This window comes from Kitasatospora sp. NPDC048545, from assembly GCF_040651155.1.
In the GTDB taxonomy this organism is placed as follows: domain Bacteria; phylum Actinomycetota; class Actinomycetes; order Streptomycetales; family Streptomycetaceae; genus Kitasatospora.
The window spans coordinates 1-56411 of the sequence record NZ_JBEZIQ010000009.1; the positions used below are offsets into that span (position 1 = coordinate 1).

The 56411-nt window shown below is 72.5% G+C and carries 52 protein-coding genes and 1 pseudogene (1 of these 53 running past the window's edge); 24 read left to right on the forward strand and 29 right to left on the reverse strand.

The window, feature by feature from the left end; genetic code table 11:
- Together AB0D10_RS11045 and AB0D10_RS11050 are read right to left on the reverse strand one after the other, a co-directional pair.
- The coding region (locus tag AB0D10_RS11045) for a hypothetical protein (protein ID WP_360254219.1) at positions 1 to 180 on the reverse strand (180 nt) is incomplete at its 3' end.
- A gap of 86 nt (positions 181 to 266) precedes the next feature.
- Complete coding sequence (locus AB0D10_RS11050; RefSeq protein ID WP_360254221.1) at positions 267 to 1259, reverse strand: winged helix-turn-helix domain-containing protein; 993 nt, start codon at positions 1257 to 1259, stop codon at positions 267 to 269.
- 73 nt (positions 1260 to 1332) lie between these two features.
- Here AB0D10_RS11050 and AB0D10_RS11055 point away from each other — a divergent pair, with 73 nt between their 5' ends.
- From AB0D10_RS11055 to AB0D10_RS11070, 4 genes are all read left to right on the forward strand, one after another.
- Positions 1333 to 2271: an aldo/keto reductase gene (locus AB0D10_RS11055; RefSeq protein ID WP_360254223.1), complete on the forward strand. Its 939-nt coding sequence runs from the start codon at positions 1333 to 1335 to the stop codon at positions 2269 to 2271.
- Between the two features lie 158 nt (positions 2272 to 2429).
- Positions 2430 to 3053, forward strand: a complete 624-nt coding sequence (locus AB0D10_RS11060) for a histidine phosphatase family protein (protein WP_360254225.1) — start codon at positions 2430 to 2432, stop codon at positions 3051 to 3053.
- A gap of 67 nt (positions 3054 to 3120) precedes the next feature.
- Positions 3121 to 3696, forward strand: coding sequence for a TetR/AcrR family transcriptional regulator (locus tag AB0D10_RS11065; protein WP_360254227.1), 576 nt, complete (start codon positions 3121 to 3123; stop codon positions 3694 to 3696).
- Positions 3697 to 3874: 178 nt separating this feature from the next.
- On the forward strand, positions 3875 to 4948 hold the full coding sequence (locus AB0D10_RS11070; protein ID WP_360254229.1) for an SDR family oxidoreductase: 1074 nt from the start codon (positions 3875 to 3877) through the stop codon (positions 4946 to 4948).
- Positions 4949 to 5640: 692 nt separating this feature from the next.
- Here AB0D10_RS11070 and AB0D10_RS11075 read toward each other — a convergent pair.
- From AB0D10_RS11075 to AB0D10_RS11085, 3 genes are read right to left on the reverse strand one after another with little or no spacing between them, the layout of a single operon-like run.
- Complete coding sequence (locus AB0D10_RS11075; protein ID WP_360254231.1) at positions 5641 to 6312, reverse strand: class I SAM-dependent methyltransferase; 672 nt, start codon at positions 6310 to 6312, stop codon at positions 5641 to 5643.
- The gene (locus AB0D10_RS11080; RefSeq protein WP_360254233.1) at positions 6309 to 6824 is read right to left on the reverse strand and encodes a hypothetical protein; all 516 of its coding nucleotides are present in this window, start codon (positions 6822 to 6824) and stop codon (positions 6309 to 6311) included. The genes AB0D10_RS11075 and AB0D10_RS11080 overlap by 4 nt, the downstream gene beginning before the upstream one ends.
- A gap of 60 nt (positions 6825 to 6884) precedes the next feature.
- Entirely contained in the window at positions 6885 to 7115 is a 231-nt protein-coding gene (locus AB0D10_RS11085; protein WP_360254235.1) for a hypothetical protein, read from the reverse strand.
- Positions 7116 to 7243: 128 nt separating this feature from the next.
- Here AB0D10_RS11085 and AB0D10_RS11090 point away from each other — a divergent pair, with 128 nt between their 5' ends.
- The gene (locus tag AB0D10_RS11090) at positions 7244 to 7906 is read left to right on the forward strand and encodes a hypothetical protein (protein ID WP_360254237.1); all 663 of its coding nucleotides are present in this window, start codon (positions 7244 to 7246) and stop codon (positions 7904 to 7906) included.
- Here the strand turns inward: AB0D10_RS11090 and AB0D10_RS11095 are convergent.
- The 7 genes from AB0D10_RS11095 to AB0D10_RS11125 form a co-directional block, all read right to left on the reverse strand.
- On the reverse strand, positions 7897 to 10065 hold the full coding sequence (locus tag AB0D10_RS11095; protein WP_360254239.1) for an acyltransferase family protein: 2169 nt from the start codon (positions 10063 to 10065) through the stop codon (positions 7897 to 7899). The two genes, AB0D10_RS11090 and AB0D10_RS11095, sit on opposite strands and share 10 nt — an antisense overlap.
- 323 nt (positions 10066 to 10388) lie before the next feature.
- Positions 10389 to 12125 (reverse strand): cellulose synthase catalytic subunit, encoded by a 1737-nt coding sequence (locus AB0D10_RS11100; protein WP_360254241.1) that lies wholly within the window; start codon positions 12123 to 12125, stop codon positions 10389 to 10391.
- A gap of 232 nt (positions 12126 to 12357) precedes the next feature.
- Positions 12358 to 12924 (reverse strand): GNAT family N-acetyltransferase, encoded by a 567-nt coding sequence (locus AB0D10_RS11105; protein WP_360254243.1) that lies wholly within the window; start codon positions 12922 to 12924, stop codon positions 12358 to 12360.
- Positions 12925 to 13119: 195 nt separating this feature from the next.
- Complete coding sequence (locus AB0D10_RS11110) at positions 13120 to 13389, reverse strand: hypothetical protein (protein WP_360254245.1); 270 nt, start codon at positions 13387 to 13389, stop codon at positions 13120 to 13122.
- A 60-nt stretch (positions 13390 to 13449) separates the two neighbouring features.
- Positions 13450 to 13902: a hypothetical protein gene (locus tag AB0D10_RS11115; protein ID WP_360254247.1), complete on the reverse strand. Its 453-nt coding sequence runs from the start codon at positions 13900 to 13902 to the stop codon at positions 13450 to 13452.
- An 862-nt stretch (positions 13903 to 14764) separates the two neighbouring features.
- The gene (locus tag AB0D10_RS11120) at positions 14765 to 16831 is read right to left on the reverse strand and encodes an NPCBM/NEW2 domain-containing protein (RefSeq protein WP_360254544.1); all 2067 of its coding nucleotides are present in this window, start codon (positions 16829 to 16831) and stop codon (positions 14765 to 14767) included.
- Positions 16832 to 17007: 176 nt separating this feature from the next.
- Positions 17008 to 17292: a hypothetical protein gene (locus AB0D10_RS11125; protein ID WP_360254249.1), complete on the reverse strand. Its 285-nt coding sequence runs from the start codon at positions 17290 to 17292 to the stop codon at positions 17008 to 17010.
- 757 nt (positions 17293 to 18049) lie between these two features.
- On the opposite strand from AB0D10_RS11125, the gene AB0D10_RS11130 reads away from it, so the two are divergent.
- Together AB0D10_RS11130 and AB0D10_RS11135 are read left to right on the forward strand one after the other, a co-directional pair.
- Positions 18050 to 19090, forward strand: a complete 1041-nt coding sequence (locus tag AB0D10_RS11130; RefSeq protein WP_360254251.1) for a substrate-binding domain-containing protein — start codon at positions 18050 to 18052, stop codon at positions 19088 to 19090.
- Positions 19091 to 19348: 258 nt separating this feature from the next.
- A pseudogene (locus tag AB0D10_RS11135) lies at positions 19349 to 19621 on the forward strand (ATP-binding cassette domain-containing protein); the annotation flags it as partial.
- A gap of 207 nt (positions 19622 to 19828) precedes the next feature.
- Here AB0D10_RS11135 and AB0D10_RS11140 read toward each other — a convergent pair.
- Positions 19829 to 20299, reverse strand: coding sequence for a hypothetical protein (locus tag AB0D10_RS11140; protein ID WP_360254253.1), 471 nt, complete (start codon positions 20297 to 20299; stop codon positions 19829 to 19831).
- A 236-nt stretch (positions 20300 to 20535) separates the two neighbouring features.
- On the reverse strand, positions 20536 to 22293 hold the full coding sequence (locus AB0D10_RS11145; protein WP_360254255.1) for a hypothetical protein: 1758 nt from the start codon (positions 22291 to 22293) through the stop codon (positions 20536 to 20538).
- Positions 22294 to 23471: 1178 nt separating this feature from the next.
- On the opposite strand from AB0D10_RS11145, the gene AB0D10_RS11150 reads away from it, so the two are divergent.
- The 3 genes from AB0D10_RS11150 to AB0D10_RS11160 all read left to right on the forward strand — a co-directional run bounded on the left by AB0D10_RS11150 (position 23472) and on the right by AB0D10_RS11160 (position 25779).
- Positions 23472 to 23930 carry a CAP domain-containing protein gene (locus tag AB0D10_RS11150; RefSeq protein WP_360254257.1) on the forward strand — a complete coding sequence of 153 codons (459 nt, stop codon included), beginning with the start codon at positions 23472 to 23474 and terminating at the stop codon, positions 23928 to 23930.
- Between the two features lie 633 nt (positions 23931 to 24563).
- Positions 24564 to 24830 (forward strand): hypothetical protein, encoded by a 267-nt coding sequence (locus AB0D10_RS11155; RefSeq protein ID WP_360254259.1) that lies wholly within the window; start codon positions 24564 to 24566, stop codon positions 24828 to 24830.
- A gap of 31 nt (positions 24831 to 24861) precedes the next feature.
- Complete coding sequence (locus tag AB0D10_RS11160; protein ID WP_360254261.1) at positions 24862 to 25779, forward strand: LysR family substrate-binding domain-containing protein; 918 nt, start codon at positions 24862 to 24864, stop codon at positions 25777 to 25779.
- Positions 25780 to 25914: 135 nt separating this feature from the next.
- On the opposite strand, the gene AB0D10_RS11165 is transcribed toward AB0D10_RS11160, so the two are convergent.
- The 10 genes from AB0D10_RS11165 to AB0D10_RS11210 form a co-directional block, all read right to left on the reverse strand.
- Positions 25915 to 26610, reverse strand: coding sequence for a FadR/GntR family transcriptional regulator (locus AB0D10_RS11165; protein WP_360254263.1), 696 nt, complete (start codon positions 26608 to 26610; stop codon positions 25915 to 25917).
- A 155-nt stretch (positions 26611 to 26765) separates the two neighbouring features.
- Positions 26766 to 27665 carry an amidohydrolase family protein gene (locus AB0D10_RS11170; RefSeq protein ID WP_360254265.1) on the reverse strand — a complete coding sequence of 300 codons (900 nt, stop codon included), beginning with the start codon at positions 27663 to 27665 and terminating at the stop codon, positions 26766 to 26768.
- Positions 27662 to 27973 carry an L-rhamnose mutarotase gene (locus tag AB0D10_RS11175; protein WP_360254267.1) on the reverse strand — a complete coding sequence of 104 codons (312 nt, stop codon included), beginning with the start codon at positions 27971 to 27973 and terminating at the stop codon, positions 27662 to 27664. The genes AB0D10_RS11170 and AB0D10_RS11175 overlap by 4 nt, the downstream gene beginning before the upstream one ends.
- Positions 27970 to 28620: a lactate utilization protein C gene (locus tag AB0D10_RS11180; protein WP_360254269.1), complete on the reverse strand. Its 651-nt coding sequence runs from the start codon at positions 28618 to 28620 to the stop codon at positions 27970 to 27972. Before AB0D10_RS11180 ends, AB0D10_RS11175 begins: the two co-directional genes overlap by 4 nt.
- Complete coding sequence (locus AB0D10_RS11185) at positions 28617 to 30059, reverse strand: LutB/LldF family L-lactate oxidation iron-sulfur protein (RefSeq protein ID WP_360254271.1); 1443 nt, start codon at positions 30057 to 30059, stop codon at positions 28617 to 28619. The genes AB0D10_RS11180 and AB0D10_RS11185 overlap by 4 nt, the downstream gene beginning before the upstream one ends.
- Positions 30056 to 30796 (reverse strand): (Fe-S)-binding protein, encoded by a 741-nt coding sequence (locus AB0D10_RS11190; protein ID WP_360254273.1) that lies wholly within the window; start codon positions 30794 to 30796, stop codon positions 30056 to 30058. Before AB0D10_RS11190 ends, AB0D10_RS11185 begins: the two co-directional genes overlap by 4 nt.
- Positions 30796 to 31788, reverse strand: coding sequence for an aldo/keto reductase (locus AB0D10_RS11195; RefSeq protein ID WP_360254546.1), 993 nt, complete (start codon positions 31786 to 31788; stop codon positions 30796 to 30798). Before AB0D10_RS11195 ends, AB0D10_RS11190 begins: the two co-directional genes overlap by 1 nt.
- 2 nt (positions 31789 to 31790) lie before the next feature.
- Positions 31791 to 32552, reverse strand: a complete 762-nt coding sequence (locus tag AB0D10_RS11200) for an SDR family oxidoreductase (RefSeq protein ID WP_360254275.1) — start codon at positions 32550 to 32552, stop codon at positions 31791 to 31793.
- Positions 32549 to 33892, reverse strand: a complete 1344-nt coding sequence (locus AB0D10_RS11205; RefSeq protein ID WP_360254277.1) for an L-fuconate dehydratase — start codon at positions 33890 to 33892, stop codon at positions 32549 to 32551. Before AB0D10_RS11205 ends, AB0D10_RS11200 begins: the two co-directional genes overlap by 4 nt.
- Positions 33893 to 33903: 11 nt before the next feature.
- Entirely contained in the window at positions 33904 to 34755 is an 852-nt protein-coding gene (locus tag AB0D10_RS11210; RefSeq protein WP_360254279.1) for a fumarylacetoacetate hydrolase family protein, read from the reverse strand.
- A 505-nt stretch (positions 34756 to 35260) separates the two neighbouring features.
- Here AB0D10_RS11210 and AB0D10_RS11215 point away from each other — a divergent pair.
- The 8 genes from AB0D10_RS11215 (at position 35261) to AB0D10_RS11250 (ending at position 45644) form a co-directional block, all read left to right on the forward strand.
- Positions 35261 to 36310 (forward strand): sugar ABC transporter substrate-binding protein, encoded by a 1050-nt coding sequence (locus AB0D10_RS11215; protein ID WP_360254281.1) that lies wholly within the window; start codon positions 35261 to 35263, stop codon positions 36308 to 36310.
- A gap of 83 nt (positions 36311 to 36393) precedes the next feature.
- On the forward strand, positions 36394 to 37950 hold the full coding sequence (locus tag AB0D10_RS11220; protein WP_360254283.1) for a sugar ABC transporter ATP-binding protein: 1557 nt from the start codon (positions 36394 to 36396) through the stop codon (positions 37948 to 37950).
- Positions 37934 to 38965 (forward strand): ABC transporter permease, encoded by a 1032-nt coding sequence (locus AB0D10_RS11225; RefSeq protein ID WP_360254285.1) that lies wholly within the window; start codon positions 37934 to 37936, stop codon positions 38963 to 38965. The genes AB0D10_RS11220 and AB0D10_RS11225 overlap by 17 nt, the downstream gene beginning before the upstream one ends.
- A 135-nt stretch (positions 38966 to 39100) precedes the next feature.
- On the forward strand, positions 39101 to 39796 hold the full coding sequence (locus AB0D10_RS11230) for a FadR/GntR family transcriptional regulator (protein WP_360254287.1): 696 nt from the start codon (positions 39101 to 39103) through the stop codon (positions 39794 to 39796).
- 69 nt (positions 39797 to 39865) lie between these two features.
- Positions 39866 to 40903 carry a sugar ABC transporter substrate-binding protein gene (locus tag AB0D10_RS11235; protein WP_360254289.1) on the forward strand — a complete coding sequence of 346 codons (1038 nt, stop codon included), beginning with the start codon at positions 39866 to 39868 and terminating at the stop codon, positions 40901 to 40903.
- A gap of 111 nt (positions 40904 to 41014) precedes the next feature.
- Entirely contained in the window at positions 41015 to 43831 is a 2817-nt protein-coding gene (locus tag AB0D10_RS11240) for an RICIN domain-containing protein (RefSeq protein WP_360254291.1), read from the forward strand.
- A 610-nt stretch (positions 43832 to 44441) separates the two neighbouring features.
- On the forward strand, positions 44442 to 45320 hold the full coding sequence (locus AB0D10_RS11245; protein ID WP_360254293.1) for a pyridoxal-phosphate dependent enzyme: 879 nt from the start codon (positions 44442 to 44444) through the stop codon (positions 45318 to 45320).
- A gap of 174 nt (positions 45321 to 45494) precedes the next feature.
- Positions 45495 to 45644: a hypothetical protein gene (locus AB0D10_RS11250; RefSeq protein WP_360254295.1), complete on the forward strand. Its 150-nt coding sequence runs from the start codon at positions 45495 to 45497 to the stop codon at positions 45642 to 45644.
- A gap of 68 nt (positions 45645 to 45712) precedes the next feature.
- Here AB0D10_RS11250 and AB0D10_RS11255 read toward each other — a convergent pair whose 3' ends face one another.
- The 4 genes from AB0D10_RS11255 to AB0D10_RS11270 form a co-directional block, all read right to left on the reverse strand.
- The gene (locus AB0D10_RS11255) at positions 45713 to 47395 is read right to left on the reverse strand and encodes a S53 family peptidase (RefSeq protein WP_360254297.1); all 1683 of its coding nucleotides are present in this window, start codon (positions 47393 to 47395) and stop codon (positions 45713 to 45715) included.
- A 176-nt stretch (positions 47396 to 47571) separates the two neighbouring features.
- Positions 47572 to 49407, reverse strand: a complete 1836-nt coding sequence (locus AB0D10_RS11260) for a M1 family aminopeptidase (protein WP_360254299.1) — start codon at positions 49405 to 49407, stop codon at positions 47572 to 47574.
- A 217-nt stretch (positions 49408 to 49624) separates the two neighbouring features.
- Positions 49625 to 49978: a hypothetical protein gene (locus tag AB0D10_RS11265; protein ID WP_360254548.1), complete on the reverse strand. Its 354-nt coding sequence runs from the start codon at positions 49976 to 49978 to the stop codon at positions 49625 to 49627.
- 181 nt (positions 49979 to 50159) lie between these two features.
- Positions 50160 to 50789, reverse strand: a complete 630-nt coding sequence (locus AB0D10_RS11270) for a maleylpyruvate isomerase N-terminal domain-containing protein (protein ID WP_360254301.1) — start codon at positions 50787 to 50789, stop codon at positions 50160 to 50162.
- A gap of 202 nt (positions 50790 to 50991) precedes the next feature.
- Here AB0D10_RS11270 and AB0D10_RS11275 point away from each other — a divergent pair, with 202 nt between their 5' ends.
- The 4 genes from AB0D10_RS11275 to AB0D10_RS11290 all read left to right on the forward strand — a co-directional run bounded on the left by AB0D10_RS11275 (position 50992) and on the right by AB0D10_RS11290 (position 54028).
- Complete coding sequence (locus tag AB0D10_RS11275; protein WP_360254303.1) at positions 50992 to 51630, forward strand: LysE family transporter; 639 nt, start codon at positions 50992 to 50994, stop codon at positions 51628 to 51630.
- A gap of 140 nt (positions 51631 to 51770) precedes the next feature.
- Positions 51771 to 52508, forward strand: a complete 738-nt coding sequence (locus tag AB0D10_RS11280) for a TetR/AcrR family transcriptional regulator (protein ID WP_360254305.1) — start codon at positions 51771 to 51773, stop codon at positions 52506 to 52508.
- 101 nt (positions 52509 to 52609) lie between these two features.
- Complete coding sequence (locus tag AB0D10_RS11285; RefSeq protein ID WP_360254307.1) at positions 52610 to 52939, forward strand: hypothetical protein; 330 nt, start codon at positions 52610 to 52612, stop codon at positions 52937 to 52939.
- 15 nt (positions 52940 to 52954) lie between these two features.
- Positions 52955 to 54028: a M14 family metallopeptidase gene (locus AB0D10_RS11290; RefSeq protein WP_360254309.1), complete on the forward strand. Its 1074-nt coding sequence runs from the start codon at positions 52955 to 52957 to the stop codon at positions 54026 to 54028.
- A gap of 391 nt (positions 54029 to 54419) precedes the next feature.
- Here the strand turns inward: AB0D10_RS11290 and AB0D10_RS11295 are convergent, their stop codons facing one another.
- Complete coding sequence (locus AB0D10_RS11295) at positions 54420 to 55046, reverse strand: TetR/AcrR family transcriptional regulator (RefSeq protein WP_360254311.1); 627 nt, start codon at positions 55044 to 55046, stop codon at positions 54420 to 54422.
- 250 nt (positions 55047 to 55296) lie between these two features.
- On the opposite strand from AB0D10_RS11295, the gene AB0D10_RS11300 reads away from it, so the two are divergent.
- Both AB0D10_RS11300 and AB0D10_RS11305 read left to right on the forward strand, forming a co-directional pair.
- Positions 55297 to 56055, forward strand: a complete 759-nt coding sequence (locus AB0D10_RS11300) for an SDR family oxidoreductase (RefSeq protein ID WP_360254549.1) — start codon at positions 55297 to 55299, stop codon at positions 56053 to 56055.
- Positions 56052 to 56411 carry the 5' end (the start) of an SDR family oxidoreductase gene (locus tag AB0D10_RS11305; protein ID WP_360254313.1) on the forward strand. 426 nt of this gene lie beyond the right edge of the window, so the window shows 360 of its 786 coding nt (coding positions 1–360); it begins with the start codon at positions 56052 to 56054; its stop codon lies beyond the right edge, outside the window. The genes AB0D10_RS11300 and AB0D10_RS11305 overlap by 4 nt, the downstream gene beginning before the upstream one ends.

Here is a 56411-nt window from a genome sequence, read left to right on the forward strand (position 1 = left end):
ATCGCGACCGTGCTCGCCTACCTGACCGGTGTGGTGTCGGTCGGGTACCTCTCGCCGCCGATCGCCGGGCGCCCCGGTGAGCGTGATCGCGCCGAGGGCGGCGCCGAGCAGCCCGGCGAGGAGGCCGGTCCGGCGACGGCGAGGGGGCAGGACGTACCGCGGGTGCCGCATCGGTGTCATGCCCCGCACGCTACGGCGGTCGGGGCGGATCCGCCGCCCCGACACCGGACACCCGGGTGACCCCGCGGTCTCCGGGGAGCGCGCCGTCACCCCGCCCCCAAGGGCGCCAGCAGGACCTCCGCCGACGCCGTCCGCGCGTACAGTACCGACCGTCCGGCGCGGTGGGCGGTGACCAGACGGGCGTCCCGCAGGGCCGTCAGGTACCGGGACACCGCCGCGGGCGACAGCCCGGTCCGCCGCGCGAGTTCGGTCGTCGAGGCCGGGGCCGCCAGCTCGGTCAGCAGCCGGGTGCGGGAGCGGCCGAGGACGGCGGCCAGGGCCTCGGTGCCGGCCGCCGGCGCGGTCGCCCAAAGGCTGCCGATCCCGCGCGCCGGGTAGGCGAGCTGGAGCGGGTCCGGCGGGGCGAGGCGGGTGTAGAGCGCCGGTCCGGTGAAGGCGGACGGGATCAGCAGCAGACCCGCCCCGGCCGTGCGGCCCGGCAGCGGGCGGGTGCGGTGGCGCAGCCGCAGGGTGTCCTCCGTCCAGCGGAGTTCGGCGTGCAGGTCGTTCAGCACCCGTGCCGAGCCGTGCTCGGCGGCCTGTCGGGCGCGGTGCAGCACGTCCGCGTCCAGGACGGCCCGGATCCGCGCCCAGTACGGGGCGAGCGCGAGCTCCCAGTACGCCTCGACGGCCTCGGTGAGCCGGCCCAGGCCGCCCGCCGGGTCGCCGTACAGGGCGCGCAGCCGGGGGCCCAGCCGGCCCCCGCCGTCCCGCAGCCGGTCGAGGTCGCGGCGGACCCGCTCGACCGGGGTGGCCCGGATCGCCGCCAGTTCCTCCGCCAGGGCGGGGGCGGGCCCGGCCGGGGCCGGGTTGATGAAGTCCGGCACGTACCCGGCGGGCGGGACGAGCTCGGCCAGCAGCGCGTACGCCGGGCCGAGCGCCGCCAGCCGGGGGCGCACCTGCTCCACCCAGGGCCGGTGGACGGGGTGGGCGAGGCCCGAGCGCAGCAGCCGCAGGCTCGGGCCGACCTCCCACATCGGGGAGACCGCGAAGCGCATCCGCGCCAGGTCGCCCGCCGTGAACGACAGCTCGGCCGCCAAGGCCCACCCCCGTGGATTCACATATGTCCGAATCGTTGGCGGTCAGGCTAGTGCAGCAACGATCATGATCGGCATGACTTCGGAGACCACCGCCCCCACCACGCCCGTCACCGCCGCCGCCTCCGGTACCTGGACCCTCGGCGACCGCGCCGTCCACCGCATCGGCTTCGGCACGATGCGCCTGCCGCAGACCGGCCCGGCGCTGGTCCCGCACGCCGTGCCGCGTGACCGCGAGCAGGCCCTGCGGGTGCTGCGCCGCGCGGTCGAACTCGGCGTCAACCACATCGACACCGCCGCCTTCTACTTCTCCCCGCTGCGCTCCGCCAACGAGCTGGTCAACCGGGCGCTCGCGCCCTACTCCGACGACCTGGTGATCGCCACCAAGGTCGGCCCGGGCCGCGGCATCGACGGCCACTGGGTGGAGCACGCCCGCACCCCCGAGCGGTTGCGCGCCCAGGTCGAGCAGAACCTGCGCCAGCTCGGCCGCGACCACCTCGACCTGGTCAACCTGCGGATCCTCGGCACCGACTCCGTCGCCGAACGCTTCGGCGCGCTGGCCGAGTTGCGCCAGGCCGGGCTGATCCGCCGGCTCGGGCTCTCCAACGTCCACCCGCACCAGCTGGCCGAGGCGCGGTCCATCGCGCCCGTGGTCTGCGTCCAGAACCCGTACGGCATCGGCGCCTCGGCCGCGCAGGACGAGGTGCTGCGCCTCTGCGGCGAGCTGGGCATCGCCTTCGTCCCCTTCTACGCGATCGCGGGCGCGGGGCGGGAGGACGGCGCCGGCCTGGCCGAGCCCGACCAGGTGCGGGCGGTCGCCGAGGCCCGCGGGGTGAGCACCGCGCAGGTGCGGCTGGCCTGGACGCTGCACCGCGGCCCGCACGTCCTGGCCATCCCGGGCACCGGCGACGTGGCACACCTGGAGGACAACATCGCCGCGGGCGCCCTGCGGCTGTCGGCCGAGGAGCTGGCCCTGCTCGACCAGGCCCACACGACCGCGGCCCGGACCAGCTGAGCCGCGGGCGGCCGCGGCCCGCCCCGGTCGCCCCTCACCGGCCCTCACCAGGCGTCCCTCACCGGGCGCCCCGCACCGGGCGGGCCGGAACCGGGCGGGCCCGGCCCGCGTCACTCCGGGATGACCTGACAGCGATCATCATCGAGGAGACCCGGAGCATGACCGAACTCGCCACCCGTTACCTCTACCTGGCCCGCCACGGCGAGGCCGCGCCCGACGGCAGCGGGCTCAGCGACACCGGACGCCGGCAGGCCGTCCTGCTCGGCCGGCGGCTGGCGGGCCGGCCGATCACCGCGGTGCACCACGGCCCGCTGCCCCGGGCCGCGCAGACCGCGCACCTGGCCGCGGAGCAACTGCGCGGTGTGGAGCCGACGGTGTGCGACGAGGCCGGGGACTGGGTCCCGTACCTGCCCGAGCGGTCCGAACTCCCCTCGGACAGCGCGGACTTCCTGCTGAAGTTCCTCTCGCACGCCACACCGGAGGAGTGCGAGAGCGGTGCGGTGCTGGCGCCGCGGGCGGTCGAGCGGTTCACCGGCCCGGTGGCGGGCCGCGAGGAGCGGCACGAGCTGGTGGTCACCCACGCCTTCCTGGTGGCCTGGCTGGTCCGGCACACCCTGGACGCCCCGGCCTGGCGCTGGCTCGGCCTCCACGTCGCCAATGCCGGCCTGACCGTTCTGCGGTACGCGCCCGGCCGACCGCCGGCCGTCCTGCTGCTGAACGACCAGGGCCACCTTCCGGAGGAGCTGCGCTGGACGGGCTTCCCACCGGAGTTCCGCTGCTGATCGGGCCCTCCGGCCGGTTGCTGATCCACCGTCGACAGAAATATGCAGACCGGTCTACTATCGCCCTATGGGAGTCAAGGGCGAGGAGACCCGGGCCCGGCTGATCGCCGGCACCAGGGAACTGATCGAGGCCAAGGGCTACTTCGGGACCGGCCTCAACCAGATCGTGGCCGCCACCGGCGCGCCGCGCGGCTCGCTCTACTTCCACTTCCCCGGCGGCAAGGACCAGTTGGTGGCGGCCGCGCTCACCGAGGCCGGCCAGGAGGTCGAGGCGCTGCTCGCCGAACTCGCCTCCGGGGGCGCGGACACCGCCACCCTCGCCGAGCGGCTCGTCGAGGCCTTCGCCGAGCGCCTGACGCAGTCCGACTACACCAGCGGCTGCCCGATCGCGACCGTCGCCCTGGAGACGGCGGGCACCAACGAGCCGCTGCGGACCGTCTGCGCCGAGGTGTACGCGAGCTGGCAGCAGGTGCTGGCCGGCCGGCTCACGGCCGACGGCTTCGGCCCGGACGCGGCCGAGACCGCCGCCGGCCAGGCCCTCGCCCTGCTGGAGGGCGCGGTCCTGCTCGCCTCCGTCCGGCGCAGCCGCGAACCGCTGGACCACGCCCGGCACGCCGTCCGGCACCTGCTCGGCCGCGCGTAGGCGGCGCCGCCCTCGGCGGGCACGCCGCCCTCGATCCGTACCCCGCTCTCGATCGGCACGCCGCCGCCGACCGGCGCTCCGTCGTCGACCGGTGCACCGCTGCCGGTCGGTGGCACACCTTCCCCTGGCCAAAAAATATGCAGACCGGTCTACTGATTACCGACACCTGGAGCGCACGATGACACCCGTCCCGCCGCCCCGCACGCTCGTCCTCGGCGCCACCGGCTTCCTCGGCCGCTGGCTCGTCCTCGAACTCCTCACCCGCGGCGAGCCCGTGGCCGCCGGCGTCCGCGACACCGGCGGCGTCCGCGACACCGGCGGCGCCGCCGCCCTCCGCCACTGGCTCCGCGAGCACGACGCCGACACCACCGCCCTGACCACCGTCACCGCCGACCTCACCCGCCCCGGCCTCGGCCTCACCCCCGAGGACGACGCACGGCTCACCGAGGTCCGCGACGTCCACAACCTCGCCGCCCGCTACGCCTTCGGCCTCACCCGCGCGCAGGCCGAACCCCCCAACGTCCACGGCGCACTGCACGCACTGCGGTGGTCCGCGACCCGGCCCCGGCTGCGACGTCTGGTCCACCTCTCCGGCTACCGCGTCGGCCGCGACCCGGCCCCCCGGTACCCCCTCGACGAGCGCGCCGCCGCCGCGCTCCACGCCCGGCTCGGCGCGTACGAGGCCTCCAAGCAACTTGGCGACGCCGCCGTCCGCGTCACCGCGCCCCGCCTCGGTGTGCCGCTCACCACCGTCAACCCGAGCAGCGTCATCGGCCACTCGCGCACCGGCGAGGCCGGCCAGTACCTCGGCCCGGCCCAGTTGGTCCGCCAACTCCACCGCGGCCGGCTCCCCCTGCTGCCGGGCACCCGGCGCACCTTCCTGCCCGTCGTCACCGTCGACCACCTGGCCCGCTTCCTGGCCGTCGTGCCCGACCACGACCACGACCCCGTCCTGGCCCACACCGTCCTCGACCCCGCGACCCCCCTCCTCCCCGACCTGATCGCCCTCCTCGCCGCCCACCTCGGCGTCCGCCCGCCCCGCGGCCTGATCCCCGTCCCCCTCGTCCGCCGCCTCCCCCGCGCCCTGACCGGCGCCGACCCGGAGACCCTCACGTTCCTCTCCGAGGACCGGTACGACACCACCTCCGCCGACCGCCTGGCCGCCGCAGCGGGCATCGGCCACCCGCCCCTCACCCCCGCCCTGACCAGGTGGGCCACCCGCCTCGTCGAGGAGGGCTTCGGCGCTGCCTGAGCACCACCCGGGACGTCGACGCCGTGGAAGTAGAGCCAGGACGTGTCGTCCCCGGGCAGCTCCTCGCCCGACAGCAGGAGGGCCGGGCCGAATGCCAAGCGGCGCTGCGCGGCCAGGTGCCGGTGCAGAAGGCGGAACCGTTCGGCCGGGTGATCGGTGACGCCCAGCCGGTGACCGAGCGGTCCGTACATCTCGTCGAGCTTGCCCCTGCTCAGATAGAGCTTCCGCCTGAGCAGGGTCTGCTCCGGGCGCGCGAAGCAGCGGAGGTGCACGGCGAACGCCTCCGGCTCGGCGAGCCGGTCGGGCGGCGCAGTGACCGGACTCGGCCGCAACGGCCCGTCCTCGGTGGCCGTCCGGTGGAGCCAGTCGACCGCGGTGTCGGCCTGCTCGGGCGGGACGCCGAGCGCGGCCACGCAGTGCCGCAGGTCCGGCAGCGCGACCTGCGGGACCTCCTCGGCCTGCTCCGGGGCCGGGGGCTGCTCCGGGGCCGGGGGCATGGTGACCGTGACGTTCGCGATCTGCGCCTGGAGGGCGATGCGGGCCGTCACGCCCGACATCGAGTTCCGGACGTCCCCGTTCGAATCCGGCACGAGGAACTCCTCTGCGAATGCGAGGTGTTGACCTGCGCCACCGAACCCGGCGGATCCGCGGCGGCAAGCGCCGCGGGCCACCGGATCAGCGGGGCCGCGGGATCAGCGAGGACGTTCGAGAACCAGCGACGTCCAGTGCACCCCGTCGCGCCCGTGCAGGTCGGGGCGGGTGGAGCGGTGGAGGAGCTGCAGGCCGCGGGCGGCGGCGAGGTCGACGGTGTGCTCGGGCGGGAGGTCGAACATGCGGCGCCCGGGCGGGACTGGGCCGTGGCGCAGGGTGAGGGCGAGGCGGCCGCCGGGGGCGAGGAGGGCGGCGAGGGCGTCCATGGCGGGTGGACGCTCGGAGGGGGCGAGGTGCATCCAGACGGCGGTGAGCAGCACGAGGTCGTAGCGTTCCCGAGCGGCGGTGAGCCGGGGCAGCCCGGGCAGGGCGTCGGCGACCCACCGGATGCCGGCCGCCGCGTGCAACCGTTCGCCGATGGCACGGAGTTCGGGGGTCGGCTCGGCGGCCACGACCCGGTGGCCGAGGGCGGCGAGGGCGGCGGCGTCGCGGCCGGTGCCGGCGCCGACGTCGAGGACGGCGGCGGGTGGCGTCGGGTAGAGGTGGCGTAGTTCGCGGTGGACCTCGGCGAAGCTCACGCTCTCGTACTGGACGGCGAGTTGTTCGGCGGCCTCGCCGTATCCCTCCGTGCCTGCCGGGGCATCGTTCACGGCGTTCACGTCGATCGCGCCGTCCACGCCGTTAGCGCCGTCCACACCGTTAGCGTCGTTCACGCCGTCTCCTTGGCGCTCGGGTCGCTTCCCCGGACGACGACCGCGTCTCCGGCGGCGGCCGCGCCCGCGAAGAAGTCCCGCAGGTCGCGCAGGTCGTTGACGACCCGGGCGGCCACGGACTCGGACCACGGCGTCGGGTGGCCGAGGCGGGCGACGGTACGGGCGAGGACACTGTGCTGCTGGCGGACGAGTTCGCCGAGGGCCGAGTCGCGCAGGAAAGTGGAGGCGGCCGCGACCTGGTCGGGGCGCATCACCAGCGTCTCGGTGCCGGGCTCGCGCCGCCCGCCGCCGTAGACGGGGAGCCGGGCGGCGGGGTCGGGGTGCAGGCCGTTCTCGGTGAGCGCGAGTTCCATCAGCGCGGCGGTGCGCCGGACTCCGAGGGCGAGCCCGGCGGCGGCCAGCCGGTCGTACCGGACGTCGCGGTCCCGGGGCACGAGTTCGCCGAGTTCCTCCGGCGAACAGGTGTCCACGACCGGGCCGGGCAGGCGGCACCAGAAGTGATCCACACTCACCCGCTCAGCCTAACGAAGTCCTGGCCGCGGTGAGCGCACCGCCATCGCGCGGGGACGGGCTCAGGCCTCGCCGGGGTGCCAGGCGGGCCATTCCCAGGGGCGGTCGGCCCAGTGGACGCGCTGCGGGTCACGCGGGTCGAGGTCGGGGAAGAGCTGGTGGATGCGCGGCTCGAACTCCTCGGGCGCGAGCGGCTCCCAGCCGTGGCCCTCGAAGTGGACGAGGCGGTAGCGGCTGTCCGTCCGGAACTCGGCCACGTCGACCAGGGGTGCGGTCATGCTGTTGGTCTCCATGACCCCAAGCATGTGGCGCGGTGGCAATCAACGCCCGTTCAGACCCCTCTTCCGGGTCATGTCCCGGCGTCGGCGCGCTCGTTGAGCACGGAAAGGCAGATTCGGGGGGCCGCTGGAAGGACGAGCAGATGACTGGGCAGCCCACCGGAGGGCAGTGGCAGTGGCCGCAGAACGCGTGGCAGCCCCCTCCCGTCCCGACGACTCCCCCGCCTCCGGTGCCCGTCCCGGCCGCGCCGAGACGCCGCTCGCGCAGGGTGTGGGCGGCCGCGGTGGTCGGCACGGGTGCGGTGCTGGCCTCGGTGCTGGTGATGTGCGGGCCCGGGTCGGACGACGAGGTGCGGGTGGTGTCGTTGCCGGAGGTCTCGCCCTCGGCTTCGGACCCGGGCCCGCACCTACGGCCGGTGCCCCCGTTGCCGGCCACGCCGGCGCCCTCGCCGCTGCCCGCCCCGGTCCCGGCGGGCGGCACGATGGGCACGACAGGCACGACAGGCACGGCGGGCACGGCGGGCGCGACAGGCACGGCGTCGGCGCCGCCGGCCGCCGGGTCGGCCGACCCGGCGGGCGCCGAGGCCCGGCGCGCGTCGGCGAGCCCGCGTCCGAAACCCGGCCACAGCCCGCACGCCACCGGCCCGGCCCGCGGCACGTCGGGCGCGCCCGTCCAGGCCGGGCCGGGTTCGGGTGGGTCGTTGCCGAGCGCCGGCCCGGGCAGCATCTGTGACCAGGCCGAACGCATCGGCCGCTGGCCGGCCGGCTCGGAGCAGGCCCGCCTGTGCCGCAGCGTCTACGGGTGAGCCGCCGGAGCGCCCGCACCCCCTGACGCACCGGGAACCGCCGGCCCGCCCGGAGCAGCCGGCCCGCCTGGAGCGGCCGGAACCGCCGACCCGCCGGTAACCGCCGGTTCCCCGGCCACCCCCAGCAGCCCCTTGTCCAGCCGGGGCGCCAGCACCCGCGCCAGCGTGTCGGTGATGTGCCCGGTGTCCCGGTACAGCACCACGCCTTCCAGCACCGCCGGGCAGGAGGGCCCGGCGCCGGGGCAGAGCAGCGGACCGAGGTCCAGGGTCCGGACGCCGTACCGGGCGGCGAGGCCACCGTCGAGCAGCGGGTCGGGCTCGAAGGCGGTCTCGCGCGGGAAGAAGCAGGCGTCGGAGCGCCCGTCGGAGGCGGCCAGGCAGGTCGGGATGTCCTTGCCCGGCATCGGGGTGTCGCCGAGGTAGGCGAGCGGGGCGCCGAGCGCGGTGAGGCGGTCGAGGGTGCGGCTCCACCCCTCGGTGCGTTCCTCCTGGCTGCCGTAGCGGTTGAGGCCGGCCATCAGGACGAGGCGCGGCGTGGGTCCGGAGGTGAGCCGGGTCAGGGTGTTCTCGCGCCAGCGGTCGCACTCGTCGAAGGTGCGGCCGAGGACGTTGTTGCGCACGGTGAGCGTGGCCAGCGGGCAGCCGGGCTTGACCAGCACCTCCAGGGCCCAGTGCCGCTGCTCGGCCAGGGCGAGTGCGGCGGAGATCCACTGCCCGGCGTGCGAGTCACCGAGCAGCACGATCCGGTCGGGGCTGTCCTCGGCACCGAAGAGGCAGCGCGGACTGCTGTCGGCGTTGAGCGGGATCTCACAGCCCTTCCCGGGCGGGAAGTCCTGCCGGGCGCGGGCGAGCGAGGGGGTCAGCGCGAGCACCCGGGTGCCGGGGGCGAGCAGTCCGGGCCCGTCGGCGGCTCCGGCAGGGGCCGCGACGGGGGCGTCGGCGGCCCCGCCGAGGGCGCGGACGGTGCCGCCGCCGAGGGTGAGCGCGGCGATCAGCGGGATCACCAGGGCGCTGGCGCCGACCGCGAGCCCGCGCCGGGGCGCCGGGCTGCTGCCGTACCGCAGCGGCTGTTCCACCAGGCGCAGGGTGAGCCAGGCGGGCAGCGCGGCGGCCGCGGTGAGTGCGAGCAGGGTGGTCCAGGGCAGCGCGCCGTACCGGGCCTGGGCGATGGTCAGCACCGGCCAGTGCCAGAGGTACCACGCGTACGACAGGCGTCCGGCGGCGCGCAGCGGGCGGGTGGCGAGGAGCCGTCCGGCGTCGCGGGCGCGGAGCGGGCAGTCGTGTCCGGCGAGCAGCACGGCGGCGGTGCCGAGGACGGGCAGCAGCGCGGCGGTGCCGGGGAACGGCGTGTCGCGGTCGTACAGCAGGACCGGCGCCGCGACGGCGGCCAGGCCGAGCCAGCCGGTCAGCCGCAGCGACCACCGCACGGGGGCCCGCCCGGTGCGGGTGGCGAGCGCGCCGCCGAGCAGGGCCGCGCAGGCGCCGGCGGCGAACTCCCAGAGCCGGCTGCCGGTGGAGAAGTAGGCGAGCGGCGCGGAGGTCTGCGTCCAGCGCAGGCACAGCACCAGCGAGACGCCGCCGATGCCCAGGGTGGTGAGGGTGATCGCGAGGGTGCGGCGGCGCCCGTGCAGGTAGCGGGCGAGGCCGAGCAGCAGGACGCCCCACAGCAGGTAGAACTGGTTCTCCACGCCGAGTGACCAGAAGTGCTGCAGCGGGCTGGGGGCCTGTTCAGCGGCCAGGTAGTCGGTCTGCCGGCCGACGAAGCGCCAGTTGGCGAACTGGCCGGCGGCGGCGATCAGGTCGCGGGCGAGGTCGGTGCCGCGCAGCGGGTCGAGCAGGGCGCCGCCGGCGACGGCGGTGGCGACCAGGACGGTGGCGGCGGCGGGCAGGATGCGCCGGGCGCGGCGGGCGGCGAAGTCCCACAGGCCGAGCGGGCGATTGGTCAGCAGGCCGGTGATGAGGAAGCCGGAGATGACGAAGAAGACGTCGACGCCGACGTAGCCGCCGGTCAGGCCGGGTACGGCGGAGTGGAAGGCGAGGACGGACAGCACGGCGATGCCGCGCAGCCCTTCGATGTCGGGGCGGAAGGCGGCGCGCCGGCGGGGTGGCCCGGTCTCGGCGACGGTGGCGCCCGCGGGGGCGGCGAGTTCCCGGTCCACCCGGACGACCTCGGGAAGCAGGTCGACGGGTGCGGGTCCGGGAGCGGGTGCGGGTCCGGGAGCGGGTGCGGGTCCGGGAGCGGGTGCGGGTCCGGGAGCGGCCCCGGGAGCCGGCGCGGATCCGGGTGCGGAAGGTGCGGAAGGTATGGACGAAGGCGGGACGGCCGTTGACACGGCGGCGCTCCTTGCAGGGCTGGCAGCGGTGGTCTGGCCCGCCGGGCCGATGGGGCGGCCGGGCGGTGTCCGCGCCGGTGGGGCGACGCGCAAGGAAAGTCAGTGATCCATCGGTGTGGCGGAGTCGACGGCGACTCGGAGAAGAGGGGTCAGAAGAACATCGGATCGGCCCAGCCCGACGCCAGCAGCCCGCAGAGCAGCAGCACGGCGGTGACGGCGACGGCCTCGGCGTGGCCGAACCCGAGGTCGGAGCGGCTCCGTGCGGGTGCGGCGACCTCGCCGACGGTGGCGCCCTTGCCACCGTTCGAGCCGTTCAGGAGCGGCCACAGGGAGCGGATCAGCGGGATCGCGGTGTACGCGGTGAGCCCGAGCAGCAGGGCGAGCGCCCAGTACGGCCGCCAGCCGTGCAGCAGGGCGGCGCGGACCAGTCCGGCGGCGCCGGCCAGGACGACGATCCCCAGCCAGCCGACCCCGATCCGGGCGACCGCGCGGGCGAGTGAACTGCCGCCCGACACGGCGCCGGTGGGCACCCAGTCGGCGGAGCGGCGGCGCAGCGCGTGCGCGATGGCGACCACGTGGCAGAGCCCGCCGAGGAGTTGGACGCGGGTGACCTCGAAGCGCCAGCGGGTGCGGGACATCGCGGGCAGCAGGACGAGGGCGACCCAGATCGGCGGGAGGAAGGGGAGCACCTGCCAGGGTTCGATCTCCTCGGGCCGGAAGTACAGCATGATCAGGGCGGGCAGCGGCACGGCGAAGACGTTCACCGCGCTGGTGAGGTAGCCGAGGATGCCGTTCCAGAAGCAGAGCCGGGCGGAGCGCGGCAGCGGTCCCTTGCGGAAGTCCGGGTCGCGGACGAGGGCCAGGGAGCCGAGGCACCAGCGGTACTGCTGGCTGATGAAGGCGGGCAGGCCGGTGGGCGACATGCCCTTGGCGACCAGTGCGGGCACGTAGCGGGTGGCCCAGCCGGCGCGGGCGAGGGCGAGGCCGGTGTAGAGGTCCTCGCTGTGGTCGATCTCGGCGAAGCCGCCGATCCGCTGGAGTGCGGCGCGGCGGTAGAGGGCGTTGGTGCCGCAGCAGACGGTGCCGTCCTGTGCGTCCCGGGAGGGCTGGATCCAGCGGTAGAAGATCTCCTGGGTGGCTCCCGCGGCGCGTTCGAGCCAGGACATGTTCGCGTCCGTGTCGAAGCACTGCGGGCTCTGCACGATGCCGACCTCGGGGTTGTCGAGGTAGGGCACCAGGTGGTGCAGGAAGTCGGGGCGGGGGCAGAAGTCGGCGTCCAGGACGGCGACGATCTCGCCGGTGCCCTCGGCCAGGCCGTGGTTGAGGTTGCCGGCCTTCTTGAAGCGGCCCCGGTCGGGGCGGGCGCGGTACTCGAAGCCGTAGGACTCGGCGAGTTCGCGCACCTCGGGGCGGTCGGCGTCGTCGAGGACCAGTACGGTGAGCTCGCCGGGCCACCGGACGGCGGCGGTGTGGCGGTAGGCGTTGTCGAGGACGGCCAGCGGTTCGCCGGCGGTGGGCAGCAGCAGGTCGACGCCGGGGTGGCGGGCGGGCTGCCAGGCGCGCAGCAGCAGGTCGTGCGAGTCGCGGGTGAAGCGGCGGGCGCGCTGACCGTCGGTGAGCGAGAGCAGCCAGGTGGCCGCGTTGAGCACGGTGAGCACCAGGAACGGCCAGAGCAGCGGCTTGCTGAGGGCGAACAGGCCGAGCGTGGCGGTGGCTCCCGCGTAGGAGAGGGTGGCGCAGAGCAGGACCCAGCGGCGCTGCGGGCCGAAGTACCAGTAGAGCTCCTCGTCGTCGGGCGGGGCGGGCAGGCGCAGGTCGGGGTCCGCGGGTGTCCGGCGCGGACCGGCGTCGGGTGCGGGCATGGCGGTGCCATGGAGTACGGGCATGCGGAAGTGGCCCCCCTGGGCATCGGACGGAACGTGGCCGTTCGTCCTCAGCCTCTCACATTGGCCTAGACCAATCATGAACGAGGTATGACATCTCCGCATCGCCCCAGTTCAGCGACTTGACGCCGAATCACCTGCCGCTTCAACTCCAGCGAAACCGAACCGAGCCCCGAGTGCGGACCGTTGACCGGACCGGACTCGGGGCTCGCCCCGGGACGCTTTGCCGAACCCCTCAGGAGGCCTTCAGCTCCTTGACCAGGTGCTCGAACCGCAGGTCCGGCCGCAGCGGGATGCCGAACCGCTCGTCGCCGTACGGAAACGGGCTGAACTCCCCGGTCCGCCGGAACCCGCGGCGCTCGTACCAGGCGATCAGCTCGTCGCGCTGCTCGATCACCGTCATCTCCATCGCGCCGACGCCCCACTCCTCACCGGCCAGCCGCTCGGCCTCGGCGAGGACGGCCCGGCCGACCCCGGCGCCCTGCAGGCCGGGGCGCACCGAGAACATCCCGAAATAGGCCCGGTCGCCGCGCCGCTCCAACTGGCAGCAGGCGACCAGCGCGCCGCCTTGCTCGGCCAGCAGCACCAGCCCCTCGGCGTGACCGACGGCCCCCGCGACGGCCTCGGGGTTGGTCCGCCGCCCGGCCAGCAGGTCGGCCTCGGTGGTCCACCCGGCGCGGCTGGAGTCACCCCGGTAGGCGGACTCGACCAGCTCGACCAGGGCCGGGACGTCGGCGGGCGTGGCGGGCCGGAAGACGGGCTCCCCGACGGGCCGGTCGGTGTCGTGGGCGGTCTCGGTCATGGCTGGTCCTCTCCTCCGTGCTGGGTGCCGCCCGTGACGGCCGGCACGCGGGCATCGTGCCACAGCGCACGGAAGGCCCCCGGGCCCGGGATCGGCAAGACCGGCAACGCGCGTTGCCGGTGGTGGCGTTCCGGCACCTGTGACGCGGGTTCGCAGTGGGGCCGAAGATGCCTGGCGGCGCCGGTGGGGACATGGCTACTCTGCGGTACGGCCGCGCCAACCCCCGGCCTTTTCGGGCCACTTGGGCCCATCCCAGACCGGACCAACCGGGCGCTGGTCGTGCCGCAGCATCGCCAGCACGAGCACCGCGATCTTCCCGGACGGCAGTGACCGCCATGGAGAGCGGATCGCCTTCAGGCGCGAGCGCAGCAGGCCGGCGAGGTAGTCCAGGGTTCTCGTGGACAGGTTCAACTTGCACTGGTAGACAAGGGAGACGCCCTCGGCGGGCGCGTTGTTATTCGTCACACAATCTCAACGACCGTCGGGGGCAGCCAAGTTACGCTCAGCAGTGTACGGCGCGGCTGGTCACGGGCGTGCGGTGAAGCGGCCGTCGGGCAGCTTGCGCAGCCAACCCCGCCCGGCGAGCTTGGACAGCTTCCCGCGCAGCGGCTCCAGCTTGCCCCGCACCGCCACCTCCAGCCCCAGCACCTCGCCGACGTGCTTGGTCGCGACCGGCCCGCCCGCGTCGCGCACGATGGCGAGGAGGCGCTGGTAGTCCGGCGGCAGCGCGTCCAGGTCCACTCCGGGCCCGCGGTGCGGGACAAGCAGCACCGCCCGGCCCGCGACCTGCACTGCCGCCGGCTCGACCGCCGTCTCCGCAGCGAGCTGCTCGGCCATCCGCTGCCAGACCCGCTCGGCGACGGCGAGTTCGTCCCGCTCGACCCGCACCTGACCAAGCTGCTTGACCAGCTGATCTTCCAGCTCGTCCAGCGCCGCGCGTCGCGCCGCGATCCGTTCCGCGATCTCGGACTCCACCATGAGCCGGATCGTAGGCGGCACCGCACCCGTGACGCGCAGGAACCAGCAAAACCGCCCCGTCAGACGATCAAGGCGGCAGACTCCCGCCCACCACCAGCACGAGCACCACGGCGGAGCGCCACGCCAGCCCCTTTGACCAGCACGTTCGAAGATGGCGAAGGCTCACTGATCGTGTTTCACTGTCGAGCTGCCGTACGGGTGTTGAGGTCGACCCGGGCGTGGCTTCGGGTGGGAGTGCTGGAGGGCGGAGTGGCCTCCGCGATCTGGGCGCAAACCCTGCGGGGCGGTCAGTGCTACGCACTCCAGGCCGACCGGGCTCGCCCGCAGCCAACCGGCCGGCGGCTGGGTGCGCCTCGCCAGTGACGACGACGCGGGTGGCGGTGAGGTCGTCGTCCGCGCGTCCGGTGGCGTCGGCCCGTGCGAAGCCGGGCAATGAGGCACGGGTCATCCGGGCCTCGCCGGCGAGTTCGTCGGCCGGCGCGGTCGGATGGCCGAGGTTCTCGGTCATCAGCCGGGCCGGGAAGTCGGGGGGCGAAGTCGCCGGCGGTCATGGCGCCAATTGCACGTGCTGCGGCCGGGCTGGTCGCCGGCAGACCGGTGAGGAACTGGACCGACTCCGTCAGGTCGAAGCCCGTGGCAGGCGAGGCCGAGTGGTTCGGCCGTCGTGGTGACCTGGACGGCAAGGGGGAAACGTTCACGATGAGTCTGAGTGCGGTGGCGGAGACGTGGTTGCCGAGTATGCGTGGTCATCGATGGGGAACGGCGCCGATCCGGTCCGGAACCGCGCGCGGGCATCGTCTGCCTGCGGTGCCGGACGGGTGGTCCGGCACCGCGTCGCACTGTGCTGGTGAGTGAGCGGGTGTCAGCAGGTCAGGACAGGTCCGGCCCAGTCGGCGTGGTCGCTGTTGCTGCCGTCGCCGCCGTCGGTGACGACGAGGTGGAGCTCGTTGGCTCCGGTGAGGTCGGCGGTGAGGTGCTTGGCGCCGGCGGTGGCGTTGAGCACGCCGCTGTCGGTGACCTTGGTGCCGTCCTTGTAGATCTGGAAGGCGACGGTGCCGCGGCCGTCGGCCTCGGCGTCGACGCCGACGTCGGTGGTGAGGGAGGTGCAGGTGCCGCCGAGGTAGTAGACGATCTCGCTGAACGCGTTGACGCCGAGGCCCTTGGCGTAGGTGGCGCCCTTGATGGTGATCGTCCGGCCGTCGCCGGCCTGGTTGTCGCCGTTGCTCATGTCCTTCTCGACCGGGCCCCAGCCGTTGCTGGCGGAGGACCAGGTGAGGTCGGAGAGCTGGTGGGCTCCAGCGGCGGGTCCGTTGCCGCAGGCGATCTTGGCGTCGGCCCAGTCGGCATGGTCCCAGCTGATGCCGTCGCCGGCGTCGGTGACCACCAGGCGCAGGGTGGTGGCGCCGGTGAGGTCGGCGGTCAGCTGCTTGGGCTGATCGGCACCGGTGAGCTTTCCGCTGTCGGCGATCTTGGTGCCGTCCTTGAAGATCTGGAAGACGGCGGAGCCGTTGCCGTACGCCTCGTCGTCGATGCCGACGGTGGTCACCAGGTTCTTGCAGGTGCCGCCGAGGTTGAAGCCGATGTCGCTGGAGGCGTTCGCACCGATGCCCTTGGCGTAGGTGGTCCCGCGGATGGCGAGGGTGCGGCCGTCACCGGCCGCCCAGTCGCCGTTGCTGTGGTCGCGCTCGACCGGTCCCCAGCCGTTGGACTGTGTGAGGAACGGCAGGTCGCTGAGGTAGCTCATACCGGTGGGCGGCGGTACGGGCGCGCTCGGGGTGATCCGGAACATCGCGGTGCCGTGCCCGGGGACGGTGGCGCTGATCGCGCCGGTGCTGGTGGTGGTCTTCTTGGACCAGAGGTCCTTGACCGTGTACGAGGGCGCGCCGGCGATGCCGACGGTCCGGACGTCGGTGGTGACGGTGGCGTCGTACGAGCCCTCGTTGGTGAGGGTGACCGCGCGGCTGCCGTCGGCGAGCGGCTTGCTCATCACGACCAGACTGTTGCCACTGGAGACGACCGAGCCCTGCTTTCCCAGCGGGTCCTGGTCGACCGCGATGACGTCGGAGTTGGTGAGGATGTCGAAGGTCTCCTGCTGGGCGGTGCGCAGGTCGGCGCCGATCAGCAGCGGCGCGGCCATCTCCGCCCACAGGCTGAAGTGGGTGCGGTACTCGGTGCCGGTCATGCCGCCGTTGCCGACCTCCAGCATGTCCGGATCGTTGTAGGCGCCGGCCTTGGCGTAGGCGGACAGGCCCTGGTTGGCGTGCGCGATGGAGATCATGCTCTGCCAGGTGTCACTGATGTCGCCGGTGGTGCGCCAGGAGTTGCCGACCCGCGGCGCCCAGTTCCAGGGGCCGGTGGTGCCCCACTCGCAGATGCTGTAGAGGATCGGGCGGCCGGTCTTCTTCAGCGCGTCGCCCATCGCTTTGTAGCGCTGCTGGGCGTCCACGCCCTGGTTGTTGCAGTTGTCGTACTTGAGGTAGTCGACGCCCCAGGAGGCCCACAGGTTGGCGTCCTGCTGCTCGTGGCCGAGACCTCCGGGGAAGCCCTGGACGTCGCAGGTCCTGGTGCCGGCACTGGAGTAGATGCCGAACTTCAGGCCCTTGGAGTGGACGTAGTCGGCGAGCGCCTTGATGCCGTGCGGGAAGCGCACCGGGTCGGGGACCAGGTTGCCGGAGGCGTCGCGGTCGGGCAGCGCCCAGCAGTCGTCGAGGTTGACGTACTGGTAGCCGGCCGCCTTGAGGCCCTTGCTGACGAACAGGTCGGCCATGCCCTTGACCAGGGTCTCGTTGAACTGGGAGCCGCACCAGGTGGTGTTCCAGTTGTTGAAGCCCATCTGGGGGGTCAGGTTGATGCCGTTGTCGAGCGCCGATGCGGGTGGCGCGGCGGCGAGTTCGAATCCGACGGCGAGGGCACCGCCGCCGATGAACAGGCTGAGCGCCGCTATCGCCGAGGCGAACCGGCGGCGCGGCTTGCTGCGTGCTGAGCGCAAGGCTCTTCCTCCTGTGGTCCAGGGAAGTGGAGCGGGACGGGTGGTGCGGGTACGGGCTGTGCCGGCCGTGGCAAGTGGCCCAGGCCGGCGCAGCCCGGCTCATGGGGTGTGCCGCGTCAGGACGGCGGCGTCCAACTCTGCTCGGTGGCTTCCGCGTTGGTGTGGTTGGTGAGGACGGTCGAGCCCGTGGTGGTCTGCGGGGCGTCCAGGGCGGGGCCGGTGGCGACGTTGGTGATGGCCAGCGCGCCGGTCGTGGTGTTCTTCGCCACCCGCCGCTCCTGCCAGAAGCTGCCGGGCGAGTAGTCGAGCAGGTAGGCGCTGTCGCCGCCCGGCACTCCCGAGGCGAGCGCGGTGCGCACCTGGCTGCTGTTGTTGCAGGGCGAGCCCGCTGTCGAGGGCAACCGCCGGAGTGGACGTGGCGACGACGGTGAGGCCGGATACCGCGAGCGACAACGCCGCAAAGGCGTGCAGCACGGCACGGGGAAGAGTGGACGCACGGGGATGCTCCAGGTGCGTGGGTGGGGGCGTGGGCATCACGTTTGATTCTGTTGAATTCATCTCCAGGAGTCGACGGCTGGAGGAACCTTCAAACAGAAACCAACGCATGGTAGCCAGACGAGGAGGAGCTACTCAAGACCGCGCACGCGCCGTCTTCGCGAGGCCGCCCAGCGATGCCCATGCCTTGACGGGCCGTCATGGATGGCGGCGGGACGTGCGACACCCCTGCGGGATTCGGCATCCCCCGCCGCTGCCCGGGGCGCCCGGCGCCAGTGCGCTTGATTGCCTGACGGGCTGCCGGCGTACGCAGCTGGTCGTGGGAATGGAAGCCGCCGACTCGCCGGTGGCGTGTGCGAGCCGTCCGCCCTCGGAGTGAACATCGCAAGGGGGTGTCGACGTGCAGACCCCTTGACTTAGCGATGCAATGGCACTGTGATATGTCACATCGCGTTTGAGTGTGTTGGTTTCTGAGGGCTTGACGGGCCCTTGGGGTCTGCACGACGGAGTCAGGTGCCCCTTCCCAGCCTCGCCATCGAGATAGCAAGGAGCCCCCGCCAGGTCCGACAGTCCGGCGGTCGCCGGACCGATTTCATCCCTCACCTCGAATCCCCACCCGCGTCGGGTCGTGTTGCGGCCTCGGCGCAAAGGAGCGTCCCCCTCATGTTCCGTGCCATCAACCGCCCTGCCACCGCAGGTCTGCTGATCATCCTGGGTCTGACCACCACGGCCTGTTCCACTGGCCAGGAGACCACCTCCGGCGCTCCCTCGGTCGCCCCGGTGAGCGGGAAGATCTCGATCACCTACCTGCAGAAGCAGGGCGACCAGGAGTACTTCGTCGGCGAGGCGACAGGCGCCAAGGCCAAGGCGGACGAGCTCGGCGTCGACCTCAAGGTGGTGAACCTCGGCAACGACGCCAACAAGACAGTCGGCGAGGTACAGGCCGCCATCGCGCAGAAGACCAACGGCGTGATCATCGTCGTCCCGGACCCGGCCGTCGGCCCGCAGGTCGTGCAGACCGCCAAGGACGGCAAGGTCGCCCTGCTCACCTCCGACGACCAGGTCTGCGCCACCGGCCCGGACCCGGCCAAGTGCGCCAAGACCGACCTCGTCCCGCGGATCGGCTTCAGCGGCGCCCAGATGGGCGGCGAGGTCGGCAAGCGCGCTGCCGAGGAGTTCAAGAAGGCCGGTTGGAACCCCGCCGACACCCGGACCATCTCCGCCTGGAAGCAGGACGTCACCGTCTGCGGCGACCGGGTCAAGGCGGCGAAGACGGCCTTCGACGCGGCGGTCCCGGGCGTGCAGAACATCGACGTCGCCACCGACAACACCCCCACCGGCGCACAGGACAAGGTCGCGGCCACCGTCACCGCCAACGCGGGCGTCAAGCACTGGGTGGTCTGGGGCTGCAACGACGAGAACGTCCAAGGCGGCGTCACCGCCCTACAGAACGCCGGCGTCAGCCCGCAGGACATAGCCGGCGTCGGCCTCGGCGCCTACCTGGCCTGCAAGGACTGGAGCGGCGGCCAGCCGTCCGGAATGAAGGCCGCACTGTTCATCAACGGCAAGGACGTCGGCGCGCTCGCCGTCCAGACCGTCTACGACCGCCTCAAGAACGCCAAGGACATGCCCGCCGAGGCCTTCGCCCCCACCACCATGGTCGACGCCGTCACCTGGAAGAGCGCTGGCGTCACCTGCAACTGACCCTTCTCCCGGGCGGCCGCCCACTCCTTCGCACCAAGCCCGAGGTGACCCAGCGGTGAGCAGAGCACGCCGCCCAGCCCCGAACCCCCGCCCACCCGCCCCCCGCCCCCGGCCTTCCGGCACCAAGGCGCGCGTCGAGGGCATCACCAAGCGATTCGGGGCAGTCCAGGCCCTGAGTGACGTAACCCTCGACTTCCCCGACGGCCAGGTCACCGCGCTGATGGGCGAGAACGGCGCGGCAAGTCCACCCTGCTGAAGATCCTCACCGGTGACCACCAACCCACCGAGGGCCACGTCGACCTCAACGGCCGCCGGATCGATCTCCGCTCCCCCGCCGACGCCAGGGCCACCGGCATCCGGATCATCCCGCAGGAACCCGAGATCATCCCGCACGTCTCGGTCGCCGCGAACGTCTACGCCGGCGCCCTCCCCCGGAAGGCCGGCCGCTGCGTGGCCCGCGCCGAACTGCGCCGCCGCGTCACCGCCGACCTGGACCGCTTCGGCTTCGCCGACGTCCTCGACCCGGACCTGCCCGGCTCCCGACTCACCCCGGCACAGCGCCAGTTGGTGGAGATCATGCGGGCGCTGACCGGCGAGACCGCCGCCCGGTCGTCGGGCACCAGGACGGTGGTGTGCAGGGTGCCGATGTGCTCGGCGGCGGCCTCCCTGGCGTCCCTCGGCGATGTGACTTCCGGACAGGTCCACAGGGCGCGCCCCGGCCTGCCCGGCGGTGGTCGTTCACGGCAGGAGCCGCTCAAGGACGGCCGAGGCGAGTGCCGCGTCGAGTGCTCCGACGCCGGTGAGGTCGGCGACCGTGATGGCCGTGTCCGGTCGGTCGACGGGTGTTTTGAGGAGCAGGCCGGCCTCGATGTCGCCGTCCTGGGTGGTGGTGCCGGCGTGGCCGGCGTGGCCGAAGTCGCCGTGGTCGAGGCATTGGGCGTGGTCGTCGGTGGCGATGAGGTGGGCGCGGTGGAAGAGGGCCGCGGGCAGTTCGTTCTTGTGGGGCATGTCGGTGCCGATGCCGGTCACGTGCGCGCCTTCGTGCACGTGGGCGGCGCCCAGGACGGGGGTGGTCGCCGGGGTGGTGGTGATGATCATGTCGGCGGCGGTCGCCTCCTGTGCCCGTGCGGGCCGGGCGGTCAGGCCGCGTGCGTTGAGGTCGTCACTCAGGGCGGCGGCTCTGTGCGGGTTGCGGCCGTGGACCAGCACGGTGGCGAGGGGGCGGAGTTACAGAAAAGTCCACACGGTGGCGGGGCAACGCCGGGCCGCTCCGCCCTGGAGATCAGGCAGCGCTCGGCCATCGGCATGCGCAGGCGATGCCCGGGTTCCGCGCGAGGGCCTCGACGTGGCCTCGAGGTGTTCCGCCTCGACCTCGACGGCCACGGCCCGTTGTGGGGCCGTGGCCGAGGTTCGGATCACTCAGGGGCGGGTCGGCCGGTCGCCGCTCAGGAGAGCAGGGTCCAGGACTGGCCGGGGGCGGCGCCGTTGGCAGTGTTGGTGACCACGGTGGAGCCGGAGGTGGTGCCGAAGGTGTCCAGGGTGAGGCCGGTGGCGACGTTGGTGATGGTCAGTGCGCCGGTGGTGGTGTTCTGCATGACGCGCCATTCCTGCCAGGGGTTGCCCGCCCCGTAGTTGAGCAGGTAGGCGCTGTTGCCGGGCTGGGTGCCGGCGGCGAGCACGGTGTGCTGGTGGGTGGGCGTGTCGCAGTTGTCGCTGATGCGGACGGTCCCGTCGGGGTTGGTGGTGAAGGTCCACTGCTCGGAGGTGTGGTCGGTCCACCAGGTGTTGATGTCGGCCGAGGAGCCCAGCTGGGAGCTGCAGGTGCCGTTGACCTCCAGAGCCTGGCCGCCGCTGCCACCGGCGCTGAGGCTGTGGTAGCGGCCGTCACCGACGATCGCGGCAGGGACGCTGCCGGGCAGCGGTGGGGCCGGGCGGGTGACCGGCGTCGGCGTGACAGGGATGGGGTTCGCGGTCGACGGCGATGGGCTGGCGGGTGGGGTGGCCGGCGCCGTCGCGGTGGGGGACGGTGTGGCTGGTGCCGGGGCGGTCTGGGCGGTTGGGGTCGCGGACATCGTCGGTGCGACCGTCGGGGTGGGCGATGTCGACGGGGTGGCCGTGAGCGGCGGGTCGGCCGGGGCCGACGTGGTGGGGGTCGCAGTTGAGAGCGGGGCCTGCGGAGCGGGAGCCGCGGGCGATGGCGGTCGCGGCATTCCGACGACGGCCGCGATCGCCAGGACCGCGGTGGCCGCGCCCGCTGTCAGGATCATCCTTGCCCCTCTCGGGGATGCCCCCGGGAGGCGGTGCCAGCCGGTGGTGGGCCGGTGCATGGACGCGTTCGCGGCAGGGCCCTCGGGGGCGGCGGGTACCGCCGGGCGCTGTGCCGACGCGCTTGACGCGCCCGCCGACGGATCTGCCGACGGCTGTGTCGGCCACAGCAGCAGCGCCGAGGTCAGGGCGGCGCGCTGCCAGGTGTGGATGGCGACGAGTTCGGCGCGCGCGCGGGCGCAGCTGCCGCATATGGACAGGTGGAGGTCGAGGTCGCCCGTCCGGCCGGAGGAGGCGCTTCGGACGCTGTCGCCCAGCCCGGCCACCAGGTGGCGGCAGGAACGATTGGGGGTCTGCGAGACGTATGCCTGCAGGTAGGCCTCGTAGAGGCCCTGACGGGCCGCCGGGTCCGGACGCGGGTGCGGCGCCGAAGCCGGCGTGGCCGGGGCCTGCGTTCCGGTGAATGCCCCGAGGTATTGCCACAGGTCTGCTTGTGAGGATTGCGGCAGGCTCCGGAAGGCCCGCAGGAGGAGCGAGGCCTCCTCTGCGGCAACGGCCGCCGCCTCGGCCGAGGGCTGCGCCGGGTCGGCCCGGGGCAGGTTCTCCAGCCAGGAGGCGAAGCCGGCGCAGAGGGACGACTGCCGCCCGGTGCCCGCCCACCCGGCCGCGGTGCGCCGCACCGCGGCCAGCAGGTACGGGCGCCAAGCGTCCGTCGGGCCGGCGCCCGCGCGGACCGCGTCCAGTGTCACGGTGAGGGCCTCGTCCGCGAGTTCCTCCGTGGCCCGGCCGTCCCGGCAGCAAAGGGCCGCGTAGGCCAGCACCGCCGCCCGGTGGCGGCCGGCGATCTCCTCGGCCGCCTGCCCGCCCTGCCGCGGTCCGCCACGGATGCGCCCCGCGAGTTCGGCATCCGTGGGCGTGGTGGTGGCTGGGTCTGGCACTTGCTGTCCTCCGTGCACTTTGTGGGTCACGCGGCCGACGGAGCTCAGGTGAGAACACCGCGGCGCCGTGGCGGGAAGGCTGAGGGCTCGCGGCCCCCACTACCGGGCCGCGCGGGGCTTGGCCGCACCCGGCGCTTCGATGCCCGGCTGACCTGCAGTGATATCGCGTCGAACTGCCACCCGCCGAGGATGGATAGTGGCCGTACCGGCCCCCACCCGTCAAGGGGGCACCACCCGCCCACGCACACCCGGGCTTCGACACGCGACCATGCTGACAGTTCGTCAACATGCCTGGCCGCCCGACACCAGGACATTCGCGACTTCTCCGGCGGCCCGCAGGGGCTTGATGCGGCATCAGCGGCAGAACGTGCCGCCCGCTCCCGGCAGGCCGTCCGGACCGTCGGCCAACCCGCGGTGCGGCCCGGCGACGACCCGTGGAACCCCGTTTTCCGCCCGCCCGGCCGCACCGCGCAGAGGTTGCAGGCGGCACGTTCACCCCGCCCACATCGCCGCCGACCGGAAGCCCCGAGGACTCGTCGGCAAATGCGCAGTCCGTTATCCGTTATCGGGATCCGCCCGCAGGGTCTCCCCAGGTGTTGGAGCGGACTGCCGCACCAACCCGTACAGAAGGTGGATCCATGAGCAGCGAGTTCGAGACGATGGAATTCGACGGGGCGATCTCGACGGAAGGGCGCAGGCGCAAGGCGGTCGGTGCGGCCCACCGGGCCGCTGTGGGCGGGCGCGCGGTACGACACGGCCGCGACCGCTCCGCCAGGCGCCGACGCAGGGCGGTCATCGCCTGGACAGTCGCGCTCGTCGCCGTCACCGGGGGAGCATTCGGCGCCGTGACATCCTCGGCGGGCAACGCTTCGCAGTCTCCGGCCGCTGCGGCCCTCCCGCCGGAGGAGGCGTCCCTGTCCGCCGTGCCCGGGGCGTCGTCCCCGATCGCGTCACCCTCGGCCTCGTCTTTCTCCAGTGCGCCGACCGTTCCCTCCCCGGCCGCGTCCAACCCGGCCGCCCCTTCTCCGGCCGCCCCCTCCCCGGCCGCCCCTTCTCCAGGCGCTCCCTCTCCGGCCGTACACGCTCCGGCGGTTCCCTCCCCGGCCATGCATACTCCCACTCCCGGCGCCAACGCTGGCAACGGGCCCGCCGGTAATGGGAGTTCGGGGAATCATCCCTTGAGCGCGTCCAGCGCTCCGCCGGCGAACGCTCCGACGGTGACCGGCAACTGGCCGGCCTCGCAGTCCGTCGCCGACGCCGAAGCGATCTCCCTGCAACTGATCAACAAGGAGCGGGCCATGGTCGGCGCGCCGGCGCTGAAACCAGCGGCGGACCTGGCCGCCTTCGCGACCCAATGGGCGCAGCACATGCGCGAGACCGGCTTCGCGCACTCGGCCAACGCCTCCGGCGCCGGGCCCAGTCGCACGTCCAGTCGCACACTCACCGGGGAGTGCATCGTGATGTGGAGCGACGCGTCGATGACCGCCGAGCAGGCAGCGGTGCAGTTCCAGGAGATGTGGCGCAACCATCCCCCGCACTACCAGGCCCAGATCAACCGTCAGTACACCGAGATAGGAGTCGGCATGTACCACGACTCGAGTGGCTGGTGGGGCGTGCACGAGTTCGGCAACGGCTGATCTCGCCGATCCCGGGGCGATCCCGGGCGGTGAGCGTCAGCTCCTCCACGACGGCGGGCGCGGCCCGCCCCGTTCCGTCGGCTGCAGGAGGTCGGCTGGTGGGATCGGCGAGTGGTCGCATCCACAGGGGTACGCCACCGCCCTCGCCGGGCGCCGGCGCCGACGAGGATCCGGGGCCGCACATCTGCCGACCGCGTGCCCGCCAGGGTTGCGACATCTCCCGCGTTGGAAGTCGCGTGGCGCCTGGCCCCGACGGTCGGACTTCATGCCGAAGGGAACCGGCCGGATAAGCCCCACCCCGACGAAGCAGCACGCATAACAAGATCAACTACACTCTCGCAAACCGTCCCGGACATACCCTCGCATCGGGCAATCCCCGATGAACTCACGGTCCGGGCACCTCTTTCAGGGAGCTATCCAGTGAACCACCCCTGCACCGAGCCCTTCCGGCCCTGGCCGCCCTCGGCATAGCCGTGGGCGGCTCGCTTCTCGCCGCCGGCACCGCACACTCCGTCGGTCGCGACTGCGGCACCGCCGCCGTTCAGTACTCGGTCGACGGCGGTGCGCACTGGGTCAGCGACGACCGGATGCCCGCCCCGCACGGCACCATCCAGGTCCGCCTCCGGCGAGCCTTTGACCGGCTGCGACTACAAGGTTTCGCTTGCCTCCTACAGCACCGAAGGTCCGACCTTTGCGGCCTCCGGCACGCAGACCTTCCTCGGCTCGGCCACCGTGACGCTCAACCGCGAGAACCCTCAGGCGACTCTGGACATCAGCGCCTACCTGCCGAAGTGTTTCGGCCAGATCGACCTGTACCCCGGTGACCAGAAGTTCGACGGGCACAGCAACCCGCTGCCGCACTACCCGGACATCGTTCTCCCCGACCACCTGATCACCTGATCACCTGATCACCTGATCACCTGATCACCGCATGGAACGGCGGCACGACCTGCCAGTCGCCCACCCCGCCCGCCCCGACCCATGCTGCCACCCCGCCCGCCCCGACCCACCCCGCCACCAGCACTCCGCCCATTTCGGGCAAGCCCTCGGCCAGCGCCTCGGCCTCCCCGACCGTTCCGGGTGCCTCGGGCCGGAAGGTCACCACGTCGGCGCCGGCCCCGGTCGGCTCCACGGACGTGGCCACTCCGCCTCCGGCCGGCTCGCCCTCGGCCACGCCGACCTCGGACAAGCCCGCGCCGAGCCGGTCGGCTGCGCGGGCGCGCTCGCCTACTCCTTCCCCGCCGAAGTGCTGCGCGTCACCGCTGCCGGGCTGCCTGGCCTGCGGATCGACCTGCACCAGGGCACCGACACCCACATCGCCGAACTCGTCCGGGACGGACGATACGACCTCGGCTTCGTCCGAGAACCGGTACCGACCGCCCGCACCCGACCCGGACCGGAGCGGCAGGAGAGCGACGGACTCGTCATCGTGCCGGGATTCTTCACCGAGCGCGTCGTCGCCGCCCTGCCCACGGCACACCCACTGGGCGGGGCCCACGAGCTGAACCTGGCCGAACTGCGGAACGAGTCCTTCGTTCTGCCCGAGCCGCTGTCCATGCCGGGCCTGACGGCACGTGCGGCAGCCGCCTGCCGGGAGGCCGGCTTCGAACCACGGGTGGGCGGCAGCTGCGACGACGTGACCAGCGCGCTCGGTTTCGTCGCCACCGGCCTGTGCGTCACCCTCGTCCCCGAAGGCGTGCGGCACTTCTCGCTACCGGGGATCACCTACGTACCACTACGCACACCGTCGTCGCAGATGATCTCCTCGATCGCGGCGATCCACCGGCCTGGCGCGGATCGCGCGGTCCACCGCGTACTGGCGCTCCTCGGCGAGGCCACTCGACCGTAAAGCCCGTCCCGGCATGTTGTTCACCCAGCGAGCGGCCTGCCGGCGTCACCTCGCCGGGCGGCGGACCAATCCCGCGGCTTCGTCCACAGCCTCCGCCTATGCGGAGGTCTCGCCCCTTGAAGCACCCGCCCCGGGTCAGCCGAGCGAGGATCCGGCTGCGCCGAGGGTGGCCCGCAGCCACTGTTCGACCCCGGCTACGTGGATCGTGGCCCAGGCGTGCGCGAGGTCGGGGCGGCGGTGGGCAATGGCGTCGAGGATGGCGCGGTGCTGCTGGCGGGTCCGGTCGACCGCGCCTTCCTCGGTCAGCCCGCGCCAGATCCTCGCCCGGGCGGTCGGGCCGGACAGGCCGTCGACGAGCGAGCACAGGACGGTGTTGCCAGAACCGGCTGCGATCCTGTGGTGGAACTCGAGGTCGTTGTCGATCAGTTCTTGCAGGGAGGCGTCGTCGCTCAGGCTCTTCAGGACCTCCCCGAGGACGGCGATGTCCTCGTCCGGCATCACTCGGGCGGCCATGGCCGCAGCGGCGGGTTCCAGGATGCGGCGGACCTCCAGGAACTCCAGCACCGAGTCGTCCTGGTGGAAGTCGACGACGAAGCCCAGGGCGTCCAGCAGCAGGTTGGGCTCCAGGCTCGTCACGTACGTGCCGTCTCCCTGGCGTACGTCGAGCACCCGGATGAGTGAGAGGGCCTTCACCGCCTCACGAAGGGAGTTGCGCGACAGGCCGAGCCGCTCGGCCAGGTCGGCCTCCTTGGGGAGTCGCGAACCGGGGCGTAGCTCACCACTGACGATCATGGCTTTGATCTTCTCGATCGCCGAGTCGGTGACTGGCACGCCGCTGCCTCCCTGGTCCTGATCGTTGCAGCATAGCTTCCATGGCACCCCCGGAGGCCGTCTTGACCGCGACAGGTCAAGGCGATCCGGCAAGATCCGCAGGAGGCCGTCCGTGCGGCGGCTGCCCCTGACGGGCCGTACTTCGGCCGGGTCGGCTACGGTCCCGTCGGGCCGGCCCGTCCCTCCGCGGGCCGACGCGGGGCGCCGAGCCCGTACACGCGGATCGCGTTGTGCCGGAACACCGCGTCCTTCTCCCCCGCGCTGAGCCCGTCCGTGAGGTGCCGGGTGGTCCGGATGACCTCGGCGTAGTCGGCCTGAAGGGTGCATACCGGCCAGTCGGAGCCGAAGAGGAGGCGTTGCGGGCCGAAGGCTTCCAGGGCGGTGTCGGCGTAGGGCGTGAGGTCCTCCGTGCGCCACCGACCGGGGGCGGCCTCGGTGACCAGGCCGGAGAGCTTGCACACGGTGTTGGGCAGCGCGGCCAGGCGGCGCAGGTCCGCTGCCCAGGGGTCGAGCGTGCCCTCGGCGATCGGGGGCTTGCCGAGGTGGTCGAGGACGAACGTCAGGCCGGTGAGCCGGGCGGCCGCGAGGGTGGCGGCGGGCAGCTGGTGCGGTTCGACGACGAGGTCGTAGGCGAGGCCGGAGCCGGCGACGGCGATCAGGCCGCGCTGGACGTCGGGGCGCAGCAGCCAAGCGGGGTCGGGTTCCTCCTGGACCTGGTGCCTGATGCCCACCAGTCTTTCTCCGCCTGGGAGTTCGCGCAGGGCGGCGATCGCTTCGGCAACGTCGGGGGCGGTGAGGTCGGTCCAGCCGACGACGCCGGCGATCAGGTCGCTGTCATCGGCCAGGGCCAGCAGTTCAGGGGTTTCCTCGGGGACGCAGATGGTCTGCACGACGACTGTGGCGACCACTCCGGCCTGCGCGGCTTCGGGGGCGAGGTCGGCGGTGGTGAAGGAGCGGGCCAGTGGAGCGAGGGCCTCTCCTGTGATCCAGGGCTGCGGCCGCGTGTCGAGGTCCCAGACGTGGTGGTGCGCGTCGATGATCTGAGGTCCGGTCACAGTTCCCACACCACCGGGAGGCCGGCCTCGGCACCGTCCTTGGAGTAGTCGTGGCTGATGTCGAGCAGTTCGCCCATCTTCTCCTGCCAGGCGGTGTTGACCGGGAGGTGTTCCAGTTCGGCGAGGAGCCGGGGGTAGCTCTCGCATTCGAGGATGTGGAAGAGCTCGGTCCCGCTGCGCCAGATGGTCCAGGAGGTGACGCCGGCGGAGCCGATGGCGGCGGTGAGTTCGGCGGGCACCGCGCGGTGGGCGGCCTCGTACTCGGCGATCCGGTCGGCGCGGACGCGGGTGTGCAGGGCGACTCTCATGATGCCTCCGGTGCCTCTTCGGTGACGACGATGACGTGCAGGGTCCGGGGGCCGTGGACGCCCTCGACGCGTTCGAGTTCGATGTCGCTGGTGGCGGACGGGCCGGAGATGAAGGTGAGCGGGTTCCGCGGGTCGAGGCGGGCGAGGGCGTCGGGGACGTCGTCGGCGATCTGCTCGGCGCGGATGACGCACAGGTGGTAGTCCGGGACGAGGCTGAGGGCGCGGCGGCCCTGGCCGGGGCCGGCATCGAGGACGACGGTGCCGGTGACGGCGATGCCGGCGGCGGCCAGGGTGATCGCGCCGTCCAGGGCGTTCAGGGCCGGGACGGCCAGGGGTTCCGGGTGCCACTGCCAGTCGCCGGACGGGAGCAGCTCGACGGGAAAGCCGTCGGGCAGCGCCAGGTTTCTCGCCCCGCACGCGGTGAGCGCGTCGGCGATGGCGGCCGGCAGGCCCGCCTGATCGGTGCGGGTGACGTTCGCCCGGTAGTCGGCGACGCGTTCGGCGAACAGGGCGACGGTGTCCTGGCCCGGTTCGGTGTGGCTGCGGTGGTAGGTGCGGGGTACGGGGACGTCGGTGGGCAGTTCGCCGGCGGGGACGTCGGTGAGCGCGGAGCGGATACGGGCGAGGATGGCTTGCCGGCTGTTCATGCTTCTTCGTCCCTGTTCTTGCGCCACCAGGTGCGGAAGGACTCGGCGGGGGGTGCGGGGGTGTCGCGGGTGTCGGACCAGCCGTGCAGCGGGCCCGGCAGTCGGCCGATGCGCCCGTTCCGGGCCAGGGCGCGGCCGCCGATGGCGGCGGCCTTCTGGGCGGCGGAGAGCAGGCGCGGGGAGTCGAGGACGGTGGCGGCGGCCTTCATGGCCAGGGCCTCCGTCCGCTTCGGCTTGGTCTCGACGGCCTTGGCCCTCAGGTGCGCCAGCACTTCGGGGATGTCGATCTTCACGGGGCAGGCGTCGTAGCAGGCCCCGCACAGGGTGGACGCGAACGGCAGCGAAGCGGCGTTCTCCACGCCGACGAGTTGCGGGGTGAGGACGGCGCCGATCGGTCCGGGGTAGACCGAGCCGTAGGCGTGGCCGCCGGTGCGCTCGTAGACGGGGCAGACGTTGAGGCAGGCGGAGCAGCGGATGCAGCCGAGGACCTGGCGGCCGACGGTGTCGGCGAGGGTGTCGGTGCGGCCGTTGTCGAGCAGGACCAGGTGGAAGGCCTGTGGCCCGTCGCCCTGCGTCACCCCGGTCCAGGTGGAGGTGTACGGGTTCATCCGCTCGCCGGTGGAGGAGCGGGGCAGGAGCTGGAGGAAGACTTCCAGGTCGGTCCAGGTGGGCACGACCTTCTCGATGCCCATGACGGTGATGAGGGTCTCGGGCAGGGTGAGGCACATCCGGCCGTTGCCCTCCGACTCCACGACCATGACGGTGCCGGTGTCGGCGACGGCGAAGTTGGCGCCGGAGACGGCCACCTTGGCGGTGAGGATCTTGCTCCGCAGGTGCAGCCGGGCCGCATCCGCCAGCTCGGCGGGTGAGTCGGTGAGCCCGTCGGGTGCGGGCTGTCCCCAGTGGCCCATCTCGGCGGTGAACAGGTCGCGGACCTCGGTGCGGTTCCTGTGGATCGCGGGGACGAGGATGTGGGAGGGCCGGTCGTCGCCGAGCTGGACGATGAGTTCGGCGAGGTCGGTCTCGTAGGCGGTGATGCCGGCTTCGGCGAGGGCCTCGTTGAGGCCGATCTCCTGCGTGGCCATGGACTTGACCTTCACGACTTCGCGTTCGCCGGTGGCCTGCACGAGTTCGGTGACGATGCGGTTGGCCTCGGCGGCGTCCGAAGCCCAGTGCACGGTGCCGCCCGCGGCGGTGACGGCGGCCTCCAACTGGACGAGGTAGCGGTCGAGGTGGCGTGAGGTCCGCTTCTTGATCGCGGCGGCGGCGTCGCGCAGCTGCTCCCAGTCGTCCAGTTCGGAGGCGACCGCGAGCCGCTTGTCGCGGATGGTCGTGGTGGCGCGTTTCAGGTTGGCGCGCAGCTGGGTGTTGCCGAGCGCCTCGCGGGCGGCCTCGGGGAAGGACGGCGAGCCGAGCCAGACGACGCCGCGGTCGCTCATCGGTTCTTCCCTTCGGAGGCGGCGAGGATCTCGGCCAGGTGCATGGTCCGCACGGTGGAGCCCTGGCGGGACAGTCCGCCGCCGATGTGCATCAGGCAGGAGTTGTCGGCGGCGCACAGGACCTCGGCGCCGCTGTCCAGGACGGCGGCGTTCTTGTCGGCGAGCATCGCGGCGGAGGTGTCGGCGTTCTTGACGGCGAAGGTGCCGCCGAAGCCGCAGCAGGAGTCGGCGGCGCGGAGGTCCACCAGGTCGATGTCCTTGACCGCGCGCAGCAGGCGGTCGGGGCGGTCGCCGAGGCGAAGGCCGCGCAGGGAGTGGCAGGTGGGGTGGTAGGCGACGCGGTGCGGGAAGCGGGCGCCGACGTCCGTGACGCCGAGCACGTCGGTCAGGAACTCGGTGAACTCGTGAACCCGGGGCACCAGTTCGGTGACCTGCTGTAGGAGGTCGGTGTTCCCGTAGTCCCGGGCGAGCAGGGGGTGGTTGTCGCGTACCATGCCGGCGCAGGAGGCGGAGGGGGTGACCACGGCGTCGTAGTCGACGAAGGTCCGTGCGAAACGGGTGACCAGCGGAACGGCGTCGGGGCGGTAGCCGGTGTTGAAGTGCATCTGGCCGCAGCAGGTCTGTTCCTGGGGGAACTCGACGCGGTGGCCGAGCCGCTCCAGCACGGTCACCACCGCGCGGCCGGTGTCGGGGAAGAGCGTGTCGTTGAAGCAGGTGATGAACAGGGCGATGCGCATCAGCTCACCTCCTCGGGCGTGGGGACGTCCGCGGGCAACAGTCCTCGTTCCTTGAGGTCCGCCCAGAGTGCCGCCGGGACGGGGTGGTTGAGCATGGCGGCGGCGTCCCGGACCTCACCGGCGCTGCGGGTGCCGACCAGGACGCTCGCCACCGCCGGGTGCCCGAACGGGAACCGCAGAGCTGCGGCGCGCAGCGGCACGCCGTGCCGCTCGCAGACGTCCTTCAACCGCACTGCCCGGTCGAGAAGTTCGGTGGGAGCGGCGGCGTAGTCGAAGGTCGCTCCGGGCCTCGGATCGGCGAGCAGGCCGGAGTTGAAGACCCCGCCGACCACCACGGCGACCTGCCGTTCCTCGGCCAGCGGCAGCAGTTCGGCCAGTCCGCGCTGGTCGAGGAGGCTGTAGCGGCCGGCCAGCAGGACGGCGTCGAGGTCGGTCTCGCGGATGAAGCGGGCGGGCAGCTCAGCCTGGTTCATGCCGATGCCGATCGCCCCCAGGACGCCTTCGGCGCGCAGGCGTTCCAGTTCCGGATAGGCCTCGGTGAGCGCCTGTTCGGCGTGGTCGTCGGGGTCGTGCAGGTAGGCGATGTCGATCCGGTCGAGGCCGAGCCGGTTCAGGCTGTCCTCAATGGAGTGGCGCACGCCCCGGGCGCTGAAGTCCCAGACGCGGCGGTGCGTGGCGGGAACGGCGAAGCCGTTGGCCAGGTCGTCGCCGTCGCCGGAGGGAGCCGGCTCCAGCAGCCGGCCGACCTTCGTGGAGATCGTGTACTGGTCCCGGGGGAACTCGCGCAGGGCGTCACCGAGCCGGCGCTCCGACAGGCCCAGGCCGTAGTGCGGGGCGGTGTCGAAGTACCGTACGCCGGACTCCCAGGCTGCGGTGACGGCCTGTTCGGCCTGCGCGTCGGTGACCGGGGTGAACAGGTTTCCGATGCCGGCGGCGCCGAACGCGAGTGCGGTCACCTGCGCCGTGCTGCGGCCGAGCACGTTGTGGCGCAGCTTCACCGGCGTGGCTCCGGTCGCAGGCGCAGACCGGCCATGCCGCCGTCCACGGCGAGCGCGGTGCCGGTGACGCTGGCGGCGGCGGGGGAGGCGAGGTAGGCGATGGCGGCGGCGACCTCTTCGGCGCTGACCAGCCGTCCGGTGGGCTGGCGGGCGTTCAGGGCGGCGCGTTCGGCGGCCGGGTCGGCGGCCGCGTCCAGCAGTCGTGCGACCCACGGGGTGTCGACGGTGCCGGGGTTGACGCAGTTGACCCGGATCCCTTCGCGGACGTGGTCGGCGGCCATGGCCAGGGTGAGCGAGTAGACGGCGCCCTTGCTCGCCGAGTACAGCGCGCGCTGCGGCAGTCCGGCGGTGGCGGCGATCGAGCAGGTGTTGACCACGGAGGCGCAGGCGGAGCGGCGCAGGTACGGGAGGGCGGCGCGGGTGGTGCGGACGATGCCGAGCACGTTGACGTCCAGCACGCGGTGCCACTGCTCGTCCGGGTTGTCCTCGACCGTCCCGGCGGCGCCGATGCCGGCATTGTTGACCAGGATGTCGATGCCGCCGAGCGCTTCGGCCGCCGCCTGGACGGCGGCGCGTACGGAGTGGTCGTCGGCGACGTCGGCGGTGAAGCCGCGCAGCGGGGCGCGGACGCTGCTCGGGTCGAGGTCGAGGACGGCGACGTCCGCTCCGCGCTCGCCGAGCACCTGGGCGGTGGCCAGTCCGATGCCGGAGGCACCGCCGGTGACCAGGGCGGTGAGCCCGTCGAGGTCGGTCGTCATGAGCGCTCCTCCTTGTCGCTGCCGGCCAGGTCGGCTGCCCAGAACGCGCCGTCGGGGTAGGTGTAGGTGTCGATGGTGTCCTGGTGCATGGTGGCGGAGAACCCGGGCACGGTGGGCGCCCGGTAGTGGCCTCCGTCGATGACCACGGGGTCGAGGAAGTGCTGGTGGAGGTGGTCGACGTACTCGATGACGCGGTCCTCGGTGGTACCGGAGAGCGCGACGTAGTCGAACATCGACAGGTGCTGGACGAGTTCGCACAGGCCCACGCCGCCGGCGTGCGGGCAGACCGGGACGCCGAACTTGGCGGCGAGCAGCAGGATGGCGAGGTTCTCGTTGACGCCGGCCACCCGGGCCGAGTCCAGCTGGAGGATGTCGATGGCGCCGGCCTGGAGCAGCTGTTTGAAGACGATGCGGTTCTGCACGTGCTCGCCGGTGGCGACCTTGATCGGGTGGACACCGCGCCGGACGGCGGCGTGGCCGAGGATGTCGTCGGGGCTGGTGGGTTCCTCGATCCAGTACGGGTCGAACTCGGCGAGGGCATTCGTCCACTCGATCGCCTCGGCGACGTTCCAGCGCTGGTTGGCATCGATCGCCATCCGAATGTCCGGGCCGACGGCCTGGCGGGCGGTGCGGCAGCGGCGGACGTCGTCCTGAAGGTCGGCGCCGACCTTCAGCTTGATCTGGGTGAAGCCGTCCGCGACGGCCTGCCTGGCGAGGCGGGTGAGCTTCTCGTCCGAGTAGCCGAGCCAGCCGGGCGAGGTGGTGTAGGCGGGGTAGCCGCGGCGCACGAGTTCGGCGGCTCGGGTGGGTGCGCCCTGCTTGCCCTTGCGCAGCAGTTCGAGGGCCTCGCCGGGGGTGAGCGCGTCGGTGAGGTAGCGGAAGTCGACCTGGGAGACGAGCCATTCGGGGTCGGCGTCGGCCAGCAGCTGCCACAGCGGCTTGCCCTCACGCTTGGCGGCGAGGTCCCAGACGGCGTTGACCACGGCTCCGATCGCCATGTGCATCACGCCCTTCTCGGGTCCGAGCCAGCGCAACTGGCTGTCGCCGATCAGGTCGCGGTACAGGGAGCCGGGGTCGGCGCACAGCTCGGCGACGGAACGCCCGACGATGTGCTCGCTCAGCGCGTCGATGGCGGCGACCTGGACGTCGTTGCCACGGCCGATGGTGAACGTGAACCCGTGGCCCTCCGGCTCGCCGTCGGAGGTGCGCAACACCAGGTAGGCGGCGGAGTAGTCGGGGTCCGGGTTCATCGCGTCGGACCCGTCCAGCTCCCGCGAGGTGGGGAAGCGGATGTCGTAGGTGTCGATGGCGGTGATCCGCGCCGCTGTGGTTGCGGACAAGGTGGTGCCTTTCACGCGTTGGAGAAGGTCTGGCGCTGGGTGCCGAGGCCGTCGATGGTCAGTTCGACGGTGTCTCCGTCGCGCAGGTAGGGGTTGCCGGGCAGGCCCAGGGCCACGCCGGCCGGGGTGCCGGTGTTGATGACGTCGCCGGGGTTGAGCACCATGTACTGGCTGAGGTACCAGATGATGTGGGCGACATCGAAGATCATGTTCTTGGTGTTGCCGTCCTGGCGCGACTCGCCGTTGACGGCCAGACGCAGGCCGAGGGCCTGCGGGTCGCCGGCCTCGTCCGGCGTCACCAGCCAGGGACCGAGCGGGTTGAAGGTCTCGCAGGACTTGCCCAGGTCCCACTGCCCGGAGTACTCCAGCTGGAACTCGCGCTCGGACACATCGTTGCTGATCGCGTACCCGGCGATGCACGCGGCTGCCGCGTCCTCATCCGCCAGGTAGCGGGCCTCCTTGCCGATGACGACCGCGAGTTCCACCTCCCAGTCGGTCTTCACCGAACCGCGCGGGATCAGCACCCGGTCGCAGGGGCCGACCACGGTGGAGGGGTCCTTCATGAACACCACCGGCCGACCGGGGATGGCCGCTCCGGTCTCCTCGGCGTGGTCGCGGTAGTTGAGGCCGATGCAGACGACCTTGCCGGGGCGAACGATCGGCGCCCCGACCCGCAGGCCGGAGGGGTCGAGCTCGGGCAGGGCGCCCGCCGCGAGTGCCGCGCGGGCTCGGTCGATTCCGCCGGTGGCGAGGAACGCCCCGTCGATGTCGGCGGTCAGGCCCGTGAGTGCGAAGACCCGCCCGTCGTCGCCGAGGGCTGCCGGAACCTCTTCTCCCGCCGGTCCGATCCGCAGTAGCTTCATGCCCTGACTCCCGTCATACGTCTGCGGGCCGGGGCTCTTCACCGGCCAACACATCGGATGAATCCGTGACGCCCTGACCATACGAGCCTCAGTCGCATCATCGCAAGAAGTCCTCCGACGTTTGCCGACCACTTCGGCTCGTACGTCCTCCAACCATCCGTCAAATGCGCAGCTCATGGCGGAAATATCACTTCATCCATGACACGGCACGGAAACCTGGACGTCACGGTTGAGAATCATCCGAGGTTTCCTCTTGTCAGTCAGATGTCAGGCTCGTATGGTCCTCGTGACCGCAAGCCATCCGATGACTGCGGGAAGCGCGATCCGGCGCTGTCTGCCACGGACCGCCGCAACCAGGAACCGGCCTCCCTCCCGGTGAGGGTTGGAAGGGAGGCCGGCTCCCCCCGCCCGCTTCGCCCCACCGGGACGGCGTCTCGGCCTCCCACCACGCCGGCTCCACGCCCCACGGGGGAGCCCGGACATCCCAGCCAAGGAGATCAGCACCATGAAGCCTCGCTCCTCCAGAATTGCGGCCACGGCCGCCGCCGTGATCGTCCTGGCGGGGTTCACCACGGCCTGCAACCGCGGTAGCGCGTCGGACTCCTCCGCCGCCGGCGGCAAGCCGGCGCTCGGCATCGATCTGCCGCGTGCGGACTCCGACTTCTGGAACTCCTACGCGCAGTACATCAAGCAGGACACCTCCGCCCAGGGCCTGAACACCCTGCCGCTGAGCAACTCGCAGAACGACGTCACCAAGCTGGTCGCCAACGTCCAGGTGTTCCAGAACACCGGCGCCAAGGCCGTCGTGATGGCCCCACAGGACACCGGTGCGATCGCCTCCACCCTTGAGCAGCTGTCCGCCAAGAAGATCCCCGTGATCAGCGTCGACACCCGCCCCGACAAGGGGAACGTCTACATGGTGGTACGCGCCGACAACAAGGCGTACGGCACCAAGGCCTGCGAGTTCCTCGGCAAGCAGCTCGACGGCAAGGGCAAGGTCGCCGAGCTCCAGGGCGCGCTCAGCTCCATCAACGGGCGCGACCGCTCCGAGGCCTTCGCCGCCTGCATGAAGGAGAAGTTCCCCGGCATCCAGGTCATCGAGCTGGCCACTGACTGGAAGGGCGACGTCGCCTCCGCCAAGCTCCAGTCCACCCTGGCCGCCAACCCGGACCTCGGCGGCGTCTACATGCAGGCCGGCGGCGTCTTCCTCCAGCCCACCCTCGCCCTGCTCCAGCAGAAGGGCCTGCTCAAGCCCGCCGGAGAGCCCGGCCACATCGCCATCGTCTCCAACGACGGCATCCCGCAGGAGTTCGACGCGATCCGCAAGGGCGACATCGACGCGACCGTCTCCCAGCCCGCCGACCTCTACGCCAAGTACGCCCTCTTCTACGCGCAGGCCGGAGCCGAGGGCAAGACCTTCCAAGCCGGGGCCACCGACCACCAGTCGACCATCATCCAGCTGCCCAACGGCCTGGAGGACCAGCTTCCCGCACCCCTCGTCACCAAGGACAACGTCGACGACAAGTCCCTCTGGGGCAACAACGTCGGCAAGTAACCCCACCGACCCCTCGTGAGCCGCGGCCCGGGCTCCCCTCTCGGCGCCGCCGTTCTCGGATCCTGCGGAAAGGACACCCCGCCATGGCGGACCCCAGCCCCGCCCGGGGCCCCGTCGTCGAGGCCGACGGGATCAGCAAGCGCTTCGGCGCCACGGTAGCCCTCAGCGACGCCCGTATCTCGGTCGCGCCCGGCGAATCGCATGCCCTGGTCGGCCGCAACGGCGCGGGCAAGTCCACACTCGTCTCCATCCTCACCGGCCTGCAGAACCCCGACACCGGCACCCTGCGCTTCAACGGCGAGCCGGCTCCGGCCCCCGGCGACACCGACGCCTGGCGCTCCAGGGTCGCCTGCGTCTACCAGCGCTCCACCATCCTCCCCGCGCTGACCGTCACCGAGAACCTCTTCCTCGACCGGCAGAGCGCCGCAGCGCTGCGCCCGATCAGCTGGAAGCGGCTGCGCCACCGCGCCACCGAGCTGCTCGCCGAGTACGGCGTCGACGTCGACCCGACCGCCCGCGCCGAGGACCTGAGCATCGAGCAGCGCCAGTTCGTCGAGATCGCCCGGGCGCTGTCCTTCGGCGCCCGCTTCATCATCCTGGACGAGCCCACCGCCAAGCTCGACGCCCGCGGCATCGATCGGCTCTTCGACAAGCTGCGCTCGCTCCAGGAACAGGGCGTCGCGTTCCTGTTCATCTCCCACCACCTCCAGGAGGTCTACGACCTCTGCGCGACCGTCACGGTCTACCGGGACGCCCGGCACATCGTCACCACACCGGTCGCCGAACTCGACCAGAAGGCACTGGTGGAGGCGATGACCGGCGAGCGGGCGCGCGGCACCGAACCCGCGTGGTCGGTGAAGGGGCAGACGCGCCCGGACGGCGACCCGCTGCTGGACGTCTCCGGCCTCACCCTGGCCGGCGCCTACGCGGACTTCTCCCTGACTGCGCGCCCCGGAGAGGTCGTGGGCCTGGCCGGCTCGGCCGCCAGCGGCAACGTCCAACTCGGCGAAACCATCGCCGGCCTGCACAAGCCCGGGAGTGGCACGGTCACCGTCGCCGGCCGCCCGGTGCGCACCGGGCGCGTCCCCGCCGCCCTCGCCGCCGGCATCGGGTTCGTCCCCGAGGACCGGCACATCCAGGGCCTCATCCCGCAACGCAGTGTCGCCGAGAACGCCACGCTGACCGTCACCGACCAGCTCGGGCCGTTCGGCACGGTACTGCCCTCGCGCACCCGGGCGTTCGCCGAGCGGATGATCAAGGGCCTGGACATCAAGACGCCCGGTGCCTCCGCCCCGGTGTCCGCGCTGTCCGGCGGCAACCAGCAGAAGGTCGTCATCGCCCGGGCGCTGGCCACCGAGCCGCACGTGCTGGTGGCCATCCGGCCCACCAACGGCGTCGACGTCAAGTCGAAGGAGTCCCTGCTCGGCACCGTCCGCGAGGTCGCCGACGCCGGTAAGAGCGCCCTGATCGTGTCCGACGAACTCGACGACCTGCGGGTCTGCGACCGCGTCCTGGCCATGTTCCACGGCCGCGTCGTCGCTGAATTCGAGCACGGCTGGAGCGATGAACAGCTGGTCGCAGCCATGGAGGGCATGTCCGGCCCGACCGACACGAAGGAACCCCATGTCTCCCACCACTGAGGTACGCCCCCACGCGGCCACCGCCCCCGCCGCGCCCGCCGGCCGCCGCCTCGACCTCGCCCGCTACCGCGACCTGTCGCTCGTACCGGTCCTGCTCGTCCTGGGCGTCATCGGCTTCGCCGTCTCACCCGCCTTCCTCACCTCCGACAACCTCCTGGGCGTCGGCCAGCAGGCCACCGAACTGAGCCTGCTCGTCCTGGCCGAGGCGCTGATTCTGATCGCCGGCCGGATGGACCTCTCCCTGGAGTCCACGATCGGCGTGGCCCCCGTCATCGCCGTCTGGCTGGTCCTGCCCGACCACGGCGCGCGCTTCAACGGCCTCGGGCTCTTCCCTGAATGGACCGCCGTCCCGCTGTGCCTGGCCGTCGGCGCGCTCATCGGCGCGATCAACGGCTTCCTGATCCTCAAGCTGCGTCTCAACGGCTTCATCGTCACCCTCGGAGCGCTCACCGCGCTCCGCGGACTCCAGGTCGCCATCTCCCAGGGCCAGTCGATCGTCAACCTGCCCGGCTCCTTCACCTACCTGGGCAGCACCAGCTGGCTCGGCGCCCCGGCGGCAATCTGGATCTGCGCCCTGCTCTTCCTGGCCGGCGGGTGCGCGCTCGCCTGGCTGCGCCACGGCCGCGCCCTGTACGCGATCGGCGGCAACTCCGAGGCCGCCCGTGCCGCCGGCATCCGGGTCGACCGGATCACCTGGATCGTGCTGATCCTCGGCGGCCTGGTGGCCGCCTTCGCCGGCGTCCTCTACACCGGCCACTACGGCTCCATCTCCGCCGACCAGGGCAACGGGTGGATCTTCCAGGTCTTCGCCGCCACCGTCATCGGCGGCGTCAGCCTCAACGGCGGGCGCGGCACCCTGTTCGGTGCGCTCACCGGTGTGCTGACCCTCCAGCTCGTGGTCAACGTCATGACCCTCGCGGGCGTGCCGCCGCTGTGGAACCAGTTCCTCAACGGCGCGATCATCATCGTCGCCCTGATCATCTCCCGCTTCACCTCCGGCGAGAAGCAGGAGTGACAGGTCCGACGACCTGAGAGCCGCCGAAGCGGCGCGACCAGCCCGGCGGGTAACCGGTCGCGCCGCTTCGGCCTCCCCTTCCCCGCCTCTCGACCGACCACCACTCCCATGCCCGCACGCAGGAGGCGAACACCCATGACGGTGACCGACCAGGCCATCGAGAAGATCAAGGAGATGATCGTCTCCGGCGCCCTGCCACCCGGCGCGAGACTCCCCAACGAGGCCGACCTCGCCGACCAGCTCGGGCTGTCGCGCAACTCGCTGCGCGAGGCCGTCCGAGCGCTCACCGCGATGCGGATCCTCGTCCCCAGGCAGGGCGACGGCACCTACGTCTCCGGCCTGGAACCCCACCTCCTGCTGGAAGCCATGGCCTTCGCCGCCGACGTCTCCCACGGCCGCACCGCCCGACAGCTCCTCCAGGTACGGCGCCTGCTGGAGCCACAGGCCACCGCCCTCGCCGCCGGCCTGCTCACCGACGAACACCTGCGAACGCTGCGGGCCGCCCTCGACCGGAGCGCCGCGGCCGCCGGCATCGAGGAGTTCATCGAGCTGGACATCGACTTCCACCGCACCATCGCCGACGCCGTCGGCAACCCCGTTCTGTCCACCCTGCTCGGCATCCTCTCCACCCACACCCAGCGGCTGCGCATCGTCCGCGGTACGCACACCACCGCCCGCGAGCAGGCCCACCGCGAACACGAGGCCATCTGGCTGGCGCTGGTCAACCGCGATGCCGTCCTGGCCGCCAGTGCCAGCACCGTGCACGTCGCCGCCGTCGAGGACTGGCTGGCCGCCGGCACCGGCTCCCTGGACCTCGGCACCGTCTTCTGACGGCGACGTGCCGAGTCCCGAACATCCCCCCAGTGCGCACGCCCCCCACCGCCCAGGACGGTCTGACACATGAAGATCCGAACCATCCGGACCACCCGCACCGGCTCCGTCGCCGTGTTGCTCGCCGGCTGCCTCACCGCTTGCGGGGTCACTGACGACCCCGGCGGCTCCCGCCCGCAGATCGGCATCGACATCCCCCGCGCCGACTCCGACTTCTGGAAGGCCTACGCGAAGTACCTCCAGCAGGAGATCGACGACCAGCAGCTGCGTGTCCTGCCCCCGACCCGTTCGGACGGCGACGACGCGACGTTCACCGCCAACATCCACTCGCTGGCCGCCCGGCATCCCAAGTCCATCGTCATGGCGCCGCAGAACACCGTGGCCACCGACTCGACACTCTCCGACTTGTTCCGTGCGAACGTCCACGCCATCAGCGTGGACACCGAACCGGAGCACGGCAGCGTCTACATGGTGGTCCGCGCCGACAACAAGGCGTACGGCGCCAAGGCCTGCGAGTTCCTCGGCAAGCAGCTCGGCGGCAAGGGCAAGGTGGCCGAGCTCCAGGGCGCACTGAGCTCCATCAACGGCTACGAACGTTCCGAGGGATTCGCCGCCTGCATGAAACGCAACTTCCCCGGCATCCAGGTGATCGCGCTGGCCACCGAGTGGAAGGGCGACATCGCGTCCGCCAAGCTCCAGTCCACCCTTGCCGCCAACCCGGACCTGAACGGCATCTACCTGCAGGCCGGCGGCGTCTTCCTCCAGCCCGCCCTCGATCTCCTGCGTCAGAAGGGCCTGCTCAAGCCCGCCGGCCAGAGCGGCCACATCAGCATCGTCTCCAACGACGGCAGCCCCGCCGAGCTCGCCGCGATCCGCAAGGGCGACATCGACGCGACCGTCTCCCAGCCCGCCGACCTCTACGCCAAGTACGCCCTGTACTACGCCAAGTCCGCCGCCGAAGGCAAGGCCTTCCGACCCGGGCCCACCGACCACCAGTCGACCATCATCTCCCTGCCCAACGGCCTGGAGGACCAGCTCCCCTCATCCCTGGTCACCAAGGAGAACGTCGACGACCCGTCGCTCTGGGCCAACCACCCCGCGGGCTGACCGAGACGGGCCCCAGAACCAGACCGGCAGTCACCGCGACAACGGGACGACGGGACTCCGGTCTGTGCACCACCACTGATTACTCCCCCACCCCCGCTGAAGGGCCGCAACATGCGAAGTGCACCGGTGGTCAGGGCGATAGTCGCCCTGGCCCTTGGTACCACCGCCGCCGCCTGGTCACCCACCACGGCGACCGCCTCCTCGACCACGACCACCGCCTGGTCCAACGGCGCGTTCTCCGTCGACACCGCGAGCCTCGTCCGCGAGGCGAACATCGTCCTGGGCAGCCCGAACACCGCGGCGACCCAGTCGATGCCGTTGGGCAACGGCACCCTCGGCGCCGCGGTCTGGGCCGCCAACGGCTTCACCGCCCAGCTCAACCGCGCCGACACCCTGCCCGGCCGCAAGTCCCCCGGCTGGCTGCAGATCCCCGGCCTGTCGCGGATCACGAGCGCCGCCGACTTCACCGCCACCGTCGACCCGTACGACGGCGTGCTGCGCGAGTCCGGCGGCGGGATGAGCGCGGCGATCTACGTCCGCGCCGACAAGGACGAGCTGGTCGTGGACGTGACCGGCGCCGACCCGAACACCGTCCAGTCCGCCACCGTCAACCTGTGGTCCGGGCGCACCCCGGCCGCGGCGGCCTCCGGCGGCGTCGCGACGCTCGCCGAGACCTGGGTCGACAGCAACGCCACCACCGGATCCGGCCGGACCTTCGGCTCGCTGGCCGCGCTCACCGCCGGCGGGCGCAACGTCACCGCCACGGTCGCAGACCCGCAGACCGTGCGGGTGGACCTCTCCCCCAACCCCGACGGCAGCTTCCGGATCCTGGTCAGCAGCCCGAGCTGGACCGGCGGCAACGCCGCCGCCACCGCCGCCTCGCTGCTGGGTTCGGACGCGACCGCGAGCTCCGACACCCTGCAGGCACCGCACCAGGCCTGGTGGCACGACTACTGGGGCAAGCTCGGCCTGGTGAAGCTCTCCTCGGCGGACGGCACCGCCGCCTACCTGGAGAAGCTGCGCACCCTGTACTACTTCTACACCGCCGAGGAGTCCCGCGGGCCGCTGCCCGGCTCCCAGGCCGGAGTCGCCGACCTCTTCAACTTCTCCCAGGACACCCAGAACTGGTACCCGGCCGGCTACTGGTTCTGGAACATCCGCGGACAGGTGGCCGCCAACATCGGCGCCGGCGCCTTCGAGCTCAACACCGGCCTCTACAACCTCTACACCTCCAACCTGGCCAACATCCAGGCCTGGACCAGGACCCACATGGGCAACCGGCCCGGGATCTGCGTGCCGGAGACCATGCGCTTCAACGGCAACGGCTTCCAGAACGACGGCGACCCGTTCGGCGACGCCTCCTGCGACCAGGCGCTGACCACCTGGAACGGTGCCACGGTCTCCACCGGCGCCGAAATCGGACTCTGGGTCTGGCAGCAGTACCTGACCACCGGTGACAAGGCCTTCCTGACGGCGAACTACCCGCTCCTGCAGCAGTCCGCCCAGTTCCTGCTGGCCTTCACCACGGTCGGCCCCGACGGCGGCCGGCACGCGGTGGCCAACGTCCACGAGAACCAGTGGAACGTGCAGGACCCGGTCAACATGATCGACGCGATGAAGGGCCTCTTCCCCGCCACGATCTCCGCTGCCGAGATCCTGAACACCGACGCCTCGCTGATCTCCCAACTGCACGCCGCGATCCCGCAGATCCCCGACTACCCGCGCACCGACGCCGCGACCCACCGGCAGAACCTCACCGCCTCCGCCGACGCCTCCGGCACCGACGTGCTCGGCCAGTCCTCGCAGCCCAACGCGACGGTCTACAACACCGAGAACGACGACCTCGAAGCCGTCTGGCCCTACGGCCTGATCGGCGACAACTCACCACTGCTGCCCGTGGCCCGGCGCACCTACAACAGCCGGGTCAACGTCCAGCAGAACGACTGGAGCTTCGACGCCGTCCACGCCGCCCGCCTCGGCCTCGGCACGCGGGTCGCCGCCGACCTGACCGCCCTGACCCAGAAGTACCAGACCTATCCCACTGGCCTGGCCAACCTGTGGGGCCAGTCCGGCGGCACCGAGCCCTACATCGAGCAGGCCGCCAACGTCGCGCTCGCGATCAACGAGTCGCTGGTCCAGGACTACGACGGCCTGCTGCGGATCGCCCCGGCCCTGCCCCAGGGCTGGGACGCCGACGGCACCCAGTACATCCACGGCGGCAGCACCGTCTCCGTCCAGGTCCACGGCGGCGTCATCGGCACCGTCGGCATCCACGCCGGCTCCACCGGCACCATCGACATCCGCAACCCCTGGCCCGGCCAGAGCGTGTCGGTCGTCGACGGCACCGACCAGTCGACCGTCATCGTCCGCCCCACCAGGGCCGGACAGTTCACCATCCCGACCACGGCCGGCAAGTCCTACCTGGTCCAGCAGGTGTCGGCCCCAGTCTCCGGCATGACGTTCAGCCGGCTCTCCGGCACACCGGCGACAGCGGCCGGCCACCTGGGCACCGTCCAGATCGGCCTGGACAAGACCACCGGCACCGGCACCGGCCACATCACCGGCATCAACGGCCTGTGCGTCGACGACTCCGGAGCCGGCACCGCCGACGGCAACCCGCTCGTCGTCTGGGCCTGCAGCGGCACCGCCGCCAACCAGCAGTGGACCGTCGGCGCCGACGGCACCCTGCGCACCCTCGGCAAATGCATGACCGCCCCCGGCACCAACCCCGGCAACAACACCTCCATCCAGCTGTACGGCTGCGTGAGCGGCGCCGGAAACCAGGTCTGGCAGCCTCAGACCGACGGCACCCTCAAGAACCCGCAGAGCAACAAGTGCCTGGACGACTCGGGCGCCGGCCCTGCCGGCACCGGGCTGATCCTGTGGGACTGCTCTGCCGCCGCCAACCAGATCTGGCGCCTGCCCTGATCCCGACCTGACGCAACGACGCCCGGGGTGTCGACCAATGATGGTGGTCGGTCCCCGGGCACGCGTGGTCGTCGATGCCGCACTCATCCGACCTCGACGACCCGGAACCAACCCAGGCCGTCCTCGCCAAGGCCGCCACCGAACTGGCCCCCGTCGAGAACGTCGAACTCGGCGACCTCACCGGCCCCGCCCGGCAAGCCGTCCTCCTCAGCGGCGAGGACTCTTCCCCCGTCCAGGTCCTGCCGACCACCTCCTACGGCAGGACGGCCCCGCGAGAGAGACCGCCACGAAGCCGGCCGACGACCGCTGGCAGCGTCCGGCTTCCGTCCTTTACCCCTCCGGCAACAGTGACCAGCGCGAGGCCGTCTGCTTCACCCGGGAGCACGGATCACCGTCCGCCGACCTGAGCCGCGACCGAGTCCGTCCCGTCATCGAACGGTCCCTCGGGGCTCTCCCCCACACCTGGACCTCCCCCTACAGTCGCTCTCATGACAGGTCGTCCGCTGCTCCACCAACTCTGGCCGACACTCGCCGCGTCCCTGCCGTACCTGCCGCTGGGAGACGGGCCGACACCGGTACGCCCCCTGACGAAGCTCGGCTTCCGTTCTCCGTGTGGCTGAAGGACGAGAGCGGCTACGGCGGCGGTGGCTGGGGCGGGAACAAGGTCCGCAAGCTGGAGTGGCTGCTGCCCGAGGCCCGGAGCCGGGGAGCCCGGACGATCCTCAGCGTCGGCGGGCTCGGGACGAACTGGGGCCTGGCAGCCGCGCTCTACGCCCGCGAGCAGGGCCTCGACGTCGCCCTCGCGCTGGTCGACCACCCGGTCGACGACCATGTCCGGGCGCAGCTGCGGCGGCTGCGGTCCTCCGGCGCCGCTCTGCACTTCCTGCACACCAAGACCCGGCTGATCCTGGCGGTGCCCTGGCTCGTCGCCCGGTACACGCGCGGTCTCACCCTTCCCTACGTCCTCCCGGCCGGCGGCTCCTCACCGCTCGGCACCCTCGGGTACGTCGAGTGCGCGCTCGAGTTGGCCGGCCAGGTGCGCCAGGGACTGCTGCCCGAGCCGGGATGGATCGTGACACCGGTCGGCTCGGGCGGCACCGCCGCCGGGCTGGCCCTGGGGCTACGGCTCGCCGGGCTGCGGACGCGCGTCCTGGGAGTCGTAGTCAACGACACCCTGCGACTGGACGGCGCCACGCTCGTGGCACTGGCGGGGAAGGCCCACGCCCTCCTGCGGGCTCGTGGGGCCGACCTGCCGGAAGTCGGGCTCGGCCCGCACGACGTCGTCGCCGAGTACCGCTGGCTCGGTCCCGGCTACGCGCATCCGACCGGGCCCGGAGAGCAGGCGCTCGACCGCGCCTCGTCCCGGGCCGGCCTGGAACTGGAGCGGACGTACACCGCCAAGGCCTTCGCGGCACTCATCGGCCTCGACTCGGCGGGGTACTTCGGCAACGCGCCCGTGGTGTTCCTCAACACCTTCGGCCCCAGGTAGCCGTGCGGCGGCCACTCGCCCTCGCGGGCCGCGGGCAGCCGGCTCCCACCGCCACCAGGACAACCGCACCCGCCTCGCCCCGCTCCGCACCCTCGCGCTCAAGACCGTCGCAGCCGGCTGAGAGGAGCCTGCCCTGTCCCAGACCACGCTCGCATCACCACCAACCCGCTCTGGGTGGCCCGCTACGCCTCCACCGTCGGCACCCTGCCCACCGGTTGGGGCTACCAGACCTTCTGGCAGTTCGCGGACTCCGGCACCTTCCCCGGTGACCAGAACTACTTCAACGGCGCGGCCGACCGCCTCCGCGCGCTCGCCCTGGGCTGACGGACGGGCGTCGGTGCGGGGCCGCCGCAGTGCGTGCCCCGCACCGACGGGTGCGGACCGAAGAGGGGTCACAGGGCCTTGAGGCCGTCCAGCAGGTTCTGGCCGCCCGGGCTGCCGAGGCCGGTGCACGGGTCCCAGCCGGGCCCGGAGGCGAAGGCGCCGTTGCTGCCCTCGGTGACGTCCCGCAGCACGCCCGTCGCGAACTTCGCGTACAGCAGCGGGTTGAGGAAGCCGACCTGGGCACCGAGGCCCTGGTTGACCCGGGCGATCAGCGACGACCACATCGGGGCGGCCGCACTGGTTCCTCCGGTCTGGTTGAAGTTCACGCCGTCCACGCTCGGGATCACCACGCCGGTCTCGGGGTCGGCGAGCGCGGCCACGTCCGGGTCCCCGCGGCCCCGCTGGTGCGGCGGGTTGACGGAGGGCGGCACCATCACGGTGTCCTGGTAGGGCGGCACCGGGAAGATCGCGCTGACGCCGCCGCCGGTCCGGCTGCCCGGTCCGTCGTCCCAGACGGTCTCGCTGACGACCTGCCCCTGGCGCACGACCAGCCGGGTCCCGCCGACGCCGAGGACGTGCGGGTCGGAGGAGGGGTAGTCGGCGTGGGCGCGTTCGTCGTCGCCCTGGTCGCGCGAGCCGTCGTCGCCCGAGGCGCAGCAGACGGTGATGTTCTTCTCCGCCGCAGCCGCGAAGGCCCGGTCGATCCGGTCGACCGCGCCGGCGGTGAACAGGCTTCCGGCGACCAGCTCGGGGTTGCCGTAGCTGCAGGAGACCACCGTGGGCCGGTGGTCGGTGTCGTTGACGATCCGGGTGATCACGTTGACCCAGCCGCGCTCGGTGAACTTGGTGAAGTACACGACGATCTTCGCCTTGGGCGCGAGGGCGCCGACCACCGCGAGGTCGAGCATGATCTCGCCGGTGGTGTCCGGGGTGTCGGGTTCGGAGTCCTGGCCCGGGTCGTTGCCGGGGCTCCCGACGTTCGGGATCACCACGTCGGTGATGTCCGGCATCGGCTGGTGCAGGACGTCGACGAAGTAGGTCCGCAGGGCGTCGCGCGAGTAGCCCCCGGAGGGGACGCCCGGTGGTGTCTCCCCGTTGAAGGCGAGCACGGCGATGCACTGCCCGGCACCGTCGGTGTCCTCGGGGTAGGCGTACGGCGCCTGCAGGTCCGGTGGGAGGAAGGCGCCGGGCCGGATCACCGGGGCGGCGTGGGCCACCGGGACCGCCCGGGCGGCGCGGCGGATCAGCAGCCGGGAGCCGATCGGCCGGTCGTCCAGGCCGAACACGCCGGTGACGACGTCCTGGAGCCGGTCCGGCACGTGGATCCGGCCTTCCCGGCCGCGGTAGACCCGGGGCTTGCCCCGCGCGTCCTGGAAGCGGTAGCGGGCGAGGGTGACCCGGAAGGCGTCGGAGACGTCGCCGGTGGTGCCGGTCAGGTTGACGCTACGGGCCAGCGGGTCCTCGTCGGAGAGGGTGAGGCGGTGCTCGGCCGCGAAGGCCTCCAGTGCCTTGAGGTCCGTGGCGCTCCACCGGTGGGTGGCGGCGTACTCGTCGTCGGTCGGCACCGTACGGCGGGTCGGCGCCTGCAGCGCCAGCTCGTACACGTCCGGGCGCGGGGGCGCGTCGGGGTCGCGCCGCAGGTAGACGGTGACGGTGAGGGGGGTCCGTGGGTCGGCCGGTCCGATGACCCGCGCTCCGCCGAGCGGAACGCGGGAGCTGTCCGGCAGCGCCACGTAGTGGGTGCTCGACATGATCGCTCCAGCGGTCGGGTCAGCGCCGGGAGCCGCGCGACTTCGCGTCGTGTGCTTTCGACTGTCGACGTACGGCACACGCATATGCCGTACACGTACAGCGTCCCTCCGGCCGTGCCCCGCGTCAAGGCGCGTCGCCCCCGGCCGGGACCGGGGGCGACGCGGGCGGGAGAGGGTCAGCCGTCGATGCGGTGCTGACTCCAGAAGGAGGTCAGGTCGACGGTGGTGGCGGCCTGGGCCGCGGCCTTGAACTCCGCGGTGGTGGACACCCCGTACCAGTGCGCCTGCGCGTAGCTGCGCAGCAGCGTGGTCATCGCGGTGTCGCCGATGGTGCGGCGCAGGTCGTGCAGGGCGCACTTGCCGTAGCCGTAGACGACCGTGGAGTAGCGGTCGGAGTTGGCGTCCCAGTACGCCATCGAGTTGGTGATCCGTTCCGCCGACGAGGCCCAGGAGACGCTGTTCCAGCAGCCGTTGCCGGTCTTGCCGAGGGCGAGGTCGGTGGCGTAGTCGGTGAACGCCTCGTCCAGCCAGGGGCTGTTGTACTCGTCGTCGCCCACGATGCCGTACCACCACTGGTGGCCGATCTCGTGGGTGAGCGCCGTGGTGCTGACCAGGTCGAGGACGAAGCCCGGGTACTCCATGCCGCCGAACCAGAAGCTGTTGTCGATCACCGCGTCCAGTTCGCCGTACGGGTAGGCCCCGTAGCGCTGGGCGTGCGCGTCGACCGCCGAGGTCGCGGTGGTGAGCATCGACTTGGCGTCCGCGCTGCTGATCCCCGCCACCGAGTAGACGTTGACCTTCACGCCGGCCGCGGAGGTGCCGGAGATCCTGGTGAACGGCCCGGCGCCCCAGGCGAAGTCGCGGACCTTGCTCGCGGTCGCCTTGGTGACGGTCCGCCCGGCCGCGCCGGGGGTGTCCACCGAGGTGCCGGTCGCGGGCACCAGCAGGCCGGACGGGTGGTCCAGGGTGACGGTGAAGTCCGCGGCGACGGTGTAGAAGGACTCCCCGTTGTTGGTGTACGGGTCGAGGTGCCAGCCGGCCGCGTCCCGGACCGCCAGGACGGGCAGGGCGTTGCCGAGGAAGTTGTAGGCGCCGTCGTGGCCGAAGCGGTCCGCGCCGCTCGGCACGGTGATGGCGAGGTCGAAGCCGACGGTGCCGCTCTGCCCCTGGGCGAGCGGCGCCGGCAGGGTGACCTTGAGCGCGGTGCAGTCCACCGAGAGCGGGGAGGGCGTGCCGCCGGTCACGTTGGTCACGGTGATCGGGGTGCTGGGGCAGCTGCCGTGGGCGTTGTCCCACAGCCGCAGGTACACCTCGTTCAGCGGGGTGGGCGAGGCGTTGCCGAAGGTGACGCTCTCGTGCCCGGTCCAACTGCTCCCGGAGGCGTCGCTGGTGAGGCTGACGGTGTACCCGGGCGCGGACGGGGTGCGGGTCGGGTCACCGGGCTGGGGCGGGGTGGTGCCGCCGGAGGCGTCCAGGGTGACGTCGTCCAGGACGAAGCCGGTCTGCAGGCTGGAGTCCTCGACCCCGGTGAAGGCGAGCGTCGCGGTCTGCCCGGCGAACGCGGAGACGTCGACGGTCTTGTGCACGTACCCGTTCCCGGCGTCCAGGTTGGAGTAGGTGGCCAGGGTGGTCGAGCCGAGCTTGACGGTCAGTTTGTCGTAGGCGGTACTGGTGGTGGTCTCGGCGGTGTCGACGTGCAGCCAGAACCCGAGCGTGGCCGTCGCGCACCCGGTGGGGAGGGTGAGGGACTGCGAGAGCGTGTCGGTGTGGGTCGAGCCGTAGCCGTCGAGCCAGGCGTAGGAGCTGCCGGAGTGCGCACTCTGGCCGCTGTCGGCGGTGATCGCGCCGCTGGGTGCGGTCCACGGCGAACTGCCGGACTCGAAACCGCCGTTGGCCACCACCTGGGCGGGTGTGCAGTCCGCGGCGCTCGCCACATTGGGGGTGGCGAGCGCCGCGAGTCCGGCTGCCGCGAACAGGGCGGCGCCGGTCAGGGCATGCAGGAGTCTTCTCATCGGAACCTCTCGTGGGGAGCGGGCCGGGAGCAGCAGCGTGACAGCAAACCCGCACCTTTGAAAGGCTCATGACACCAAGTGCCCGGCCCCAGCGGGCCCCAGCGGGCCCCGGCGGTGCCCATCGAGCCCCACCGGGCGCCACCCCCGGCCCCACCGGGCACCGGTGGCGGCACGGGCACCGCCACCCATCCCGTCGACCCGCGGACCGACGGAGGGATCAGCGCGGGTCGACCAGCTCCGGGGCGAACACCGTGCCCAGCGGCTCCGGGCCGATGTACTGCTGGCAGTTGCACGGCCGCGCCTCGAACTGCAGCGGGCGGCGGTCGGCGTCCCACGCGGTCGGCGCCTCGACCTCCTCGTGGCAGCGCCCCTGCTTGTCGTGCTTGGCCAGGTGGTGGGTGCAGCCGCAGATCGGCTCCGGCGGGCGGTTGGCCGCCTCCAAGGCGGCGTGCCGACGCTCGGTGGCCGCGAGCAGTTCCATCTTCCGCTCGTGCCGCACCTTCAACGCCTGCCGCGCGTCCTTGACGATCCACCCGCTGCCGTACAGGACGACGGGCAGCACCCACCACATGCTGAGGACCTGGTCCACTGACTCTCCCCCGATCGGGCCGATTCCAGCCGCTGATCATACTGCTGACCAGGGGTGACCGACCCCTGACGGGAGCGCCTCGTCAGCGGATGACCGCGGGCGCTGCTGACCAGGGGTGACCGACCCCTGACGGGAGCGCCTCGTCAGCGGATGACCGCGGGCATCAGCGGATGACCGGGAGCACCGACCGGGCGCTGCGCCCGGTCGCCGCCTCGATGAAGTCCACCGGATCGGCGACCTCCGCCAGCAGCGCCCGGGTGGCGTCCAGCGCCGCCCCGGGCGGCGGCGGGCCGCCGACGGCCGCGATCAGGTCGAGCAGGTGGACGGTCGCCTCCATCAGCGCCACCTCCCCGAGCGCGCCGACCCGCACGCTGCCGAGCAGCGGGTGCGCCACCGTCGCGTCCGGCGGCAGGTCCGCGATCCCGGCCAGGGCGGCCGGCCCCTCGACCCCGAACCGCGCGATCAGCACGGCCGGCGCGGTCCGCTCCGCGACCTCCTTCGCGGCCTCGGCGACCTGCCCGGCGGCGGTGTGCGCGATGCCCCCGGGCCGGTTGTAGGCCCGTAGGATCCCGGCACCGGTGGTGACCTCGGCCGGGCCGTCGACGACGGCGTCGCGCAGCCCGGTGAACATCTCCTGCACCGGCGCCACGTGCGTGTACAGCTCCCGGACGGTCCACGCGGGCAGCCGGGTCGGCCGGTCCCAGTCCTCGGCGCTCAGCGCCGCTCCGCGCTCCGCCCAGGAGCCCCAGGCATCCGCCAACATCACGCGTACCGGGTCGTTCTGACTGTTCATCGGCCCTCCTGGGAACTGTGGTCGGGGAACGGCCCACGCTACCCGGCACCGTCCGAAAACCACTTGCCGCCCCCGGACCCGGCCGCCACGATCGGCCCATGACCACCTCCCCCGCCCGCCCGCTGCCCGTGACCTCTGCCGCCCGCCCGGCCTCGGTCCGACAGCAGCCCGGCCGCCCACGCAGGACCGACGCCGCCCGCACGTGAGGGCCGCGCTGGTCGCGGGGCTGCTCGCCGGGTTCGGCGTCGCCGTCCCGGTGGGGGCCGTCGGGGCGTACCTGGTCGCGCTCACCGCGCGGACCTCGCTGCGCACCGGCGCCTGCGCCGCCCTCGGGGTGGCCGCCGCCGACGGGCTGTACGCGCAGCTCGCCGCGGCCGGCGGCGGAGGCCTCGCCCCGCTGCTCGAACCCGTCGCCGGGCCGCTGCGGACCGGCTCCGCCCTGGTGCTGCTGGCCCTGGCGGCCCGGACGGCGCACGGCGCGCTGCGCCGCCGCCCCTGGGCCGCCGCGACGCCGGAACGGGCCTCGGAGCCGGCCCCGCCCACGCCCGCCCGGGCCTTCCTCACCCTGCTCGGGATCACCCTGCTGAACCCGCTCACCGTGCTCTACTTCGCCGCCCTGGTGCTGGGCGGCGCGGGCCGGGACGGCGCGACCTCGGGCACCCTCGCCCGGGCCGTGTTCGTCGCCGCCGTGTTCGCCGCCTCGGCCGGCTGGCAGCTGCTGCTGGCCGCGGGCGGGGCGTTGCTCGGGCGAGCGCTGACCGGTCCGCGCGGCCGACTACTCACCGCACTCGGGTCCTCCGCCCTGGTCGCCGGGCTCGCCGTCCGGGTGCTGGTCGGCTGACCAGGGAAATCGCCGGATCCGAAGATCGGTTCCGGCGCACCCGTTTACGACCGATTCCTACCTTGTATCCTGGATCTGTATCCGTTGCGTGACATCCACGGCGCGACACTCGTCGCGCGACACCCTCCGGGAGCGCGGACATGGCCGAACGGGACGGCACCGAGAAACGGGGGCGGCTGAGCCGCCCGCTGGTGCTCGCCGCCGCCGTCGCCTTGGTCGACCGCGAGGGCCTGGCCGCACTGACCATGCGCCGCCTGGCCGCCGAGCTGGGCGTCGAGTCGATGGCCCTGTACCGGTACACCCCGGGCAAGGAGGCCCTGCTCGACGGCCTGATCGAGTCCTACTTCACCGAGGTCAACGCCCGGCTGCGGACCAACGCCGACAACGGGCCGCACGAGTCGACCCGGCACCGGCCCGAATGGCGCCTGGAGCTGAGCCGGATCGCCCGGTCCTTCGCCGCCGCCGCGCACGCCCACCCCGAGATCCTGCCGCTGGTCGCCACCCGGCCGCTGACCGTCCCGCTGGCCCGGCGCCCGGCGCCGGTGCTCGAACTCACCGAGCACATCCTCGCGGTGCTCGGCCGGGCCGGCTTCGACGACGCCACCGCGCTGGCCGTCTACCGCACCTTCGTGGCCTGGAACCTCGGCTGCCTGCTGGTGGACAAGCGCCAGGTGGTCGACAACCCGGACGAGCCCGAGCCGGTGCTGCGGCTCGGGCTGCACCGGCTGCCCGCCGCCGACTACCCCCGGCTGCGGGCCCTCGCGCCCCGCTTCACCGAGTTCGACGACGACGCCGAGATGCTGGCCGGCCTCGACAGCCTGCTGGACGGGATGCCGCAGCCACCCCTTGACGCGTTCTACGGCGGCGACGCATCCTGAGGATACGAGGTACACGTCGGACATATCCCCTGATATCGGCGCCACCGACGGCTGCCGGGAAACCCCGGCCGCGCACCGGAGGGCGCCCGGAAGAAGTCCCCATGTCCGCCGTTCCGCACGCATCACCCGACGACGACATCCTGCGCCTCCACGTCACCTCAGAGGACCCGGAGGCCCTGCGCGCCCTGCTGCGCGAGAACCGTCCCGACGTCGGCGGACGCCCGCACGTCGAGGCGGACGGCCGCATCGGCATCGACGTCTACACCACGGCCGACCGGATCCCGGACCTCGAACGCGAGGGCGTCACGGTCACCCGGACCGGCAACGCCAGCGAGGCCGGGCGCGCCGCCCAGGCCGAGGTCGGCAGCGGCGACCGGTTCGCCCCCGACGACGCCGTCCCGCACGGCCTGGCCACCAAACTCGCCGGCTGACCCGGGAGGCCCGTCATGCCGTACCTGAACGTCACCGAGGTCGAGTCCGCCGTGACCAGCCTGGCCACCGCCTACCCCGACCTCACCCAACTCGTCACGCTGCCCGAGCCCTCGTTCGAGGGCCGCACCGCCCACGCCCTGGTGATCGGCGAACCCGCCGCGACACCCAAGCCGTGCGTGCTGATGATCGGCGGCGTACACGCCCGCGAATGGGGCAGCTGCGAGATCCTCGTCCACCTGGCGGCCGACCTGCTGGAGGCCCACCGCAACGGCACCGGCCTCGGCTACGGCGGCACGGCGTTCACCGCGGGCCAGGTCAGCGGTCTGCTGCACCGGCTCGACCTGGTGGTCTACCCGCTGGTCAACCCCGACGGCCGGAACTACAGCCAGACCGTCCGGCCGATGTGGCGCAAGAACCGCAACCCGGCCAACGCCGGCGGCAACCCGGACTCGGACTGCGTCGGCGTCGACCTCAACCGCAACTACGACTTCCTCTTCGACTTCGTCACCGCCTTCGACCCGAAGGCCGACCCCCAGGTGTCGACCGACCCGTGCGACCAGCAGGTCTACGCCGGACCGAGCCCGTTCTCCGAGCCGGAGACCCGCAACGTCCAGTGGCTGCTGGACCAGCTCCCGCTGACCCGGTGGTTCGTCGACGTGCACAGCTACTCGCAGGACGTGCTCTACAACTGGGGCGACGACGACAACCAGTCGGTCGACCCCGACATGAACTTCCGCAACTCCGCGTACGACGGCAAGCGCGGCCTGCCCGGCGACCTCGCCTACTCCGAGTACATCCCCAAGGAGGACGAGGACGCCGCCGTCCTGCTCGCCGAGGCGTTCTGCAAGGGCGTCAACGGCGTCCGCGGCCTGTCGTACAAGCCGATGACCGGCTTCCACCTGTACCCGACCAGCGGGACCAGCGACGACTACGCCTACTCCCGCGGGTTCGCCGATCCCGACCTGGGCAAGGTGCTCGGCTTCACCATCGAGTGGGGCACCGAGTTCCACCCGCGCTGGGCGGAGATGGAGGAGATCATCCGCGACGTGGACGCCGGGCTGGTGCAGTTCTGCCTGGCGACCGCCTGACCCACCCCCGGCCACAGTGCCCGACAGCAGGGCGCCCGCCGCGACCGATCGCGGCGGGCGCCCTGACACGTGGGCACGTGCGTTCAGGCGGCCCGGTGGAACACCGGATCCGCTCGCCGGAAGGGCATCACCGCACCTCCCCTTCTCCGACCGCCCGGGCCGGTGGTCGCTCCCGTCGGCGCCGCCGGTCGGGGGGCGTGGTCGCCGTGGGAGGTGTTCTGCTTCGATCCGCGGTGTCGGGACCGCGGTGGGAGTGCGCCGGGGAGGGCCCGCGGTGTCACCCGTGAGCCGACCCCGGGCGCTGTACGCCTTACGAGGCACACGTACGTCGTATACGAGTCTGCTCGCACCCCCACGAGCAGGTCAAGGGCGAGCCGGGCGGCCTGCCGCCTCAGACCCGGGCGCCCAGCATTCGCAGCACCAACTCGCCGTAGCGGCGGCCGAGTTCCTCCGGCGTCTCGGTCGATCGGTCGGTGTACCAGCGGGAGACGTCGATCCCGAGCGAGGTGACCGCGCGCGCCGCCGTCCGCACCTCCGAGACCTGGAAGTCGCCGGCCGCCGCGCCCTCCTCGATCAGTGCGCTGACCTCGCGCTCGATGTCCAGCCGCAACGCCGCGACCACCGCGTAGGCGTCCTCGGGCAGCGCGTGCAGCTCGTAGTTGACCACCCGCCCGACCGTCCGGGCCCGGGCGTGCCAGGCGGTGAACTGCTCGACCAGCCGCCGCATCCGCTCCGCCGGGCCGCCCCCGCCCGCCACGGCGTCCCGGACCAGGGCCAGCGTGGCGGCGTGCCCGGCCCGGCTGATCTCGGCCAGCAGGGCGGCCTTGGACTGGTAGTGGATGTACAGCGCGGCCGGGCTCATCCCGGCGGCGGTGGCGATGTCCCGGGTGGTGGTGGCGTGGAAGCCGCGCTCCGCGAACGACTCGACGGCCGCCTGGAGCAGCCGGTACGCCGCCTCGGGGCGGGTGTCGGCGCCGGGCAGGGTCGGCCAGAGGTCGGCCATCGGGGTGCTGGTCATGGCGTCATCCTCCCAGAGAGCCGCACGGGAACTCGTACAGGTTTTCCCACCGATCGCCGGACGGCCCCGGCGGACGGTCGGCAGGCTGTTGACAGGCTCCCGCACCGACAGCATGCTGAGCAAGCGCTTAGTCAGCAAGCGCTCGGCCGCCGCCTCGGTCGTCGCCTCGGTCGCCGGCGAGACCCGTCGCGGTCCGGGTCCGTCGGGGTCCGTCGCGGTCGAGACCCCCGTGGGAAAGGCAGGACGCTCCGTGGTGCACTCCTTCAAGGGCCGGGTGGCCGTCGTGACCGGATCGAGCCGGGGCATCGGCCTCGGCATCGCGCGCGAACTGGTCGACCGCGGCGCCAAGGTCTGCCTCACCGCCCGCAACCCCGAGCCGCTGGCCCAGGCCGTCCAGGACCTGGGCGGCCCGGAGAACGCCATCGCCGTCGCGGGCAAGGCCGACGACCCGGCACACCAGGAGGAGGCCGTCGCCCGCACCCTGGAGGCCTTCGGCCGGCTCGACCACCTGGTCAACAACACCGGTATCAACCCGGTCTACGGGCCGGTCCTCGGCACCGACGAGGCCGCCGCCGCCAAGATCCTGGCCGTCAACGTGCTCGGCCCGCTCGCCTGGACCCGCCGTGCTCACGCCGCGTGGATGGGCGAGCACGGCGGCTCGGTCGTCAACGTCGCCTCCATCGCCGGCATCCGCGCCTCCGCCGGGATCGGCATGTACGGCATCAGCAAGGCCGCGCTGATCCGGCTCACCGTCGAACTCGGCGCCGAACTGGGCCCGCAGGGCATCCGGGTCAACGCCGTCGCGCCCGCCGTGGTCAAGACCAAGTTCGCCGAGGCGCTGTACGAGGGCCGCGAGGAGCAGGTCGCCGCCGCCTACCCGCTCGGCCGGCTCGGCGTCCCCGAGGACATCGCCGGCGCGGTCGCCTTCCTGCTCTCCCCCGACGCCGGCTGGATCACCGGCCAGACCCTCGTCGTCGACGGCGGAGTCACCCTCGGCGGTGGCATGTGACGGCCGAGCTCGCGGACCGGGGCGTCGTCGTCACCGGCGCCGGCCGGGGCATCGGGGCCGCGCTGGCCCGGGCCTTCGCCACCGCCGGGGCCCGGGTCGTGGTCAACGACCTGGACGCCGACGCCGCACGCGCCGTCGCCGCGGACTGCGGCGGCACCGCCCTGCCCGGTGACGCCGCCTCCGCCGCCGGCCTCGCCGATCTGGTCGACCGGGCCCGCACGGCACTCGGCGAGATCGACGTGTGGTGCGCCAACGCCGGCGTCGCCCCGGTCGGCGGGGCCGACGCGCCCGCCGCCGCCTGGGCGAGCGCCTGGGAGGTCAACGTGCTCGCCCACGTCCGGGCCGCCGACCTGCTG

Coding starts and splice junctions, on each gene's coding strand:
- AB0D10_RS11055 (WP_360254223.1), top strand. CDS start 1,333: ATGACTTCGGAGACCACCGCCCCCACCACGCCCGTCACCGCCGCCGCC.
- AB0D10_RS11060 (WP_360254225.1), top strand. CDS start 2,430: ATGACCGAACTCGCCACCCGTTACCTCTACCTGGCCCGCCACGGCGAG.
- AB0D10_RS11065 (WP_360254227.1), top strand. CDS start 3,121: ATGGGAGTCAAGGGCGAGGAGACCCGGGCCCGGCTGATCGCCGGCACC.
- AB0D10_RS11070 (WP_360254229.1), top strand. CDS start 3,875: ATGACACCCGTCCCGCCGCCCCGCACGCTCGTCCTCGGCGCCACCGGC.
- AB0D10_RS11085 (WP_360254235.1), bottom strand. CDS start 7,115: ATGGAGACCAACAGCATGACCGCACCCCTGGTCGACGTGGCCGAGTTC.
- AB0D10_RS11090 (WP_360254237.1), top strand. CDS start 7,244: ATGACTGGGCAGCCCACCGGAGGGCAGTGGCAGTGGCCGCAGAACGCG.
- AB0D10_RS11100 (WP_360254241.1), bottom strand. CDS start 12,125: ATGCCCGTACTCCATGGCACCGCCATGCCCGCACCCGACGCCGGTCCG.
- AB0D10_RS11105 (WP_360254243.1), bottom strand. CDS start 12,924: ATGACCGAGACCGCCCACGACACCGACCGGCCCGTCGGGGAGCCCGTC.
- AB0D10_RS11115 (WP_360254247.1), bottom strand. CDS start 13,902: ATGGTGGAGTCCGAGATCGCGGAACGGATCGCGGCGCGACGCGCGGCG.
- AB0D10_RS11130 (WP_360254251.1), top strand. CDS start 18,050: ATGTTCCGTGCCATCAACCGCCCTGCCACCGCAGGTCTGCTGATCATC.
- AB0D10_RS11160 (WP_360254261.1), top strand. CDS start 24,862: ATGGAACGGCGGCACGACCTGCCAGTCGCCCACCCCGCCCGCCCCGAC.
- AB0D10_RS11175 (WP_360254267.1), bottom strand. CDS start 27,973: ATGAGAGTCGCCCTGCACACCCGCGTCCGCGCCGACCGGATCGCCGAG.
- AB0D10_RS11180 (WP_360254269.1), bottom strand. CDS start 28,620: ATGAACAGCCGGCAAGCCATCCTCGCCCGTATCCGCTCCGCGCTCACC.
- AB0D10_RS11185 (WP_360254271.1), bottom strand. CDS start 30,059: ATGAGCGACCGCGGCGTCGTCTGGCTCGGCTCGCCGTCCTTCCCCGAG.
- AB0D10_RS11190 (WP_360254273.1), bottom strand. CDS start 30,796: ATGCGCATCGCCCTGTTCATCACCTGCTTCAACGACACGCTCTTCCCC.
- AB0D10_RS11200 (WP_360254275.1), bottom strand. CDS start 32,552: ATGACGACCGACCTCGACGGGCTCACCGCCCTGGTCACCGGCGGTGCC.
- AB0D10_RS11210 (WP_360254279.1), bottom strand. CDS start 34,755: ATGAAGCTACTGCGGATCGGACCGGCGGGAGAAGAGGTTCCGGCAGCC.
- AB0D10_RS11215 (WP_360254281.1), top strand. CDS start 35,261: ATGAAGCCTCGCTCCTCCAGAATTGCGGCCACGGCCGCCGCCGTGATC.
- AB0D10_RS11220 (WP_360254283.1), top strand. CDS start 36,394: ATGGCGGACCCCAGCCCCGCCCGGGGCCCCGTCGTCGAGGCCGACGGG.
- AB0D10_RS11225 (WP_360254285.1), top strand. CDS start 37,934: ATGTCTCCCACCACTGAGGTACGCCCCCACGCGGCCACCGCCCCCGCC.
- AB0D10_RS11230 (WP_360254287.1), top strand. CDS start 39,101: ATGACGGTGACCGACCAGGCCATCGAGAAGATCAAGGAGATGATCGTC.
- AB0D10_RS11235 (WP_360254289.1), top strand. CDS start 39,866: ATGAAGATCCGAACCATCCGGACCACCCGCACCGGCTCCGTCGCCGTG.
- AB0D10_RS11240 (WP_360254291.1), top strand. CDS start 41,015: ATGCGAAGTGCACCGGTGGTCAGGGCGATAGTCGCCCTGGCCCTTGGT.
- AB0D10_RS11255 (WP_360254297.1), bottom strand. CDS start 47,395: ATGTCGAGCACCCACTACGTGGCGCTGCCGGACAGCTCCCGCGTTCCG.
- AB0D10_RS11260 (WP_360254299.1), bottom strand. CDS start 49,407: ATGAGAAGACTCCTGCATGCCCTGACCGGCGCCGCCCTGTTCGCGGCA.
- AB0D10_RS11265 (WP_360254548.1), bottom strand. CDS start 49,978: ATGTGGTGGGTGCTGCCCGTCGTCCTGTACGGCAGCGGGTGGATCGTC.
- AB0D10_RS11270 (WP_360254301.1), bottom strand. CDS start 50,789: ATGAACAGTCAGAACGACCCGGTACGCGTGATGTTGGCGGATGCCTGG.
- AB0D10_RS11280 (WP_360254305.1), top strand. CDS start 51,771: ATGGCCGAACGGGACGGCACCGAGAAACGGGGGCGGCTGAGCCGCCCG.
- AB0D10_RS11285 (WP_360254307.1), top strand. CDS start 52,610: ATGTCCGCCGTTCCGCACGCATCACCCGACGACGACATCCTGCGCCTC.
- AB0D10_RS11290 (WP_360254309.1), top strand. CDS start 52,955: ATGCCGTACCTGAACGTCACCGAGGTCGAGTCCGCCGTGACCAGCCTG.
- AB0D10_RS11295 (WP_360254311.1), bottom strand. CDS start 55,046: ATGACCAGCACCCCGATGGCCGACCTCTGGCCGACCCTGCCCGGCGCC.